Raw genomic sequence first — 54667 nt, 5'->3', positions numbered from 1 at the left:
GAGCGTCTATGGGCCAGCCTGATGGCCATGGCCGAAGTCGGTGCGACCGCGCGCGGCGGCAGTTGCCGCCTGGCGTTGAGCGCTGAAGACCACGCCGGTCGCGAGCTGTTCAGCCACTGGTGCAAGGCCGCCGGGCTGAGCCTGAGCATGGACGCCATCGGCAACCTGTTCGCCCGGCGTGCCGGTACGGATAAGGACGCCGCGCCGGTGATGATCGGCAGTCACCTCGACACCCAGCCGGAAGGCGGCCGCTTCGACGGTGTCTACGGCGTGCTGGCCGGCCTGGAGGTGATGCGCAGCCTCGACGACCATGGCATCCAGACCCGCAAGCCGCTGGAAATCGCGGTATGGACGAACGAGGAGGGCGCCCGTTTCACCCCCGCCATGCTCGGCTCCGCCGTGTTCACCGGTACCTTGGCGCTGGACCAAGCCCTGGCCACCACCGATGCCGACGGCATCAGCGTGGCCGACGCCTTGCGCACGCTCGGCTGCCACGGCAAGCGTGCTCTGGGCGGGGCGGTGGATGCGTATTTCGAAGCCCATATCGAGCAAGGCCCGATCCTTGAGGACCACGCCAAGAGCATCGGCGTGGTCAGCGGCGGCCAGGCGATTCGCTGGCTCGATGTGCGGGTCGAAGGGCTGGCCGCGCATGCTGGCACCACACCGATGCCGCTGCGCAAGGACGCGCTGTATGGCGCCGCGAAAATGATCCAGGCCCTGGAATGCCTCGCCATGGATTTCGCCCCCCAGGGCCTCACCACCGTCGGCGAGTTGAGCATTGCCAAGTCTTCGCGCAACACCATTCCCGGTTTGCTGACCTTCACCGTCGACCTGCGCCATCACCGCGACGCCGACATTGAGGCGATGGAGCAGCAGGTCAGGGCGCGCTTGCAGGCCATCGCGCAGAAGCGCGGCCTGAGCGTCACCATCAGCCCTCACTGGATCAGCCCAGCGACGCCGTTCGATGCCGAATGCGTGGCCTGCGTGCAAGCGGCGGTGGACGCCTTGGGTTACAGCCAGCAGCCCATCGTCAGCGGCGCCGGCCACGATGCCATCCACCTCGCACGCTATTGCCCGACGGCGATGATCTTCATCCCCTGCGTCGGCGGCCTCAGCCACAACGAAGCCGAAGACGTACTGCCCGAGGACGTGCGCCAGGGCGCCGATGTTTTACTCAACGCCGTGTTGAAGCGTGCCGGCCAAGCCAACTGACCGCCTCATTCAGGACGACTGAAGACGACCTGCCGGGCCGCAGGCAAGCCAGCGCCCACCGGCAGCGTGTTCACTCAGGAGATTCCCATGCAAACGTTCTTCCACCCCGAACAACTCCTGCATCATCCGCGCAGCTACTACTCCCGTGGTCAGATGCGAACGCCGCAGGAAGTCCCCGAACGCGCCCGCAACCTGCTGCGGGCCGCGCAAACCCTGGGGTTTGAGATTGTGTCACCCGAGGACCACGGCCTTGAGCCGCTGCTGGCGGTACACGGTGCGCCCTACCTGACCTTCCTTCAGGAGGCTTACCCGCGCTGGAAGGAAATCCCTGAAGAGTGGGGCGACGAAGTCATGTCCAACATCTTCGTGCGTGAACCCAACGCCCTGCGCGGCATCCTCGCCCAAGCCGCACGCTACCTGGCGGATGGCAGTTGCCCGGTCGGCGAACGGACCTGGCGCTCGGCCTATTGGTCGGCCCAAAGCGCCGTCGCTGCCGCCAAGGCCGTCCTCGATGGCGCGCCCGCCGCCTACGCGCTGTGTCGCCCCCCCGGTCATCACGCGCGCTTCGATGCGGCGGGCGGCTTCTGCTACATCAACAATGCCGCGGTGGCGGCGCAGGTGTTGCGCGAAGGCTTCCAGCGCGTCGCGGTGCTGGATACCGATATGCATCACGGCCAAGGCATTCAGGAGATTTTCTACGACCGCGACGACGTGCTCTACGTGTCGATCCACGGCGACCCGACCAACTTCTACCCGGCTGTCGCCGGTTTTGCTGACGAGCGCGGCAACGCGGCCGGCGAAGGTTTCAACCTCAACCTGCCGATGCCCCACGGTGCCAGCGAGGCGGTGTTCTTTGAACAGCTCGAACTGGCCCTCAAGGCGCTGAAGGACTTTTCTGCGGATGTGCTGGTGCTCTCCCTGGGCTTCGATATCTACGAACTGGACCCGCAAAGCAAAGTCGCGGTGACGCGGGACGGGTTTGCGCGCTTGGGTGAGCACATCCGCGACCTGGGGTTGCCCTGTGTGATCGTGCAGGAGGGCGGGTATCACCTGGAGACGTTGGACAGCAATGCGCAGGCGTTCTTCAGTGGCCCGCAGGCTTGGGCGAAGTAACCGAGTATCGGTTTTGTGGAGGTGTGATATCTTTATGCCATCATATGTCGTGACGATCACGGAGGATGGTATGAAGAAGCTGTTATTGGTCGGGGTTTTGGTGGTGTTGGCGTGTAGCCCGTTTTTTGCCGCAGCGTGTCCGAAGGGGACACATCCGGTCGGGGGCACGGGGTCGCATCACAAAGGTGGGACTTGTCAGTAGTCGATGGCTCGACAAAGCGTGTGAAGTCGCGGTTCGAGCGTCAACCCCGTGCGGGTGCGCTTGAGGGCGGTTAACCGATGCCCGCAGCGAAAAGCCTGCTGAACCGAGCGTTCTGCAGGCTTTTTCGTTTCAGATGGAGAGATCAGGTTCTTTCCCGTGCAGGGATTTTTCCGCATACGCAAATCTCCCTGTAATCCTGCATGACTGATCGCAGGCGCACGCGGGGAAATGGATGACGTCTCTAAAGTCCTGATCCTGGCTGCCGAAATGCTCTTGTATGACATCTGATCACTAATAAAAGAGCCTCGAAAAATGTCCTTACGTAGCCTGTCCATCGCCCGTCGCGCGGGCCTGGGTTTTGCCCTGATTGCTTTGCTGGTGGCCGTACTCGGTTTTTTTGCGCTCTCGAACATGGCCAGCATTCGTGAAAGTGCGGTCCAGGTCGAGCGTGGGCTGGTGCCTAAAATGCGTCTGGTCTCGGATATCCGCGAGATCATGTTGCGCATTCGGACCATCTCTTTGCGCATGGCGCTGGACCCGAACCCGGCAAGCATCCCGCAATACCGCAGCCAGATGGACACGCGCAGCCAGGACCTGAGCAAAAAGCTGGCCGACCTCGACGCCGTGATCGACAGCCCCGAAGTGCGCGCGTTGTATGAGCAGTTCCAGGTCTCGCTGCGCCAGTACCAGCAAGGGCTGACCCGCTCGTTTGCGCTGGCCGACCAGCAACAGGGGGCTGAGCTCAACAAGTTGCTGTTGGTGGATATGAAAACCGTGGTCGATGGCTCCGGCGCCCAGCTCAACGCATTGGCCGACTATTACAACGCGCAGATCAACCAACAAGGGCAGGCGGCCGAGGCGCAGTATGGCCGTTCGCGCACGATGGTCTTCGGCTTTGTGCTCCTGGCCGCCTTGAGTACCGTGGCGCTGGCCTGGCTGCTGACACGCAGCATCGTCGGCCCGCTGAGCCATGCGGTGCGGGCCGCGGAAAACGTTGCCCGTGGCGACCTGACCGAAACGGTGGCGGTGACCGGCGACGACGAAGTGACCCGCCTGCTCGTGGCGCTGCAGAGTATGCAAGCCAGCCTGCGCGGCACCTTGCAGCTGATTCGCCAGTCGGCCGGGCAGTTGGCGTCGTCGGCTACCGACCTGAACGGCATCACCGATCAAAGCAGCCGCAGCCTGCAAAAGCAGACCGCGGAAATCGAGCTGGCCGCCACTGCCGTCAATGAGATGACTTCCGCAGCTGACGAGGTGGCGCGCAACGCGGTGTCCACCTCCGAGTCCACGCGGGTGTCCAATGAAACGGCGCGCGAAGGCCAGCATCGCGTGGGCGAAACGGTCAGCGCGATTCAAGCTCTGAGCAGCAACATTGGCGAGACCTCGACCCTGGTGCAACACCTCGCCGAGCAATCGCGGGATATCGGCAAGGTACTCGACGTGATTCGCTCCATCGCCGAGCAGACCAACCTGCTGGCCCTCAATGCCGCCATCGAAGCGGCGCGGGCCGGGGAGTCCGGACGCGGTTTTGCGGTCGTGGCCGACGAAGTGCGCGCCCTGGCGCACCGCACCCAGCAATCGACCCTGGAAATCGACCAGATGGTCAGCGCCATGCGCGCGGGTTCCGACCACGCACTGACCTCGATGCAGTCGAGCACCGCACGCGCCACCGACACCCTGGCGTTGGCGGAAGGCGCCGGCGGTGCCCTGAGCCAGATCACCGATTCCATCGACCAGATTCACCAGCGCAACCTGGTCATCGCCAGCGCCGCCGAGGAGCAGGCCCAGGTCGCCAAGGAAGTCGATCGCAACATCGTCAACATTCGCGACTTGTCGGCGCAATCGTCTTCCGGCGCCGGGCAGATCAACGGCGCGAGCCGGGAACTGGCGCAACTGGCGGTCGCACTGAACGAGGCGGTGGCACGCTTTCAACTGTAGTGAAGTGCGCCGCGAGTGGCGGCGCGCAGGATGGCGCTAATTCAGCGTCGGTTCTTCCACGATCCTGATATTGACCGCTTGCCACTCGCCCCCCGGCCCCCGTTCCAATTCGTAGGTGACGGTTTGCCCTTCGCGCAGCACCTGACCACCCTGGGCGGTGCTGCTGCGAAAGAAAACGTCCTGTGCATCGTGGGCGGCAGTTTCGCTGCTGATGAAGATTGCAGTCTGTGGAGTCTTTCTGGACATGGCCGTTCTCCATTTTCAGTGCAATACATGGCCCAGGGTGGGCGGGGTGACGCGGTGTGTCGCAGGCTTATCAGCTGATCAATTGGACTTTGTCCGCCTGCATGCCTTTTTCCCCTTTTGTCGTTTCGAAGCTGACTTTCTGTCCTTCTTTCAATGATTTGAATCCAGTGCCCTCAATCGCCCTGAAGTGTACGAACAGGTCGGGCCCGCTGTCCGGAGTGATGAACCCATAGCCTTTTTCATCGTTGAACCACTTCACCGTGCCGTTCTGTCTGTCGCTCATTGTTCGTATCCTCTAAACCCTGATGTCCTACTGCGCACCGACGCAGTGCGACATGCTTAATAAAAGCCCCGCGCCAGCCCGTCGTCAACACTGCGCAAGACCAGCGGTACTGTCATTCCTGACAGGTTCGCAGGCCGTCGAAACGCGCCATACTGCGCAGTTTCATACTGACAACCTGGCGTATCCGGGCGCCGGTCCTTACGCACATGGCGCCCCGTCACCTGCCATACGATAATGCCCTCCATCCCGATTCCCACTGGCTTCCTACCGTGATCATCAACTTCGACCTCAACGACCTCCAAGCCTTTCGCGCCGTAGTAGACAAGGGTAGTTTTCGCGGCGCCGCCGATGCCATCCGGATCTCGCAGCCAGCGCTCAGCCGGCGCATCGAAAAGCTCGAAACCGCCCTCGACGTGAAGCTGTTCGAGCGCACCACGCGCCGCGTCAGCCTGACCATGGTCGGGCGCGCCTTCCTGCCGCAGGTCGAGCGTATCCTCGACGACCTCGACATCGCGCTGATGGGCATCAGCAACGTCGCCTCCACGCGGATGGGCGATGTGACCATCGCGTGTGTGCCGTCCACCGCGTATTACTTCATGCCTCACGTGATCTCGGCATTCCACAAGCTCTACCCCAAGATTCGCCTGCGGGTGCTGGATGCCAGTGCCGGCGAGGTGTGCAATGCGGTGGAAAGCGGCGAGGCGGATTTCGGCGTGAGTTTCAGCGGCAGCCTGGCCGATGAGGTGGAGTTCGAGTTGCTGTTTCAGGAGCGTTATGTGCTGGCCTGCCGCCGCGATCACCCGCTGGCCGAGCGCGCCAGCGTGAGCTGGGCCGAGGCCTACGAGCATGACTACATCACGGTGGACAAAACCTCGGGCAACCGTTTTCTGCTGGACCAGGCCCTGCGCGGCGTGCGGGTGAAAAAGCCGAGTATTTGCGAGACGCACCACGTGACCACCATGATCGGCTTGGTCGAGGCGGGGCTGGGTGTGGCGATGGTGCCGTCGATTGCCATGCCGGGCACTGAACACCCGATCCTGCTGAGTGTGCCGCTGGTGGAACCGCAGGTGATGCGCAATGTGGGCTTGATCAAGCGCCGCGGGCGGACGTTGCCGCCAGCGGCGCTGGAGTTGGAGCGGTTGGTGCGGGAGCTGCCGTTTCGGTCAGCGTGACACCGAGTCCAGGCCGGTGGATTGCACCACCGCTTGCGCCTCGGGCGAGGCCAGGTAGTGCAGCAGCGCCCTGGCCTGCGCCGGGTGTTCGGCGTTGACCGGAATACCCGCGGCGAAGCGCGTCACCGATTGCACGTCTTCAGGGATCTTGCCGACGTAAGTCACCCCCGGCACCGGTAACAGTTCCGCCACCTGCTGCAAGCCCACCTCGTAGTCACCCTTGGCGACCTGTTCGGCCACGGGGATGCGTTCGATCATGGTGCCCTTGGCCGGCATGCCGAGTTTCTTGAACAGTTCCTTCTCGACATACACGCCGCTGGCGCTGTCCGAATACGCCACGGACTTGGCCTTGAGCAACACCGTTTTGAGTTCGGCATCGGTGCCGATGGCCGGTTTGGCCGCGCCGGCTTTCACCACCAGGCCGATTCGCGAATCCGCCAGTTCCACGCGGGACGCTTTGTCGACCTTGCCCTGTTTGATCAGCTCATCCAGGGCGTAGCCGACCATGATCACCACATCCGCGTGTTCGCCACGGGCCAGGCGGTTGGGAATCGCTTCCGGCGCCTTGCCCATGGACGGGCCGAGGACGGTGTCGAGGGTGTCGCCGCTGCGCTGGGCGTATTGCGGGCCCAGCAGCGTGTAGGCAGCGGTGAAGCCACCGGAGGTCATCACCTTGAGTTGTTCGGCCTGGGCCGTCAGTGCCAGGGCACCGAGGGCCAGGGCCGTCAGGGTTTGCGACAGCGCTTTCATTGCGCCGCCTCTTGCATGACCTGCCCGCGGGTATTGGCGCGGTGATACAGCGCGAGGGTCGAGCACAGGGCGCACAGGGCGGCGAACATCAACCAGTAGGCCGGCGAGGCTTTGTCGTCGGTGATGTGAATGAACCAGGTGGAGATCGCCGGAGTGAAACCGCCGAAGATCGCAGTCGCCAGGCTATAGGCCAGGGAGAAGCCCGCCACGCGCACTTCCACCGGCATGATTTCGGTCAGCGCCGGGATCATCGCGCCGTTGTACATGCCGTACAGGAAGGAGAACCACAGCAGGGTTTCCAGCATATGCGCAAAGCTCGCAGCGTTTACCACGTAGGACAACGCCGGATAAGCCGTGAGCACCGTCAGCGCGGTCATCGCGACCAGCACCGGTTTGCGCCCGAAGCGGTCGCTCAGGCTGCCGCCGATGGGCAGCCAGACAAAGTTCGAGATCGCCACCAACAGGGTCACCAGCAACGCATCGGACGTGGTCAGTTGCAGCACGGTCTTGCCGAAGGTCGGCGCGTACACGGTGATCAGGTAGAACGCGGTGGTGGTCATGGCCACCATCAACATGCCGCCGATGACCACGGACCAGTTTTTCGCCAGGGTCGCCAGCACTTCACGCATGCTCGGGCGATGTTTGCGGTTGGCGAACTCTTCGGTTTCCTCAAGGTTGCGCCGCAGCACAAAGATGAACGGAATGATCACGCAACCGACGGCGAACGGAATGCGCCAGCCCCAGTCGGCCACGACCGACGGTTGCATCCACACGTTCAGGCCATAGCCCAGCGCAGCGGCGACCACGATGGAGATCTGTTGGCTGCCCGACTGCCAGCTGGTGTAGAAACCTTTGCGGCCGGGGGTGGCCATTTCAGCGAGGTACACCGACACCCCACCCAGTTCCGCACCGGCCGAGAAGCCTTGCAGCAGACGGCCGAGCAACACCAGCGCCGGAGCCCACAGGCCAATGGTGTGATAACCCGGCACCAGCACGATCAGCAGCGTACCGCTGGCCATGATCGACAGCGTCACGATCAACCCTTTGCGCCGCCCCACATCGTCGATGTAGGCACCCAGGATGACCGCACCCAACGGACGCATCAGGAAGCCCGCGCCGAACACGGCAAAGGTCATCATTAATGACGCAAACTCATTAGCGGCGGGGAAGAACGCGGCAGCGATGTAGGTGGCGTAGAAGCCGAACAGGAAGAAGTCGAACTGTTCGAGGAAGTTGCCCGAAGTAACGCGGAAAACCGCACCAATTTTCGAACGGGCAGAGTCAGGGCGGGTAGGGCTAGTCATGCTTTTGTGTCTCCAGCGTTCTTTTTAAAGTGCTTGTTTCGCTTAAGGCCAAGGATAGTGGCTGACACATTTAGAAATGATAAGTGAATATTTTTGATCTATTGATGCGTTTTGATTATCAGTGGTCGGTGCAGACCCACGGCGGCGTCCTTGTTCTATGCTTGCAGGCGTAACCAATTCTTACGGTCGGGGGTGCCTATGACTGACGAACAGAAACAGCGGGACGAACGGGAGCAGGAGCGACGCAGGCGGCAATTGGAGGAAGAAAAGCCGCAGACCTGGAAGCATCCCGACGACGGCACGGAGCTCCCGGAGCGGGATCGGGAAATTCCGCTGAAACCCTGATGCGTGATCGGTGGGAGCGGGCATGCCCGCTCCCACATGTGCAACGGGCGTTTCTCGGGAATAGGCAAACTATTTGACATATTTGATTTGTGATCACATATTGGAGGCATAAGAACCACAACACAGGTTTGCCTCATGACAGATGGTCCGCTCCTCCTGCCCACCCTGCGCCAGGTGTCCCGCGATACCTTGCAAGACCAGGTCTACCGCCAGATCCGCGAAGCGTTGATGAGCGGCCGTTTCCAGCCTGGCCAGAAACTCACCATCCGTGGCCTGGCCGAAGCGCTCGGCTCCAGCCCGATGCCGGTGCGCGAAGCCCTGCAACGCCTCAGCGCCGAAAACGCCTTTGAAGTCACCGAAACCTCGCGTCTGCGGGTCCGCATGATGACGGTCGAGCGCCTGCGCGAAATCCGCGATGCGCGGGTTGCTCTGGAAGGCTTGCTGGCCGAGAAGGCGGTATTGCTCCTGAAAAAAGCCGACCTCGACGAAATCACCGACCTGTGCCAGCAAATGCAGCACGCCGCCGACGAAGTCGATGTGTCGCGCTACCTGTGGACCAACTTCGCCTTCCACCGCCGGATTTACGCAGTGGCCCAGGCCGAACTGACCATGGCCGCCGTGGAGAATTTCTGGCTGCACATGGGGCCGTGCTTTGCCCTGGTCGCCCCCGATAAAGCTCACCTGCAACGCTCGATGGAGGCGCATACGCGCATCGTCGAAGCCCTGGCCGCCCGCGACGGCGCTGGCGCACGGGCGGCGGTGACCGATGACATCATGCAGGCCGCCGATTCCCTGGCGCGCCTGCTCGTCAAGAACGACCGTTCGCGGTCGTCTGCTTCAGGAGGTAAACGTGCATGAGTGTCCTACAGCGGCTACAGCCCTATCCTGGGTTACGTGTATTGATTTCCGGCGGGGCTGCCGGCATCGGTGAAGTGTTGGCCGCGGCGTACCTGGAGGCCGGTGCCCAGGTGCATGTGTGTGATGTCAGCGAACCGGCCCTGGCGGCGTTTCGCGACAAATACCCAGGCAGCGTCGCCACCCGCGCTGATGTCAGTGATGCCGCGCAGATCGCGGCGGTGTTCGAGGTGCAGCGCGAGCATTTCGGCGGCCTCGACGTGTTGGTCAACAATGCCGGCATCGCCGGCCCCACGGGCGGTATCGACGCGATCAGCGACGCCGAATGGCAAGCCACCATCAACATCAACCTGACTGCGCAATACCGTTTTGCCCACCATGCGGTGCCGATGCTCAAGCAATCGTCCCACGGCCATCTGTTGCATATCGCCTCGGTGGCCGGGCGTCTGGGCTACGCGTGGCGCACGCCGTATGCGGCGACGAAGTGGGCGATTGTCGGCCTGATGAAATCCCTGGCCTCGGAGTTGGGCGAGAGTGACATCCGCGTCAATGCCTTGCTGCCCGGCATCGTCGAAGGCCCGCGCATGGACGCGGTGATTCGCGCCCGTGCCGAGCAGGTCGGCGTACCCGAACCCGAGATGCGCCAGGAATACCTCAACAAAATTTCCCTCAAACGCATGGTCACCGCCGAAGACGTCGCGGCCATGGCGCTGTTCCTCTGTTCGCCCGCCGCCCGCAACGTGACCGGCCAGGCGATCAGTGTCGACGGTAACGTCGAGTACCTGTAGGACGCGGCGCCAGTCGCCAAGGAAGAACCCCGAGCTGTACCCAGGATTTTTTTCATAAGAATAAAAGTCGGAGAATCGTCATGTCCAAAAAACGTCCTGTGATCATTACCTGTGCCGTGACCGGTGCCATCCATACGCCGTCGATGTCGCCGCATTTGCCCATCACTGCCGAGGAAATTGCCGCCGCCGCCATCGGCGCCGCCGAAGCCGGCGCGGCGATTGTTCACCTGCATGCCCGTGACCCCAACGACGGCCGCCCCAGCCAGGACCCGGCGTTGTTTGCTGAATTCCTGCCGCAGATCAAGGCCGCCAGCGACGTGGTGATCAACATCACCACCGGCGGCGCGCCGACCATGGGCGTGGAAGAACGCCTACAGCCGGTGATGCAGTTCAAGCCGGAATTGGCCTCGCTGAACATGGGCTCGATGAACTTCGGCCTGTACGAAATGCTCAACCGCTTTACCGAGTTCAAGCACGACTGGGAGCGTCCATACCTGGAAGAGAGTGACGACCGGATCTTTCGCAACACCTTCCGCGACATTGCCCACATCCTCAATTCCTGCGCCGAGAACCGCACCCGTTTTGAGATCGAGTGCTACGACATCGGCCACCTCTACACCGCCGCGCACTTCCTGGAACGTGGCCTGCTCAAGCCGCCGCTGTTCATCCAATCGGTGTTCGGCCTGCGCGGCGGCATCGGCGGGCACCCGGAAGACCTGGCACACATGCGTCGTACCGCCGATCGCCTGTTTGGCGACGATTATGTGTGGTCGATCCTCGGTGCCGGGCGTGGGCAAATTCCGCTGGCGACCATGGGCCTGTCCATGGGCAGCCATGCCCGGGTCGGCCTGGAAGATTCGTTGTGGGACGGGCCGGGCAAATTGGCCGCTTCGAACGCCGATCAGGTACGGCGCATTCGCAGCGTGATCGAAGCCCTCGGCCATCGCGTCGCCACGCCGGATGAAGCGCGGGACATCCTCGGGCTCAAGGGGCGCGACCAGGTCAATTTCTAACCGACGACACGGCCGCGTGCTGGCGCGGCCCGAATCCCGCACAACAACAATAAGGGGATCACACCATGCGTATCGAAGTGCTTGTGGACGTCAAGACCACCCTGGGCGAAGGCCCGGTGTGGGACGTCGAACAACAGCGGCTGTATTGGATCGACAGCGCCGACGGCCGCATCCTGCGTTGCACCGACGATGGCCGCGAACTGCGTGCCTGGGACGTGGGCCAGAAAATCGGCTCCATGGCCCTGCGCCACAACGGCGCGGCGGCCATCGTCGCCCTGCAGAATGGCGTACACACTCTGGACCTGGCCAGTGGCGAACTGGCGCTGATCGAAGACCCGGAACCGCACCTGCCGAACAACCGTCTCAACGACGGCAAGGTCGACCGCCAGGGCCGCTTTGTCTTCGGTTCCATGGACACCCAGGAAGACCGCGCCAGCGCCAGACTCTACCGCCTGGACCCGGACCTGCGCCTGCACACCCTGGACGAAGGCATCATCGTTTCCAATGGCCCGTGCTGGAGCCCGTCCGGGGACACCTTGTACTTTTGCGACACCTGGTCGGGCGAGATCTGGGCCTATGACTACGACCTCGCCAGCGGCAATGTCAGCAACCGGCGCACCTTCGCCAAGGTCGACACCTCGGGTGGCGGCGCCGCGGACGGTTGCACCGTGGACGCCGAAGGTTGCCTGTGGCAGGCCCTGGTCTATGCCGGGAAGCTGGTGCGCTACACCCCCGATGGTCACGTCGACCGGATCATCCAAATGCCGGTGAAGAAGGTCACCAGCCTGACCTTCGGCGGGCCGAACCTCGACACCCTGTTTGTGACCTCCATGGCCAAGCCGCCGCTGCCGCGTTTTCCGCACGACGGCCAGCAGCGCGGCGCGCTGTTCGCCATTACCGGGTTGGGCGTGCAAGGAATAGCCGAGCGACGGTTCGCCAGCTAGCGCGTGTGTTCGATCAGCAACATTCCTTCGCAACCTTGTGTCAGTGCGCGCCTTCGCGCGCCTGGAGAGGCCCATGGCTACTTTAAAAAAAGCGTCGCTGCGCAGCATTCACCGGCATTCCTGGGTGTCGCTGCTGGTTTGCTGGATGATCTGGATTCTCAACGCCTACGACCGTGAGATCGTGTTGCGCCTGGGGCCGACCATCTCCAAGCATTTCGATTTGTCCGCCGATCAGTGGGGCACCGTGGCCACGGTGATCATGCTCGCCCTGGCCCTGTTGGATATCCCGGGTTCGATGTGGAGCGACCGCTACGGCGGCGGCTGGAAGCGCGCGCGGTTCCAGGTGCCGTTGGTGCTGGGCTACACGGCGATCTCGTTTCTGTCCGGGTTCAAGGCGTTGAGCGGCAACCTCGCGACGTTTATCGCCCTGCGTGTCGGGGTCAACCTCGGCGCGGGCTGGGGCGAACCGGTGGGCGTGAGCAACACCGCCGAATGGTGGCCGGTGGAACGCCGCGGTTTTGCCCTCGGCGCGCACCACACCGGTTACCCGATCGGCGCGATGCTCAGCGGCATCGTCGCCAGCTTTGTGATCAGCACCTTCGGCGAGGACAACTGGCGCTACGTGTTCTTCTTCGCCTTCGTGGTGGCCTTGCCGCTGATGATCTTCTGGGCGCGGTATTCCACGGCCGAACGCATCACCGCGCTGTACGTCGACATCGCCGCCAAAGGCATGACGCCACCGGACAATGCCCCGGCCAGCCAGATCAAGGGCGACGCCTGGCGCACCTTTGTCGCCACCCTGCGCAACCGCAATATCGCGCTGACGGCGGGGAACACCCTGCTCACGCAGGTGGTGTACATGGGCGTGAATATCGTGTTGCCGGCCTACCTCTACAACATCGTCGGGCTGTCGCTGGCGCAGTCGGCGGGGATGAGCGTGGTGTTCACCCTGACCGGGATTCTCGGGCAACTGGTGTGGCCGTCGTTGTCGGACATCATCGGCCGCCGTACCACCCTGATCATCTGCGGGCTGTGGATGGCCGCCAGTGTCGGCGCGTTCTACTTCGCCAGCACCCTGACCCTGATCATCGTCGTGCAGTTGCTGTTCGGCCTGGTCGCCAATGCGGTCTGGCCGATCTACTACGCGGTGGCCTGCGACTCGGCCGAGCCGTCGGCCACCTCCACGGCCAACGGCATCATCACCACCGCGATGTTCATCGGCGGCGGCCTGGCGCCGGTGTTGATGGGCAGCCTGATCGCGATGGGCGGCGGCTGGACCACGCTGCATGGCTACACCGTGTGCTTTTTCGTGATGGCCGGCTGCGCCCTGGGCGGCGCGCTGCTGCAACTGTTTTCCCATCGCCCGCAGGCGTTGGTTGTGCAACTCGAACCCTAGAACAACATTGATGCGCCCCCCAGCCGCGCTGGCGGGGCGCCAGGAGGAACTGCCCGATGACTACCGCCACCCAGGCCCGCGAACCGCAGGTGCTGAACAAATTGATGTTCTCCAAGTTGATGCCCTTGTTGATCATCGCCTACATCCTGAGCTTTCTGGACCGCACCAACATCGCCCTGGCCAAGCACCACCTGGACGTCGACCTGGGCATCTCCGCCGCGGCCTACGGGCTGGGCGCGGGCTTGTTCTTCCTCACGTATGCACTGTCGGAAATCCCCAGCAACCTGATCATGCACAAAGTCGGCGCGCGCTTCTGGATCGCGCGGATCATGGTGACCTGGGGCCTGATCTCGGCGGCCATGGCGTTTGTGCAGGGCGAGACCTCGTTCTACGTATTGCGCCTGCTGCTGGGCATCGCCGAAGCGGGCCTGTTTCCCGGGGTCATGCTCTATCTGACCTACTGGTTCAACCGCGAACAACGCGCACGGGCCACCGGCTATTTCCTGCTCGGCGTGTGCTTTGCCAACATCATCGGTGGCCCGGTGGGCGCAGCGTTGATGCGCCTGGACGGGCTGCTCGGCTGGCATGGCTGGCAGTGGATGTTCCTGCTCGAAGGCTTGCCGGCGGTGGCCTTCGCCTGGGTGGTGTGGCGCAAGTTGCCGGACCGCCCGAGCCAGGCGCCGTGGCTGACGGCGGCGGAAGCGCAGGGTATCGAACAGCGCATTGCCCAGGAAACCGAGGAAGGCGCCGGGGAGGGCGGCCACGCGTTGAAAAACTGGCTGACCCCGCAGATCCTGCTGGCGATCTTTGTGTATTTTTGCCATCAGATCACGGTCTACACGGTGATCTTTTTCCTGCCGAGCATCATCAGCAAATACGGTGAATTGAGCACCATGAGCGTGGGGTTGCTGACCTCGCTGCCCTGGATCGCCGCCGCCTTGGGCGCAGTGTGGCTGCCGCGTTTTGCGACCACACCCACCCGCGCGCGGCGCCTGTTGATCAGCGGGTTGCTGACCATGGCGCTGGGGTTGGGCATCGCGTCGGTGTCGGGGCCGGTGTTCAGCCTGCTGGGCTTTTGTCTGTCGGCAGTGATGTTTTTTGTGGTGCAGTCGATTGTGTTCCTCTACCCGGCCTCGCGTCTCAAGGGCGTCGCCTTGGCGGGCGGGCTGGGTTTCGTCAATGCCTGCGGGCTGTTGGGCGGGTTTGTCGGGCCGTCGGTGATGGGCATGATTGAGATGAGTACCGGCAACGCGATGAATGGCCTGAAGGTGATTGCCGTGGTGCTGGTGGTCGCGGCGTTGGCCGCGCTGCGTTTGCGCCAGGGCCAGGAACAGGCGCCGGCCCCTCGGGTCGTTATGAGACCAGCAACGAAATAGGATAACCCGACGCCAATACCAGGTACGCCACCACCGCCGCCAGGCACAGGCCGACGAATACCCGCAACAACGTGCGGGCGGTGGGGTGCGCGATAAACTGGATGACCCAGATGCAGAACCCGGCCAGGAGGAAGGCCGCGGCGAGAATAACCAGCACGATAGTGTTCCTGCGACCGTGAAGAGCTGAATATATAGTCGTAAAGCCGCCCAATGAACAGTGCGCGCATAGACGCAGCCCCTCGGGCTTTCTAAACTGCGGCTTGTCGTGGGGAAAGGGCAGGTGCCGATGAATCGCAATGAATTACGCAAGGCCGACATCAACCTGATGGTGGTCTTCGAGGCACTGATGCTCGAGCGCAATGTGACGCGGGTGGCGGAGAAGTTGTTTCTCGGCCAGCCGACCATCAGTTCGGCGCTCAACCGGTTACGCACCTTGTTCAACGATCCGCTGTTCATTCGCGTCGGCCACCGCATGGAACCTACCGCGCGGGCCGAGGAAATCATCCGGCACCTGTCGCCGGCCCTGGACTCTCTTTCATCGGCCCTGAGCCTGACCCACGATTTCGACCCGTCCGTCAGCACCATGACCTTCCGGATCGGCCTGTCCGATGACGTCGAGTTCGGCCTGTTGCCGCCGTTGTTGCGCGCCTTGCGCCAGGAAGCGCCGATGGTGGTGTTCGTGGTGCAGCATGTGGATTACTGGCGGATTCCCGATCTGCTGGCATCCGGTGATATCACCGTCGGCATTACCCAGACCCGTGGCCTGCCGGCGAATGCCAAGCGCAAGTTGCTGCGCCATATCCACCCGCGCTTGCTGCGCGCCGACGCGTCCGACCGGCCGCTGACCCTCGATGAATATTGTGCGCGGCCCCATGTGCTGGTGTCCCACACCGCCAACGTATCCGGGTTTGCCGATGAGTGGCTGGCGGAAATCGGGCGCAAGCGCCATGTGGTGCTGTCGGTGCCGCAATACAGCGCGCTGCCGGCGCTGCTGGCCGGCACAGACCTGATCGCCAGCCTGCCGGACTACACCGCCGAAGCCATGACGCTGTCGGGCAATCTGTTTTGTGAGCCCTACCCATTCGAGACGCCGACCCTGGATCTGTCCATGGTCTGGCTCAGCCATGTGGACACCGATCCGGCAGAACGCTGGGTGCGTTCGCGGCTGGAGGCGTTCATGAGCGACCGCGGGCTGGCGAAAAAGGTCTGATGCTTTTATCCGTGGTATATCTAGGAATCTTCCTATCGATACTTCGGAGACTCCCATGCCACACCTGCACCTGGAATACACCGCCAACCTGACGCAACTGGACACCGATAAGGCCCTGTTGCGTCTGAACCATGCATTGGTGGCCTCCGGTCAGTTTGGCGCCGAGCTGGATATCAAGAGCCGTTCACTCAAGGTCGAGAGTTTTCGCGTGGGCACCGGCATGAACCCGCGGGGTTTTGTCGCCGTGCGCCTGGCGTTGCTCAGTGGACGCTCGGCGCAGGTCAAGAAGCAGCTGTCGGAAAGCCTGCTGGCCGTGGTGCAGGAACTTGGGCCATGGCCGGAAGGTGTGCAGGTGCAACTGAGTGTCGAATTGCTGGATATCGATCGTGATTCCTACAGTAAGGTCGCGATCGGCTAAGCGCTTCCATCCACCACAACCGTCGATGCGTAAGGTCAGAGTAATCCCTGTTCAGCGCAGACTTTGACCACCTGCTCCCTGAACCAGGTATTGGCGCTGTCCTGTTCACTGGTTTCGTTCCACTGCATATCCAGGGTGAACCCCGGCAACCCGTGGGGCGCCTCGCAGTGGCCGAACACCGACGCCGGGGCCAGCAGTTTGTGGACGCGGCGGGGCAGGGTCACGATGAAGTCGGTGCCGGTGATCATCTTCAACGCCGCGCCATAGCTGTTGGCCCGTGCGACCACCTGGCGCTTGTGGGCCTGACGCGCCAGCCAGCCGTCGACCATGTTGGTGTCGGAGGTCCACGGCGTGGGAAACACGTGGCGCCGCTCGACGAACGACTGCAGGCTGAACGCCGCCTCGCGGGGCGCCGCACGCTTGTCGAAGACACACACCAGATCATCTTCCAGCAACATCTGGGTCTTGAAGTCTTTATGCGCGCGGTGAAAGTGCGGGCCAAAGCAAATCACCAGGTCGAGGCGGCCTTCGCGCAGGTCGTCGGCAGGGATCTCGGTTTCCAGCTTGCGCACATTGACGATCACCGGCAGGTTCGCGCGGTCGAAGTGTTTCAACAGGCGCGGCAGGATCAGTTGCTCGAAATACTCCGGGGCGCACACGTTGAAGGTCACGGCTTTCTGGGTGGGGTCAAAAGCTTGGCCACCGGCGTGGCACAGGTTGATGCTTTCGAGGATTTTCTGCACATGGCCGTACATGGTGCTGGCCTTGTACGTCGGACGCATACCCGCCCGCGTGTTGATGAACAGCTCATCCTCGAAGCTGGTGCGCAGCTTCTTCAGGCTGTAGCTCACGGTCGACTGGCTGACGAACAGCGTTTCTGACACCTCGGTAACGCTGCTCTGGTCGTAGACGGCGATAAACACCATCAAATCCTGCATATCGAGCTTTCTGAGCAAGTTACTGTTTAGCATCCATTCCATCCGGTAAGCCTTGGCACTGTGGCAGCGCGCGACAAGGGCAAAAGCTTAACGGAACGGGAGTGCCAATAGAAAGCTCTGTAGGGTATTTCAGTGTTGTGCGTGGGACAAAAAGTGTTTGCAACACGACGTCAGCGGATGTGGTCTGCGTAATGCTTCGGATTGAAGCGCGTGACGATCAGCAGCATCACCCCGATCACCGCCGTCAGCGACCACCATGCCCATTCGAAACTGCCCAATTGATCGCGGATCATCCCGGCGATCAGCGGCGACAGGCCGGCAATCAGGTAACCGATGCCTTGCACGAACGCCGTCAGGCTACCGGCGCGGCGCGGGTGGTCGAGGTGGTCGAGGGACAGGATCAAACTCATCGGGAACAGGCCGCCGATGCCCAGGCCGAGCAGGCAGGGCCACAGCAGGCTCAGGTGTTGGGGCGCGAGGATCAGGCCGCAGAACCCGAGGATGATCAGCACCAGCAACACGGCCAACACTCCGCGTTTATCCCGGCGGCGGTTGGCGAGGGCGGGGGTGACCAGGCCCGAGATGACTTCCATCGCGGTGAGGAAACCCAGGAGCAAACCGGCATGCTGTTCGCTCCAGCCTTGTTCTACGTAGTACGGCGCCAGCCACGCCAGTACGCAGGTGTAGGAGGCTGTACCGAGGCCAAAAAAGATCGCCAGCAACCAGGCGCGGCCGTTGCCGAAAAATCCTTCCTGCTTGTCAGAACCTGCCTGGGGCAGAACCGGCAGCGCCGCACGCTGGGCGGACCAGCACACCAGGGCGAGCACGGCCAGCCCCGCCCAGATCGCCAGGCCGATGCGCCAGCTACCGGTCTGCACCAGCACGAACGGGGAGAACGACGCCGCCAGCGCCGCGCCGCCCATGATCGCCGTGACGTACAAACCCATGAACAATGAAACGTCGGCGTTGAAGCGCGACTTGATCAGCGCCGGCATCACCGCCTGGATCATCGCGATGCCGACCCCCGCGGCGATGGCGCTGACGATCAACTCCAGCGCCGAATCGAGGAACAACCGCGACAGCGTCGCCACGCCGATCACCAGCAGCGACACCACAATGCTGCGATGTTCGCCGAAGCGCTTGGCCAGGCCCATGCCGAAAAACATCGCCAGGCCCATGGCCATGACCGGCAACATGGTCAGCAGCGCCGCGCTGCTGAAACTCAACGGCACCTCGCCGCGAATCGACGCTAACAACGGCCCTACGGCCGCCATCGACGGGCGCAGGTTAAGCGCGACCAGCACGACGCTGATCATCAGCCATACGGCGGTGGTGGGTTTTGCGTGAACGTTTTCCATGGGCCTGCCTTGAGTGAACAAGGGCGAATCAGGCCACGGGCGGGGGAGTGGGGCAAATGAGAAAGTCGCAGGGGCTATCTAAAAAATGCAGTTAACTGAAATACCACACATTGGTCCACATTCCATCGGGAGGCTGCGTCGTCAGTTAGACCGGATTACATGCTTGATCTCCTGAAACGTCGCCAGCCCCCAAGGGCCCAGTTCGCGGCCGATGCTGCTTTGCTTGTAACCGCCCCACGCCGTTTGCGGGAAGATCACCTGCGGCGCGTTGATCCACACCATGCCGGCCTGCAAGGCATTGGCCACGCGTGCGGCGGCGTCGTCGTTGCGGCTGACCACGCTGGCCACCAGGCCGAAATCGCTGTCGTTGGCCAGGGCGATGGCCTCGGCCTCCGTGGTAAAGCGTCGTACACACAGCACCGGGCCGAAGATTTCTTGCCGCCACAACGCGCTGTCCAGCGGCACGTCGGTGAACAGCGTGGGGCGAATGAAATAACCCTTCGCCAAGTGCGCCGGGCGCTCACCGCCGCACAGCAAGCGGGCACCGTCCTGCACGCCGCGCTGGATATGCGCCAACACCCGTTGGTACTGGGCGCGGTTGATCAACGCGCCCATTTCCACGTCGTCGGCAAATGGGTCGGCGACGCGAATCCCTTCAGCCCGCGCAGTTAAACGCTGTAGGAATTCATCCGCGAGACTGTCCGCCACCAGCACACGACTGGTCGCTGAACACATCTGCCCGGCGTTGAAAAAGCCACCTCCACAGGCCAGCTCAAGCGCCAGGTCGAGGTCGGCATCTTCCAGCACCAGCAGCGAGGATTTGCCCCCCAGTTCCAGGCTCACGCCCTTGACGGTTTCGGCGGCGCGTTGCATTACCTGCACGCCCACCGCATTGCTGCCGGTGAAGGAAATCTTCGCCACGCGAGGGTCCGCCGCCAGCGGGGCGCCCACGGCCAAGCCGGTGCCGCAGACCAGGTTGAACACCCCCGCCGGGAAGCCGGCCGCGGCGATGATCTGCGCCAGTTGCAACTCCGCCAGCGGCGTCACTTCCGACGGTTTGAGCACCACGCAACAGCCGGCGGCCAGCGCCGGGGCGAGTTTCCAGGCGGTGGTGACCATGGGGAAATTCCACGGCACGATCAGCCCCACCACGCCGCAGGGTTCGCGGCGCAGGCGGGCGCTGAAGGCATCAGTGGGCAGCGCCACCGCGCGGTCTTGCTCGGCATCCAGCGCCTCGGCGAGACCGGCGTAGTACTCGAAGGTGGCGATGACGTCGTCCACATCGATTCCCGCTTCGAACAACGGTTTGCCGCTGTTGCGCGACTGTACGCGCATCAACGGCTCGCGCTGCTCGCTCACGCCTTGAGCCACTTTGCGCAGTAGGGCGCCGCGCTCGTGGCCGGTGCTCTGCGACCAGCCGACACACGCCGCACTGGCGGCGTCGACCGCCTGGGTCACGGCGCGGGCATCGCCGACGCTGACCTGGGTGAGTATTTCCTCGGTGGCCGGGTTGATCACGTCCAACACGTCATGGCCCGCACGCCACGCACCATTGATATACACACCGTTTACGACCGCACTCATACAGCTACCTCCTGCATCCAACGTTCCTGGTCGATTTCAATCAGCGTCGGCCCCTGGCGATCCGCGGCGGCACGCAAGGCCACGCGCAGTGCGTCCAGGCCCTGGATGCGTTCGGCAGCGCAACCGAGGGCCGTGGCCACGCCGATGAAGTCCGGCGTGTAACTGTCGACGCCGACCGGTTCGATGGCCCGGTTGACCATGTACTTCTTGATCTCCTCGTAGCCCTGGTTATTCCACAGCAGCACGATGATCGGCGTGCGCGCCTCCACGGCGCTGGCCAGTTCCGGCAGGGTGAATTGCAGCCCGCCGTCGCCGATCAGGCACACCACCGGCTGGCCATCGCCACGCCCCAACCAGGCACCGATGGCCGCGGGCAGGGCATAACCCAGGGTGCCGTAGCCGGTGGACGCGTTGAACCAGCGGCGCGGGTGGTCAAGGTTCAGGGTCAGGTTGCCGCTGTACACCGGTTGTGTGGAGTCGCCCACCAGCACCGCGCCGGGCAGTTCCTCCAGCACGGTGTGGAGCATGCGGGTTTGCGCGCGGGTGGCGGCGTCCCAGGTCGGCGTCAATTCGGCCCACAGGCGGGCGACGCGCTGGGCGCCCCAGGCACTGTGGCGAGGTGCCAGCGGTTGGCGCTGGAGTTCGGCGAGCAAGGCGTCGGCGGCGATCTGCGCGTCGGCCACCAAGGCCAGCTCGGGCGGGTAATTGCGCACGGTCTGGTCGGGGTCGATATCGATGCGCAGCAGTGCGCCGGGAATCTCGAAACCGCCGGCGAAGGTCACGTCGTAGTCGGTCTCCGCCAGCTCCGTGCCGATCGCCAGCACCACATCGGCTTCGGCGACCAGGGCGCGGGTGGCGAGCAGGGACTGGGTCGAGCCGATCAGCAGCGGGTGGGCCGCGGGCAGCAGGCCTTTGGCGTTGATGGTCAGCGCCACGGGGGCGCCGAGGGTTTCGGCCAGGCGGGTCAACGCCGCGGCGGCCTCGATGGCGCCGCCGCCGGCCAGGATCAGCGGGCGTTGGGCGGCGGCGAGCCGTTGGCTCATCTGTGCGACCGCCACTGGCGCCGCTCCGGCACGCGCCACGCTGATGGGGGAGGTGCCGAGCAACGCATCGGCGTTTTCCACCAGCACATCCAGCGGGATTTCGATGTGTACCGGGCGCGGGCGTCCTGCCTGGAACAGCGCAAACGCCCGCGCCAGCACGCCGGGCAATTCTGCTGCCGACATCACGGTGTGGGAGAACGCCGCCACGCCGGCGACCAGCGCGCTTTGGTTCGGCAGCTCATGCAACTTGCCGCGCCCGCCGCCCAGCTGGCTGCGCGCCTGCACGCTGGAGATCACCAGCATCGGGATCGAGTCGGCATAGGCCTGGCCCATGGCCGTGGTGATGTTGGTCATGCCGGGGCCGGTGATGATCAAACACACGCCGGGCTTGCCGCTGGTGCGCGCATAGCCATCGGCCATAAAACCCGCGCCCTGTTCGTGGCGCGGGGTGACGTGGCGGATGTTCGAGCGCGCCAGGCCGCGATACAACTCCACGGTGTGGACGCCAGGAATACCAAACACCTGGTCCACGCCGTAGCTTTCCAGGAGCTTGACCAATACTTCGCCGCAGGTCGCCATACATGTCGCTCTCAGGTTGAGGTGAGGCGGTATTGGACCGGCTGGCCGGTAGCGGCAACAATCGATAAAAAGTCATACTAGCCATGTCCTCACGTCATGGCTGCTTGCCCTATGAAACGCCTCCCGCCGCTGCCCGCGCTGCACACGTTTTGGGTCACCGCCCAGTGCTGCAACTTCACCCACGCTGCCGCGCAGTTGCACATCACCCAAGGCGCGGTGAGCCGGCAGATCGCCGGGCTGGAAAGCCATTTGGGCTATGCCTTGTTCCAGCGCCAGGCGCGGGGCCTGAGCCTGACCGAAGAAGGCCGCGAGTGGTCGCTGCGGGTGCAGCAGGTCTTCGGCCTGATCGGTGACGCGCTGGAGCAGATCGGCCGCCGCCGCGACACCTTGCAGCTCAAGGCTTCCACCTGCGTGATGCGCTGGCTGCTGCCGCGCTTGATGCAATGGCAGCGGGAGCGCCCGGATGTGCCGGTGGAGCTGACCACGACCGTGGCCTACACCGTGGACTTTCGTCGCGAGCAATTCGATGCCGCGGTGATCTATGCGCCCAGCGCCGAACAGTCGGCCGAGGCTCGGCATCTGTTCGACGAACACCTCACCCCGGTGTGCGCGCCGGCCTTGCTGGGCGCGCTGAATACGCCAGCAGACCTGCAGCAACAGGTGCTGCTGCACCCCACGCGGGACGAGCGGGACTGGGCGTTATGGCTGAACGCGGCGAAGACGCGCTTGAGCAATGTGAGCCAGGGCCATCATTTCGAGACGCTGGATCTGGCCATGACAGTGGCGTCCCAGGGTTCAGGCGTGGCGATCGGCGACAGCGCGTTGATTGGCGAGGATGTGAGCGCGGGGCGCTTGGTGACGCCGTTTGAATTACGGGTGCCGACGGGGATGGGCTATTACCTGGTGTATCCGCCGGGGACAAAGCCGTCCGTCGGGCTTGAAGCGTTGATGGAGTGGTTGGTCAACCAGGCGCAACAGGCGTAACGCTGAAGATCCACCTGTGGGAACCGGCAAGCCAGCTCCCACAGGTTGATCGTGTCGGCTCAGTAGCCGACGGTGAAACGCTGGCGCGAATGCTTCGGTGTTTCCACTTCATCGATCATCGCGATGGCGAAGTCGGCGAAGCTGATCCAGCTGCGGCCTTCGCGGCTCACCAGCAAATCATCCTGGCCCAGGCGGAAGGTGCCGGTGCGCTCGGTTTCAACGAATTCGGCCGATGGCGACAGGAAGGTCCAATCCAGTTCCTGCTCCTGACGCAACGCCTCGAGGAACGTCGCGCCGGCACTGGCTTCAGCCTTGTACGCCTCTGGGAAACCCTCGCTGTCGATCACCCGAGTGCCGCCCGGCAGCAGCAACGAACCCGCGCCGCCCACCACCAGCAGGCGTTTGACCCCGGCTTTTTTCACCGGGCCGATCACCGCGCTGGCGGGCAGGGTGGCGAAATGCGCCGCGCTGATCACCACATCGCTGCCGCTGATGGCCTGTTGCAAGGCCTCGGCATCCAGCGCATCGACCTGTTTGACGCTGACGCCAGGACGCACGGCGAGCTTGTCAGTGTTGCGCGCGATGGCGGTGACGCTGTGCCCGCGTCGCAGCGCTTCTTCCAGCAGTTGGCTACCGGCGCGGCCGGTGGCCCCAATGATTGCGATCTTGCTCATGACATTCTCCAGTACGGTTAAGGTTTGAAACGCTTCACCACTTCATTTCGCCCTTGGCGACTTTGGCGCTCAGTTCCAGCGAACTTTCGTCGGCGAGGGTCGGGTAACGCTTTTTCATCGCCGCGATCAGGGCGGCGGAGTCCTTGGCCTTGGCGGTTTCTTCGTCAAAGGCCTGGATGTAGTCGGCGGTAAAGGCCACGGATTGCAGCGACGGGTTGCCGAGGAAATGCCCCGGAACCACCGTGCGCGGCTGCAGTTCGGCGATGCGTTGCAGGGTGGCCAGCCAGTCTTTATGGGACTGCGCGCTCTGAGTATCGGCCATCCACAGGTGGATGTTGTCGGCGACGACCACACCGCCGACCACGGCCTTGATCGACGGCACCCATACAAAGCTGCGATCCGGCTGCGGGCCGTCGAGGCCGATCACTTCCAGCGGTTGCCCTTCAAGCGTCAGGCGGTGGCCGTCGAGCACCTGCGGCACGATGGTTTTGGCTGGCTTGTCGGCGCCCATTTTCGGGCCCCAGAACGCCAGTTTGCCGGCGACGGTGGCGTTGATGTGGTCGACCACCGCTTGCGGGGCCAGCACCTTGGCGTCGGGGAATGCGGCGGTCAGGGTGTCGAGGCCGAAGTAGTAGTCCGGGTCGCCGTGGCTGATGTAGATGGTCGTCAGGTGTTTGCCGCTGGCGCGGATCTTCTGCACCAGGTGTTCGGCCTGGCTTTTGCCGAACTGCGCGTCGACCAGGATCGCGTCTTTCGCGCCGCTGACCAGCACCGAACTGACCGGGAAGATCGCGGCCTCGCCGGGGTTGTACACGTCGAGGGTCAGCTCGGCGGCGGCCGCCTGGACGGCGAAGGCCAGGGCGGCGGTCGCCAGGGTCAGGCGCTTGAGGGTGGACAACATCGGGCAACTCCGGCAATCGGTAAGGGATGCACAGAGCTTAGTTGCACCAAACACCACAAAAAATGCGATGCTGGGACATAGTTTGTTTCTAAAATCGGGCAGATCATGGATCGTCTTCAAGCAATGCGCGTGTTTGTGACGGTGGTGGATCTGGGCAGCCAGTCCGCCGCCGCCGACCATCTGGACCTGTCGCGCCCGGTGGTCTCGCGCTACCTGGCCGAGCTGGAAGACTGGGTCGGCGCGCGCTTGCTGCATCGCACCACGCGCAAACTCAGCCTGACGGCTGCCGGCGGGGAAACCCTGCCACGTTGCCGGCAATTGCTGGAGCTGTGCGGCGACATGCAGGCCGCCGTCAGCGAACCGGATGACGCGCCCCGTGGCCTGCTGCGCCTGAGTGTCAGCACCTCGTTCGGCCAGGCGCAGTTGGCCGAGGCCATCGCCGAATACGTCAGGCGCTACCCCTTGGTGACGGTCGACCTGCAGATGCTCGATCGCACGGTCAACCTGGTGGATGAGCGCATCGACCTGGCCATCCGCACCAGCAACGACCTGGACCCCAACCTGATCGCGCGGCGCCTGACGGTCTGTCGCTCGGTGGTGTGCGCGACCCCGGCCTACCTGCTTGAGCATCCGGCGCCGCAAAAGGTCGAAGACCTGGCGCGGCACAACTGCCTGACCCACTCGTACTTCGGCAAAAGCCTGTGGCATTTCGAGGAAGGCGGCGAACACGTTTCGGTGCCGGTCCACGGCAATATCACCGCCAACGAAGCCAGCACGCTGTTACGCGTGACGCTCGCCGGGGCGGGGGTGGCGATGCTGCCCAGTTATCAGGCCGGCGAGCACATCCGCCGTGGCGAACTGGTGCGCCTGTTGCCCGCGGCCGAACCGCGGCAGATGAACATCTACGCGGTGTACGCGTCGCGCAAACACATGCCGTCGGCGCTGCGTAGCCTCCTGGATTTCCTGGTGCTGAGGTTTCCGGAAACGCCGGAGTGGGACCGGGGCCTGTGACCCGACATACAGATGTTGAATGGCGTCCAATAATGGCAACTCGCCCTGGCTGACCTATGCTTTAAACAGCACCGAGTAGGTCCTTCAGAGGTCTGTGCCATGACCGTCAAAACCAGAAAGTACCTGAAAATTTTCATCCTTTGCGCCTTGGTCAGCGCGCTGTACGGCACCGCCGCCTATCGCGTCGAGCAGACCCGCATGCAGCCGAGCTTTGCGATCAGCTGCCATCAGGATCAATGCATTCCGCGCACCGGCAGTTTCAGCGCGTTGCGCTAATGGCCAACCAAGGACGATCCCGCGTTTAATCCTCGGGTGTTTCGGCCTTGAGTCGTTCGCGAAATGCCTTGGGCGAAAACCCGACCCGGCGGCGGAATAGCCGCGAGAAGTTGGTCGGGTCGGAAAAGCCCAATACCTCCGACATTTCATTGATGGTCATGCTGGTGTAGGTCAGCAGGCGCTTGGCTTCCAGCAATTGGCGGTCGTGCATGATCTGTAGCGCGGGTTGCCCACCCAATTCCCGACATGTGCCGTTCAGGTGTGAGACCGAGATACCCAGCTTGTGGGCCAGGTCTTCAATCTTCGGGTGTTCGCGATACTGCTGTTCGACCAATTGGGTAAAGCGCCGGAAATACTCGCGCCCACGCGGTGCCCGCGGGTGGCGGCGCTGGATGGCCTGGCGGCTGATCCACACCAGCAGCACGCTGACCAGGGCGTGCATCAGCATGTCCCGGGCCGGCTGCTCATCGGCGTATTCGTCCTGCAGGCGGGCGAACAGGTTGTTGAGATAGTCGCTGTCCTTGCCTGCCGGGTAACTGCCCAGCACCTGCAGGCCGTCGACCGTTGCGCCCAATTGCGCTTGCAGGTGGCTGACCAGCGGTGCCGCCAGGGTCAGCACGTAGCCTTCGACATCTTCCGCAAACCGAAACCCGTGCACACACAGCGGCGGCAGCACCTGCAAGGTCGCTTCGTTGAGGGTGGTGCGCTGGCCTTCGATTTCCAGTTGCGCCTGGCCTTGGTGGACGTACAACAACTGGCACAGATCCGCGTGCCGGTGGGGCTGGATTTCCCACTGGTAGTCCCGGCTGCGTCGGGAAATCGTTTCGCAGTGCAACAAATCCGGCGTCGGCCATTGCTGGTTTTCCCCGTACAGCTTGAACACCGGAATCGCGGAACTGGCAGTTTTGGTCATAGTTTCAATCCGATACTCAGGCAAGTGGTTCGGTAATCGCCCCGATTGGCAAAAAGCGCAGGCTTTGGCGCAGTTTTCACCTTCTTATAGCGCCCACTCAAGTGAAAAATGTCAGCAACAAGACCAATGACAACTCTTTCACCTTATCCGTTCGGGTGAATTTTTCGGGCCATAAAAATAATGAAAACGCTGAAAACTCAAGTCGCCATCATCGGCGCCGGTCCTTCGGGACTGTTGCTCGGCCAACTGTTGCAGCAGGCCGGTATCCAAACCCTGATTCTAGAGCGCCAGAGCGCCGATTACGTGCTGGGGCGCATCCGTGCCGGGGTGTTGGAGCAAGGCATGGTCGACCTGTTGCGCGAGGCCGGCGTCAGCCAGCGCATGGACGCGGAAGGCCTGGTCCATGATGGCTTCGAACTGGCGCTTAATGGCCAACTGACTCACATCGACCTCAAGGCGCTCACCGGCGGTCAATCGGTGATGGTCTACGGCCAGACCGAAGTGACCCGCGACCTGATGGCCGCACGCGCCGCCACCGGTGGCGTCACCTTGTATAACGCGCGTGAGGTGCAACCCCACGGGCTCAAAACTGATCAACCCTGGCTGACGTTCGAACATGAAGGCGAAGCCTATCGCCTGGAGTGTGATTACGTGGCCGGTTGCGACGGTTTTCACGGTGTCGCCCGGCAATCGATCCCGGCCGAGTCGCTGAAGGTCTTCGAGCGGGTGTATCCCTTCGGCTGGCTGGGCATCCTGGCCGACACGCCGCCGGTCCATCCTGAACTGGTGTACGCCAAGCATGCGCGTGGGTTTGCCTTGTGCAGCATGCGTTCGCCGACGCGCAGCCGTTACTACCTGCAAGTACCCGTCGAGGAGTCGGTCGATGAGTGGTCGGACCAGCGTTTCTGGGCTGAACTGAAAACGCGCCTGCCAAGCCAGTTGGCCGAGCAGTTGGTGACCGGGCCGTCGATCGAAAAAAGCATCGCGCCGCTGCGCAGCTTCGTGGTCGAGCCGATGCAGTACGGGCGTTTGTTTCTGCTGGGGGATGCGGCGCACATCGTCCCACCCACCGGGGCCAAGGGCTTGAACCTGGCAGCGAGCGACGTGAGCACGCTGTTTCGCATCTTGCTCAAGGTCTACCGCGAGGGGCGCGTGGAGTTGCTGGAGAAATATTCGGAAATCTGCCTGCGACGCGTGTGGAAGGCTGAGCGGTTTTCCTGGTGGATGACGTCGATGCTGCATCAGTTTCCCGAAGCGGACGGGTTCAGCCAGCGCATTGCCGAGAGCGAACTGGCGTACTTCATCCACTCGCACGCCGGTCGCACCACCATCGCGGAAAATTACGTCGGGCTTCCTTACGAAGCTATCGAATAGCCTGCTATCGTATCGAGCATGCCCGCAGGTCGCCTTTTCCTGCGGGCCTTGCTCGAAGGTTTACCGTGACTCAGCTCAATCAGCCTACTCCAGCCGTACCTGCCGTGCGCAGCATCCTCGTCTCGTTGATGATGGCGATCTTCCTCGGTGCCTTGGACCAGACCATTGTCGCCGTGTCCATGCCGGCCATTTCCGCGCGGTTCCACGACGTCAACCTGCTGGCCTGGGTGATCTCCGGCTATATGGTGGCGATGACAGTGGCGGTGCCGATCTACGGCAAGCTCGGCGACCTGTACGGGCGGCGGCCGATGATGCTGATCGGCATGGGCCTGTTCACCCTGGCGTCGCTGTTCTGTGGCATGGCGCAAAGCATGGAGCAACTGGTGCTGGCGCGGGTGCTCCAGGGCATCGGCGCCGGCGGGATGATTTCGGTGAGCCAGGCGATCATCGGCGACATCATCCCGCCGCGCGAGCGCGGGCGTTACCAGGGCTATTTCAGCGGCATGTACGCGGTGGCCAGCGTGGCCGGGCCGGTGCTGGGCGGTTATATGACCGAGTACCTGTCCTGGCGCTGGGTGTTTTTGATCAACCTGCCGTTGGGCGCCGGCGCCTGGTACGTGGCCCATCGCAGCCTGGTCGGGCTGCCGTTGCCGCAACGCAAGCCGATCATCGATTACCTCGGCACCGTGCTGCTGATCATCGGCTTGAGCGCCTTGCTGCTGGGCATCACCGAGATCGGCCAGGGCCATGATTGGCGCAATGACTCGGTACTAGCGTTGCTGGCCTGCGCGCTGGTGGCGCTGAGCATATTTGTCTGGCATGAGCGGCGTGCGCGGGAACCGTTGTTGCCGATGCACCTGTTCGCCAACCGCAGCGCGGTGCTGTGCTGGTGTACGATGTTTTTCACCAGTTTCCAGGCGATTTCCCTGACGGTGCTGATGCCTTTGCGCTTTCAGACCGTGACCGGTTCCGGCGCCGACAGCGCCGCGCTGCACCTGCTGCCGCTGGCGATGGGCTTGCCGATGGGCGCCTACTTTGCCGGGCGCATGACCTCGGTGACCGGGCGCTATAAACCGCTGATCCTCAGCGGCGCCGTGTTGAGCCCCTTGGCGATTCTCGGCATGGCCTACAGTGCGCCGCAGGCGATGGGGCTGACGGCGATGTTCATGCTGTTGTGCGGCATCGCTGCCGGCATGCAGTTCCCGACCTCGCTGGTGGGCACGCAGAACTCGGTGGACCAGCACGATATCGGCGTCGCCACCAGCACCACCAACCTGTTCCGTTCCCTGGGCGGGGCGGTCGGGGTGGCGTGCATGTCGGCGTTGTTGCTGGCGCTGTTGCAGGACTCCAGCTTTGCCCACCTGGCCAGCGGCGCGCTGGTGGTCGAGGGCGGTTCCGGCAGCGTCCTGCTCGACGGCCTGAACGCCGCCCCAGGCCCGGCGCAGGATGCCCTGCGCGGAGAACTGGCGGTGACGTTCCGGCATTTGCTGATGGTCAGTGCGGCGGTGTCGTTGCTGGGGTTGGCGGCAGCGATTGCGATGCCTGATCGCATGCTGCGCGGCCGTGAAGACAAGGCCCGCTGACGGGCCGGCTGGACATCCAAATGTGCGAGCGGGCTGGCCCGCTCCCAGCGGTTTGACCGCCTGTGCAATTCAAGGGCTGTAATAACCGACCGCCACCATGAAATGCCCGGTTTTGCGCAAATACGCGTGCTTGTTCTCGACCTTGCCGGTCACCGGGTTTTTCCAACGGTACTTGTACTCACCCTGATCCTGCTCCGCCATCAACTTGAGGATCGGTGCGCCCACCGGCTTGCCGTCGGGGTCCTTGATCTTGCTGAAGTCGGTGTTGATCAGCCGCAGGTTGGTGCCATGGGCGACATAGCGCCGGGTATCGAGGTCGACCACGAACACGTAGAGATCGTCCTGCAGGAAACCGCCCTGCAATGAGTTGATCGCCTTCAGCGTGCCGGCTTCATCCTTGACCAGCGCCTTGACGGCCTGGTCCCGCAGCGCTCGCGCCTGTTCCGGCGTGGCCCGTGGCAGGTAATAGCCCACCGCGAGGATGCGTTCGCCGACACGCTGATAAAACACATGCTTGTGTTCGATCTTGCCGTCGTTCCAGTTCTGCCAGCGGTAGTCGGCCTGCTGGATGCCCTGGCCTTCCGGCGCCTTGAGCGCGTCCTTGAACGACTGGCGCAAATCCGCCCCGAGCACTTCGGACACATCGCGGCCGATCAAGGCGGAGGAGGGCCCGCCGCTGGCCAGCAACACGCCCTGGGTGTCGACCACGAACACATAGCGGTCATGGTCGACGAACTCGCCCTGGCGGCTGAAGGCGGCGAAGGCCTTGTCGCCATTGCTCTGGTAGTAGGCCAAGGCTTTCCCCAGCAGAGCCTTGGCCGCCTGGGCGTCCTCCTCCGGCAAGGTGGCGGCGTGTACCTGGCTGAAACCCAACAGCAACAGCCAGCTGAATCGGAGCAGTCGCTTCATTATCCGTGCCTCGTTCTTATGGATGTGAGCACAGCTTAGACGGCTGCGGCTCAGGGCGCCGCCAGCCATTGATTGACGATGCCGTCGTACACCCCGGTGGCCACGCTCAGGTGCAACCACTGGTCGACGTAACTTTTCCAGGCCACATCGTCGCGGGGCAGCAGGAAGGCTTTCTCGCTGTATTGCATCTGCCGCTGCGGGTTGACCGCGCACAGCCCCGGCTTGAGTTTCTGCTGGAAGCGCGCCTCGCTGGCGTCGGTGATCATCACATCGGCCTTGCCCGCCAGCAGTTCGTCGAAGATGGTTACGTTGTCGTGCAGGCGCAGTTGCGCCTGGCCCAGGTGCGCCCGGGCGAACACTTCGTTGGTGCCACCCGCCGGTTCGATCACCCGCACCTGCGGCTGGTTGATCTGCTCGACGCTCTGGTAACGCTGCACATCGGCGCAGCGCACCAGCGGGATCTTGCCGTCGACGCCGAGGGACTGGCTGAAGAACGCCTTTTCCTGGCGTTCCAGCGACACCGAAATACCGCCCACGGCGATGTCGCAGCGGTGCGCGAGGAAGTCCGGCATCAGGCTTTTCCAGGTGGTGGGCACCCAGGCGATCTTGGCGTTGAGGCTCTTGGCCAGGGACTCGGCCATGGCGATATCGATGCCTTCGTAGCGGCCATCGGCACGCAGGAAGGTGTAGGGCTTGTAGTCGCCGGTGGTGCAGACGGTGAGCGTGCCGCTGTCGAGCACGTTGTCCAGGCGCGAGGGGGGCGTGTCCGCGAAGGCGGGTGTCGCCAGACTCACCAATACACACAGGGCTAAAGGAGCTTTCATGCGGTCGAGTCCTTGGGCATGATCGGGCGGCCATTATTTCCAGCAAGATGGCGGGGTGGCAAGGACGGCGAATGTTTAGCCAACGTGCAACCAAACTCCGTCAACCCTGAATTGACGCCCCTGACCCGGCGTGTGACGCTGCCGGGCATCTCCCTCACGGTGATTCGCCCATGGACGGTTACCCCGACACTTACCCCGAGACACTGCCTGGCGTCGTCGCGCCGAGCGGTCCGGCGGATGTCGAGGCGTTGCCCTCCGCGCTGGCTTTCTGGGCCCTGTTCCACTGTCGACATGCGCGCCCACCAGATACCTCTCTCCTACGTTGATCTACCCGATGGATGACGCGCACCTGCGCGCATCCGCCCGGCGGCGCCTGTGCGCCTGCCTGACGCTAACGTATGAGAATTGCCATGAGTGTTTTTGCCAGCCTGCACGAAGCCCGCTCTTTCCTTGAGCAGAACCCGGACATCGAGATGTTCGAGCTGTTTATCCTCGACAACAATGGCGTGCCGCGCGGCAAGTTGCTGCATCGCGACGAACTGCTGGCGGTGTATGAAAGCGGCCGCCCGCTGCCCAGCACCATCCTTGGCCTGACCATCCATGGCGATGACGTGGAAAACTCCGGGCTGGTGTGGGAGGTGGGCGATATCGACTGTCGCGCCTACCCGATCAGCGGCAGTTTGCAGCGCATGCCATGGCGGCTGATTCCGACGGCGGCGGTGCAAGTCAGCATGCACCCCACCGAAGGCTTGCCCGCCACCGTGGCCGACCCCCGGCACGTGCTGGCCAGGGTGATCGACGGGCTCAAGGCCGATGGTTATTACCCGGTGATGGCGGCGGAACTGGAGTTCTACCTGCTCGACCAGAAACCCGACCACAACGGCCGCCCGCAACCAGCGCGCGACATGGACGGCGGCCGCCCGCGTGCGACCCAGGTCTATGGCCTGCGCGAGCTGGAGCAGATCGAACCGTTTCTCGCCGACCTTTACAGCGCCTGCAAACTGCAAGGCATCCCGGCGCGCACGGCGATTTCCGAATACGCGCCGGGCCAGGTCGAAATCACCCTCGAACACCGCACCGATGCCCTGCAAGCGATGGACGAAGCGGTGCGCTACAAACGCCTGGTCAAAGGCGTGGCGCACAAGCACGGGATGACGGCGTGCTTCATGGCCAAACCGTTCGACGACCTGGCCGGCACCGGTATGCACATGCATGTCAGCCTGGCGGACGCCGAGGGCCATAACCTGTTCGCCAGCGAGGCCGCCGACGGTACGCCGCTGCTGCGCCAGGCGGTGGGCGGCATGCTCAGCACCTTGCTCGATTCGCTGCTGATGTTCTGCCCCAACGCCAACTCCTATCGCCGCTTCCAGACCAACAGCTATGCGCCGCTGGCCGCTACCTGGGGCGTCGACAACCGCACTGTCAGCCTGCGTGTGCCGGGTGGTCCGGCGCCGTCGCGGCACATCGAACACCGCCTCTGCGGCGCCGACGCCAACCCTTATCTGGCGGCGGCGGCGATCCTCGCCGGTATCCACCGCGGCATCCGCGAACGACTTGACCCCGGCGCTCCGGTGGAAGGCAACGGCTACGCCCAGGCCAACGCGTTGCTGCCCACCGATTGGCTCACCACCCTGCGCGCCCTGGAAGACTCCAGCTGGGCACGGGAGGCGTTCGGCAGTGAGTTTCTCGGCGTGTACCTGGCGGTGAAACGGGCTGAATATCGGCAGTTCATGGGCGAGGTGGGCGAGCAGGACTGGCGCTGGTATCTGCACTCGGCGTGAACGGATTGACGGTGGTGGTTTTTTCGACCTTTTTTTCACGTTGCACTGGTTAAGCTGCGAATCAAGGTCATTCACTACCGTTCCACTCACATGAGCCCGTGATGTTGTCACCACCACTTTCGTCCATCGAGATTGAATACGCCGAACGCTGTGACCGTGAGCACGCCAGGGTCTGCGGCGATACGCGCCCGCCTGGGCTGCGTCAGCGTCTGGCGGCGTGGCGTGACGGGCGGCTGGTGCGCAATGCCCTCAAGGTGGCCGGCGAGCCCGGTCTGATCCTCGACCTGGCCTGCGGTTCGGGGCGGTTCTGGCCGGTGTTGGCCGAACACGTCAACCGGGTCATCCTCGCCTCGGATAACTCCCAGGACATGCTCGACCACGCCCGCACCCATCACCCGGCGGCGCTGCTCAAGCGGGTCAAGACCTTTCAGGGCTCGGCATTTTCCATCGGCTTGTCGGCGAACGCGGTAGATTGCATTTTCTGTCTGGAATTGTTTCGCCACGTGCCCAGCCGCGAAGGGCGCCAAGCGCTGCTGCAGGAGTTTCATCGGGTCAGCCGCGACACCGTGATCGTGTCGGTCGCCTCCCGGACGCCAGTGGAGGGGGAGTTCTGCCAGGCGGGGTTCCAGGTCCTGAATCACCAGGAGTTCATTCCTGGCTCCAGCGTATGGCGTGTCTACGTTCTACGTAAGATGGGATAACTCCAATCTGTCGGACTATTCTTTACACGCTGTCGGAGTTTTCATGATTGCGTGTGCACTGCGGATGCTCGCAAGTCCCTTCCGCGATATATACTGCGCGCCATTCTTCAAGGGAGAGCCGTGTGGCCATCGATATTCACTGGATCTGCGACAACGATAGCCTCGGCCAGCATTGCGCCGAATGGCAGCAGTTGCCATTCGTCGCCCTCGACACCGAATTCATGCGGGTCGACACCTTTTATCCCATTGCCGGGCTGATCCAGATCGGTGATGGCGTTCGCGCTTACCTGATCGACCCCCTGACCATCGACAACTGGCAACCGCTGGCGGCGTTGCTGGAAAACCCGGCCGTGATCAAAGTGGTCCACGCCTGCAGTGAAGACCTGGAAGTGTTGCTGCGCCTGACTGGCAGCCTGCCGGTGCCGTTGTTCGACACCCAACTGGCCGCGGCTTACCTGAACCTCGGCTTCTCCATGGGCTATTCGCGCCTGGTGCAAGCCGTGCTCGATATCGACTTGCCCAAGGGCGAAACCCGTTCGGACTGGCTGCAGCGCCCGTTGTCCGAGACCCAGGTGAGCTACGCCGCCGAAGATGCGGTCCACTTGGCCGAGGTCTTCATTCGCCTGCGCCCGCGGCTGTCGGACGACAAATACGCCTGGGTCCTGGAAGACGGTGCCGAACTGGTGGCCAACCTGCGCCGCGAAGTCGACCCTTACGAGGTGTACCGCGAGGCCAAGCTGGCGTGGAAACTGTCCCGTGCCCAACTCGCCGTGCTGCGTGAACTGTGCGCCTGGCGCGAGCAGCAAGCGCGTGCCCGTGACCTGCCGCGCAATCGCATCATTCGTGAACACTCGCTGTGGCCCCTGGCCAAATCCCAGCCGGATAACCTCGCCGCCCTGGGCAAAATCGAAGACATGCACCCGCGCACCGTGCGTCAGGATGGCCAGTTTCTGCTGGACCTGATCAAGCGCGCCGGCAGCGTGTCCATGGACCAATGGCCGCCCGCCGTGGCTGAACCGCTGCCGGTGGATGCCGCTGCGCTGATCAAGCACCTGCGCGCCTTGGGCCAGGCGCAAGCCGAACGCCTGGAGATGGCGCCGGAACTGATGCTGCGCAAGAAAACCCTCGAAGCCCTGGTCAAAAGTGGCTACCCCGACGGGCCTTACCAATTGCCAGACTCGCTGCGTGGCTGGCGCCGCGAGTTGATGGGCCAGGCGCTGCTCGACAGCCTGGCCACTGCCGGAGAACAGCCTTGAAACGTATTTGCTCCATCTATCGCAGCTTGAAACGCAACGAAATGTATCTCTACGTGCTGAAAAGCGATGCCCTGGAGCGCGTGCCGGAACCCTTGATGGAAGCCTTCGGCAAGGCCCATCACGCCTTCGACATGGTGCTGACGCCCGAGCGCAAGCTGTCGCGCGAGGACATCGCAGTGGTCCTGGAAAACCTCGAAAAGCAGGGCTACCACCTGCAAATGCCACCGGCCGAGGACGAGTACATCGAACACTTGCCCGAAGAGCTGCTGCGCCGCAACGACCCGATGTGATCGCGGCGTGCCCTGCCCGGGGCGCATTCTTTTCCATGGAATCGTATTAATGGATGGTGGCCGTAAGGATGCGGGCGGCCGTCCGCATTGTTTTTGAAAGGTTTGAACCATGCGTGTTCTGATTGCTGAACAGGATCACCCGCTCTACGCCCGGTTGCTGAGCGAAGCGGCCCCGGACCTCGAGGTGTTGACCAGCGGCGACTCGGCCGAACTCTCGCGCCTGGCGGCCGATTGCCCGGTGTGGCTCGGCCAGCCGGACCTGCTCGCCACCCTGTTGCGCCAGGGGCACCAGCCGCAGTGGCTGCAATCGACCTGGGCCGGCATCACGCCGCTGCTGGCCGACGGCCTGCCCCGCGACTATCGCTTGACCCGTGCGGTGGGGATTTTTGGCCAGGTCATGGCGGAATTTATCCTCACCTACATGCTCGGCCATGAACGCGAAGTCTTGGCGCGCCTGGTCAGCCAGGTCGAGCGCAAGTGGGACAACCGCATGGGCCAGAGCCTGGCGGGGCGCACGGTGCTGATCGTCGGCTGCGGTGATATCGGCCAGCGCGTGGCGCAGTTCCTCGTGCCGTTTGGCGTCAAGCTGTACGGCATCGCCAGCCAGGCGCGCGAGCAGGCGCCGTTTGTCGAAGTGGCCGCGCTCGATCAACTCGGCCGGCTGGTGGGCGAAGCGGACTACGTGATCAACCTGTTGCCCAACACGCCGAACACCCACGACCTGTACGACGCGGCGCTGTTCAAGCAATTCAAGCCGAGCGGGTTGTTTATCAACGTCGGCCGCGGCGTTGCGGTGGTTGATGCGGATCTGGTCGAAGCGTTGAAAGAAGGGCACCTGGCTGGCGCGGTGATCGACGTGTGCCGCCAGGAACCGTTGCCGCAGCGCCACCCGTTCTGGACCGCCTGGGGCTTGCTGCTGACCGGGCACAGCTCGGCGCCGACCTCGCCGTCGATGATGGTGCAACTGTTTCTGGAAAACGTGCGCGCCTACCAGGCCAAGCAAGTGTTGCGCGGTGAAGTGGATTTCGAGCGCGGCTACTGACACCGCGTCGAACCACAGGTGGGGGCTGGCGAGCCAGCTCCCACGTCAGTCCTAGAGACTGAAATCGCCTTGCGAAACCAGCTCGCTCAACGGCTTGCGCGGGCTTGGGGTCTCACGGCCTTGCAGGTACTCGGGCAAGCTCGACTTGTCGCCCAGCTTGCCAATCGCGACCGCCGCATGCAGCGCATAACCCTCGGGAATCTTCAGCTCTTTGCGCGTCAGCGCCTGATCGAAGCCGGCCATGCCATGGCTGTGCCAGCCGCTGAGGCTGGCCTGCAGCGCGAGGTAGCCCCAGGCCGAACCGGTGTCGAAGGTGTGCCACAGCGCCGGGGTTTCTTCGCTGGCGCCGGGGGCGATGAAGTCGGTTTTCGAGGCGATGATCACCAGGGCCGACGCATGCTGCGCCCAGTTGCGGTTGAATTCGTTCAACAGGCCGAGGAAACGCTCCCAGTCCGGCGTGTCACGGCGCGCATAGAGAAAACGCCAGGGCTGCGAGTTGTAGGCCGATGGCGCCCAGCGCGCGGCTTCGAAAAAACTCAGCAGGGTTTCCTGCGGGATGCTCTCGCCGGTAAAGGCGCGGGGCGACCAGCGCTCAGTGAACTGGGGGTTGATCGGGTAATCGGCAGCGCGGGGGTTGGTGCTCATGGGCAGTTCCTGATCGTCAATTCGGCGCTCAAAGCTACTGCGCTCCCGCTAGACTGACAAGTCTTGCAACACCGCCAGTCGTAAGCGCTTGGCCCCAGTGGCCTTGGGCACTAGACTGGCGGCCTTTTCACCCACCGATACCGATGTAGAGCCATGGCCGCCAAAGTCGAACCTTTCTGGATACGCAAAACCCTTGAACACCTCGATCAGGAGGAGTGGGAGTCGTTGTGCGACGGCTGTGGCCTGTGCTGCCTGCAAAAGCTCGAGGATGAAGACGACAACAGCGTCTATTACACGCGCATCGCCTGCAAACTGCTCGACCTGAAAACCTGCCAGTGCACCGATTACCCCAACCGCCGCGCGTCGGTGCCCGACTGCATCCAGCTCACCCCGGGCCAGGCCGACCAGTTCAAGTGGTTGCCGCCCACCTGCGGTTACCGCCTGGTCAGCGAGCGCAAGGACTTGCCGCTGTGGCATCACCTGGTCTGCGGCGACCGTGACGCCGTGCATCACGAACGCATTTCCCAGTCCGGACGCATGCTCCGCGAAGGCAGCGTGCCCGAAGAAGACTGGGAGGATTACCTGATCTTCCGCGCTGGCTGAACAAGGAGCGAGTATGAAGGGGCTGACCCGGCTGGCGGCAAGCCTGGTGTTGCTGGCGCTGAGCACACCGGCGTGGTGCGCGAAGAAAGTCGACTTGGACTATCACGTCAAACTGCTGCCCCAGAGCGATCAGGCTGAGGTGCGCGTGAGTCTGTCCCAGGGTTCGGCGGTGCGCAGCCTGGATTTCGAGTTGGGGCGCGACGGTGACTACAGCGATTTCAAGGCCGATGGCCAATGGAAAGTCAGTGGCCATCGCGGCCTTTGGCAACCCAGCGCCGACAAGGCCAGCCTGACCTACCGTGTACGCCTCAGCCATGCGCGCAAGCCGGGTATCTATGAAACGCGCATGACGCCGGGTTGGGCGCTGTTTCGCGGGGAAGACCTGGTGCCGACCGCGCACCTCGACCAGCAGGACGGCGTCGAGCTGGTCTCGCGCCTGGTGTTCGAGCTGCCGACGGGCTGGAAAAGCGTCGAAACCGCCTGGCCGCGTATCGGCAAGCACACCTTCCGGATCAACAACGTCTCGCGCCTGTTCGACCGCCCCACCGGCTGGATGCTCGCCGGTAACCTCGGCAGCCGCCGTGTGCGCCTGGGCGAAACCGACGTCACCGTGGCCTCGCCCAAGGGCCAGGCCATGCGCCGTATGGACGTGCTGACGTTGCTGACTTTCGTCTGGCCGCAGGTGGAAGCCGCGTTCCCGCGTCACCCCGCCAAGCTATTGATTGTCGGCGCCAGCGACCCGATGCGCCGTGGCGCCTTCTCGGCGCGCGACTCGGTCTACCTCAACAGCCGCACGCCGCTGGTCAGTGAAAACGGCAGCAGCCCGTTGATCCGCGAAGTGGTGCATGCCATCGGCCGCTTCAGTGACCATGATGCCAGCGACTGGATCAGCGAAGGCCTGGCGGAGTATTACGCGATCGAACTGCTGCGCCGTGGCGGCGGGATCACCGATGAGCGCTATGCGGCGATACAGGCGCGGTTGACCCGCGAAGGCAAGGACGTCACCAGCCTGCGTGGCGAGCACGTCAGCGGCGCAATCGTGGCGCGGGCAGTGGTGGTGATGCAGGAGCTGGATCGCGAGATCCGCGTGAAAACCCACAACAAGCGCTCGCTGGATGATCTTGCGCAAGTGGTGATGCGGGCGAACAGCGTCAGCACCCCAGAGTTTGTGCGACTGGCCCAGAGCATTATCGGCGAGTCGTCGGTGGTGCTGGACTCCAAGCTGTTGCGCTGACCCAGAATAAAGGTGGGAGCAAGCCGCCTCCCACATCTGGATCAGCAACAGACAGAAGACTTGGCTCAGCCGGTGGTTTTTGTGGCCTTTTCGGCCCCCGTTTGCGCCTTGGTCTTCAGGTTCTTCAACTCGTCACCGGCCCGCTCGATTTTCGTGCGCAGGCTGTTCATTTCCTGGCGACCTTGTTCCAGCTTGTCCTTGAGCGAACTGTGCCCGGTAAACCCACGCGTCAGCGCCACGCCGCCAATCGCCACCTGGAGCAGCCCGAAAATCCCGCCACGGCGCAGGCCTTTGCCGACCATGATCACGCCGCCGGCCACCGAGCCGATGCGCTCCCAACCGTGTATGTTCTGCGTGGGGCGGGCCTGGCGTGGGGTGGATTCAATGACAGGTCGCAGGGTTTTGCTGTCGCTCATGATCGGTCTCCAACAAGGGCTAGTGATACGCAACTGACTGTGTGCAGGCGCCGGATGTTCCCGGCAACTCAGTATTTGGGCCCCGAGCGGGTGTTATTGCCCTTGGCCAGGCGGTCGTAGAGCACCACGTTGACGGTGGCGGCGAGGTTCATGCAGCCGGTGGTCGGGATGTACACCACGTCTTCACACCAGTCGCGAATCTCTTTGTCGAGGGAGCCATCTTCGGGGCCGAAGATGTACAGCGCGCGGTCGGGGTGGGTGTATTCGGGCAGCGGGCGGGCGCCGTCCACCAGTTCGACGGCGACCGGGATGCAGCCCAGCGGCAGGATTTTTCTCAGGTCATCGATGCCGATCAGCGGAATGTCGTGGTGGACCTTCTTGGTGTCGGTGATGAAATCCCGGGCGCGCTCGTAGCGTTTGCCGGTGTAGAACACCGAGGCCACGCCGTAGCAACCGGCGGCGCGCATCACCGAACCGACGTTTTCGGGGGATTTGGGGTTATACAGACCGATGCAGCTGTAGCGTTTATTGCCCACGGGGAAGGGTGCCTTGGAGAAAAGCGGCGATTATACGGGGATTGGTCGGGCTGTGGTCGCTATCGAGCGCTGCGTCGCTGGCGCTGCCGCCTTCGCGAGCAAGCCCGCTCCCACATTGGTCCGTGTCCATGCTCTGGAATGCGGTCAAGGGTAGGAGCGGGCTTGCCCGCGAAGAGGGCGGGGCAGCCCGCGCGCAACTTCAGTCGTCTTTCTTCATCAACCCTGCCAACGCCGCGAACGGGTTGTGCGTGGCCTTGGCGATCGTCGGGCTGCTGGTGGAGCCTTCGCCGAAGTACTGCTGGTCGGTGTAGCGCGAGTGCTCGTTGTCGTGGCAGTACAGGCACAGCAACTCCCAGTTGGACCCATCCTGGGGATTGTCGTCATGGTTGTGGTTGCGGTGGTGTACGGTCAGTTCGCTCAGGCGCTTGCCGGCGAATTCACGGGCGCAGCGGCCGCACACGTGGGGGTACATTTTCAGGGCTTTGTCGCGGTAGCCCATTTCCCGGTCGCGCTGGGCATCGGCGAGGATGCGGTCGAGCTTGGCGGTGTGGGAGGGCGGGTTGGTCGAGCTCATCATGGCTCCTGTCTTCGGGTGGGTCACGGATAGGGTTGATTCTAGCCAATCGCGGCGCAATTAGCCCTTGAGCTTTTCCGCAATCCAGATGGTGTGCCGCGTGCCCTTGTTGCCATGGGCGAACACTTGCACTTCCTCGGCCTTGAAACCGGCCTTGCGCAGCTTGTCGCTGAACAGCTTGTCGGCGCTGGCCGACCACACCGCAAGTACGCCCTTGGGGCGCAGGGCCTTGGCGCAGGCGGCCAGGCCACCGGCGGAGTAGAGCCAACTGTTGGCTTTTTGCGTAAGGCCTTCGGGGCCGTTGTCCACGTCGAGCATGATCGCATCAAAGCCCTGGGGCTCGGCTTGCAGCACCTTGGCCACGTCTTCCATGCGGACCGCGGTGCGCGGGTCAAGCAGCGGGCGCCCGGCCTTTTCGCCCAAAGGGCCACGGTTCCATTCCACGACACCGGGCACCAGTTCTGCCACCACCACTTCGGCGGTCTTGCCCAGGTGCTTGAGGGCCGACGCGAGGGTGAAACCCATGCCCAGCCCGCCGATCAATACCCGCGAACCGGGGCGGCCGGCGACTTTGCGACAAGGGATTTCTGCCAGCGCGTCTTCGGAGCCGTGCATGCGCGTGTTCATCAACTGGCCGCCGTCGCCGCCCTGGATCTTGATGACAAAGTCCTCGCCGTATTCGAACAGGCACAAGGCACCGCCGTTGTCGGGGATCGGGGTGGTGTCCAGCAGAACGAAACGTTTCATGGAGATCTCATTGGGAAGGGCATTCTTGCGCGGTTGGGAGTAGCCTTACGACATTCCGGTCAGGCCATGGAGCCATCGATGAAGTGCAGCATTCTAACGGTCATTGTGTTGGGCGCGCTCACATTGGGTGTGGCGCAGGCTCAGGAGTTGCAAACCGTACCGGTTGCGCCGGCGCCAACCCCAGGCGCGCCGGGCACCCCCACCCCGACGCTGTATCCGCAAGTCACCCCGCCGGCGGTGCCCAAGACGAACGGCTCGCCGCCGCTGGTGCCTATTGTGTTACCTGCGCCACCGAAGGACCAGACGGTCCCCGGCGTGCCGCCGAACGACAGCAAGCCGAAGACGCCCGGCGGTTAACCGCGTCGAGCGCTCCAGCGTTCAGACAGGACCGCTAAACCAGCCCCAGCGCCTTGAACACAAATGCATATTCGAGCGCTACGTCACGTAATCCCTGGTAACGCCCGCTCATGCCGCCATGGCCGGCCCCCAGTTCGGTCTTGAGCAGCAGCAGGTTGTCGTCCGTCTTGGTGTCGCGCAGCTTGGCCACCCACTTGGCCGCTTCCCAGTACTGCACGCGGCTGTCGTTGTAGCCGGCGATCACCAGCAGGGCCGGGTAGGCCTGGGCGCGCACGTTCTCATACGGCGCATACGCCTTGATGCGCGCATAGACCTCGGGCTCCTGCGGGTTGCCCCACTCGTCGTACTCGGTGACGGTCAGCGGCAGGTCCGGGTCGAGCATGGTGTTGAGCACGTCGACGAACGGCACTTCGGCAATCGCCGCCTGGAACAGCTCCGGACGCTGGTTGAGCACCGCGCCGATCAACAGGCCACCGGCACTGCCGCCGCTGATCACCAGCTGTTTGGCGCAGGTCAAACCCTGTGCGATCAGGTGTTCGGCACAGGCGATAAAGTCGCTGAACGTGTTCTGCTTGTGTTCTTGTTTGCCATTGCGATACCAGGCTTCGCCCAGCTCGCCGCCGCCGCGCACATGCGCAATGGCAAACGCGACGCCACGGTCCAGCAGGCTCAGGCGCGCGTGGGAGAACCACGGATCGAGGCTCTGGCCGTAGGCGCCATAGCCGTAGAGGTACAGCGGCGTCGGTTTGCCAAGCTGGTCGCGCTTGACCACCAGGCTGATCGGCACCTGGGTGCCATCGGCGGAGGTTGCCCACAAACGCTGGCTGACGTAATCGTCGGCGTTGAAGACGCCGAGTACCGGGGTTTCCTTGAGCACCTGTTGCGCGCCGCTGGCCAGTTCCAGCTGGCGCACCTGGGCCGGACGGTTCAGGGCTTCGTAGCGCAGGCGGATCTTGTCGCTGGGGAATTCCAGGCTGTTTTGTACGTAGAGGCTGTAGGCAGCGTCAGGCAATTCCACACGATAGGTCGGTAGACCCTGGGGATGCACTTCGATGACCGGCAGGCCGCCGATGCGCAGGCTCAAGGTCATGGCGCCGGCATTCAGGCTCACGCCGTCGAGCATCACCTCATCGCTGTGGGGGATCAGGTTTTTCCAGTCGGCCTGGGTCGGCACGCGGCCGGTGTCGGCGGCGACGAACAGGGCGTAGTTGATGCCGTCGCGGTTGCTGCGGATGAACCAGGTCCACGCGCCGTCGAGCTGGCCGTGGTCGACGTCGTACTCGTGGTCTTCGACCCGTGGCGCCAGGCAGGTGAAGTCCAGGTGCGGCTGGTCGGCGTCCAGCGCCCAGATTTCACTGGTGGTCTTGCTGCCCAGGGCCACCAGCAACTGGCGCTCGGAGCTGGAGCGGTAGCAGTGCAGGAAGAAACGCCCGTCGGTCTCGTGGAACACTTCCTGCGCGGCGGTGCCGTCCAGGCGATAGCGGTAGAGTTTGTGCGGACGATGGGTGTCGTCCAGTTCGCCGAAAAACAGGGTCAGGCTGTCATTGGCCCAGGTCATGCTGCCGTCGCAGTTATCGAACGCCAGTTCGCTGACTTTGTCGGTGGCCAATTCCTTCACGTACAGGGTGTAGATCTCTTCGCCATTGGTATCGAGGCTGTAGGCCAGGCGCTGATGGTCGGGGCTGATGCTGAACGCACCGAGGGAGAAAAAGCCGCCGTTGGCCAGCACGTTGGGGTCGAGCAACAGCTCCTCGCTGCTGTCATCCACCTGGTTGCTGTCGTCGGCCGGGCGGCGGCAGCGGTAGTGGCGGGCGTATTCGTCGCCGGCGGTGGTGCGTGTGTAATACAGGTACGGGCCCCAGGGGGAGGGCAGCGACAGGTCGGTTTCGAGGATACGGCCCTTGATCTCTTCGAACAGGGTTTCACGCAGCGCCTGTTGCCCGGCGAGTTGGGCTTCCTGCCAGGCGTTTTCGGCTTTCAGGTAATCCATCACTTCTGCGCTGTCACGCACTTGCAGCCAGGCGTAAGGGTCCTGGCCTGGGGCCTTGCGGGCAATCGGGGCGGCAGTGATGGGGGTCGATGGCGGCATGGATCACTCTCTGTCTGGCGGATGGTGGCAGGCATTGCAGCCGCGACACGCAAAAGCCGTTATCATAGCGGCCTGTTTGCCTACCTTGCCATGGACACCATGACCGAGAACGATTATCTGACCGCTTGGGGCCTTTACGCCTTCGCCGCTTTGGGCTGCCTGTTGGTGTGGTGGCGCATGACCCGCTGGATCTGGCGCTGGTTGCGCGAGCCACTGCAATTGCTGATGGCCGTGCTGCTGTTGAGCCCGACCATCGTCGACCCGGTCAAGACCCAGTTCGCGCCGGCCGTGGCGATTACTGCGCTGGACCTGGTGCTCAAGGTCGGCAATAACGCCTGGCGGGCTGTCTCCGATTTGTTCATGTACACGATGATCGCCTTTGGCGTGTACCTCGTGTTTGTGTTGATCCGCTGGCCCATCGAGCGCGCCGCCAATGCCCGCCGTGAGCGCAAGGCCGCCGCTGATGCCGCCTTGGCCGCCGAGCCCGAAGACGATGACGAGCCGTTCCGTCGCCCGGCGCCTGTGGGCGGTATGCGGGTCGAACCGCGCCTTTAACGTTGTCTGCCCTGCAGCGAGAGCCCTGGCATGTGTGAATTATTGGGCATGAGTGCCAACGTCCCCACCGATATCGTGTTCAGCTTTACCGGGCTGATGCAGCGCGGTGGGCGTACCGGCCCCCACCGCGACGGTTGGGGCATCGCGTTCTATGAAGGTCGTGGCCTGCGCCTGTTCCAGGACCCGGCCGCGAGCAGCGAATCGGAAGTCGCGCGGCTGGTGCAGCGTTATCCCATCAAAAGTGAAGTGGTGATTGGCCATATCCGCCAGGCCAACGTGGGCAAGGTGTGCCTGTCCAATACCCACCCGTTCGTGCGCGAGCTGTGGGGGCGTAACTGGTGCTTTGCGCACAACGGCCAATTGGCCGACTTCACCCCGCGCGCCACGTTTTACCGGCCGGTGGGCGACACCGACAGCGAAGCGGCGTTCTGCGACCTGCTCAACCGCGTCCGCGAGGCGTTCCCGGAGCCGGTGGAGATCGAACAGATGCTGCCGGACCTGATCGCCGCCTGCACCGAATACCGCAGCAAAGGCGTGTTCAACTGCCTGCTCAGCGACGGCGATTGGTTGTTCTGCTACTGCACGACCAAATTGGCCCAGATCACCCGGCGCGCTCCGTTCGGCCCGGCACGCTTGAAAGATGTCGACGTGATCGTCGATTTCCAGGCCGAAACCACGCCCAACGATGTGGTAACGGTGATCGCCACCGAACCCCTGACCGACAACGAAAACTGGACCCGCTACGAACCGGGCCAGTGGAGCCTGTGGCGGCGCGGTGAATGCGTCAGCCAGGGCATTACCGAGTAAGGAAGTCGACTATGTTGCTCAGCTATCTGCGGTTGGTGTTGTTTGCCATTGGCTTGTTGGTCGGTGTGCAAGTGCCGGGGTTCATCAATGACTACGCCAAGCGCGTCGAAGCCCACTTGATCGAGGCCCAGACCGGCCTGCGCGGCTTTGAATCCACCGCGCAACAGTTCTTCAACGGCGACTTGCAGGCCCTGGTCGCCCACTACCGCGCCAGCGACGACCCGGTGTTTCGCAGCGATGCCAACAGCCTCGGCACGTTGTTGGATCGTCAGTTGGCGCTGGACAAGCAATTCCAGGCCATGCAAGGCCCCTGGTACATTCGCGCATTGCAGGTAGCGGTGGCGGCCGACCCGGCGATTCGCCTGGAAACCTGGAACGGCTACAGCTACCAGATCCTGCTGACCCCCGAAGCCATGGGCTGGGGCCTGGGCGGGGCGATGTTGTTGTCGTTCGGCCTGGAGTGCCTGTTCCGCTTGATCGACTGGGTGGTGCTGGGCGGCAAGCGCCTGCGCCAGAGCCGGCCGATCGAAGAGCGTGATTTGAAAGGGCTGTAGAAAGGCCTGTAATGGTGGGAGGGGGCTTGCTCCCACCGTTTTAATCGCGTTCCTTCAACTTCATGGGGTCGACCTTTATGGGGTGGACGCCGTCCCGGACACACGCCAAAAATCGCGCCGTTTCACGATAAGTGTCGCTGGGAGGGTGGGATAAGTTGCGAGTCTTGTGTAAAAGATCCCACACTACAAAAAAACAAAGCCTACAGGAGCACTCAGCGTGAGCCGTCTGCTATTGAATTGCGACATCGGCGAAAGCTATGGCAACTGGAACCTGGGTCTGGACGCTGAGGTCATGCCGTTCATTGATTGCGCCAACGTGGCCTGCGGCTTCCATGCCGGCGACCCGAGCGTCATGCGCAAGACCGTCGGCCTGGCGCTCAAGCATGGCGTGCTGGTCGGGGCGCACCCGGCGTATCAGGACCTGCAGGGTTTCGGCCGCCGTTCCATGGCCTACACGCCCGAAGAAATCCAAGACCTGTTGCACTACCAGATCGGCGCGCTCGACGGCATTTGCCGCGCCCAGGGCGGACGGGTCAGCTACGTCAAACCCCATGGCGCGATGTACAACGACATGATGGCCAACCCCGCGCAGTTGCGTGCGGTGATCCAGGCCGTTGCCGCTTACGGCGAACTGCCGCTGATGCTGCTGGCCACTCGCGACAACCGCGCGGCCCAGGCGCTGGGCGACGAATACGGTGTGATCCTGTGGTTCGAGGCGTTCGCCGACCGCGCCTACGACAACAAGGGGCACCTGGTTTCCCGCCAATTGCCCGGCGCGGTACACCACGATACCGAAGCCATCATCCAGCAATCCCTGACCATTTCCCGTGGCGAACCCTTGACCGCCAGCGATGGCAGCCCCTTGGTCCTGCGGGCCAATACCTTGTGTGTGCATGGCGATAACGCCAGTTCGGTGGCCTCCGTGCAGCGCATTCGCGAGGCGTTGAAGTGCCAGTGACGCCACGCCTATGGGAGATATCGGGTTACTTGGAAAGGAACCGCATGCCTTCTTCCAGCCCGCGTAAGGTCAGCGGATACATCTGGTCTTCGACCAACTCCCGCACGATCCCGGTCGACGCCGTATAGCCCCAGGTGTCCTTCGGATACGGGTTTATCCAGATCAGCTTCTTGTACTTGGCCATGAAGCGCTGCATCCACACATACCCCGGCTCCTCGTTCCAATGCTCGACGCTGCCGCCGGCCTGGGTGATTTCATACGGCGCCATCGAGGCATCGCCGATAAAGATCACTTTGTAATCGGCGCCATATTTGTGCAGCAAGTCCTGGGTGGAGGTGCGCTCCGACGTGCGGCGCTGGTTGTTCTTCCACACCGACTCGTACACGAAGTTGTGGAAGTAGAAGTACTCCAGGTGCTTGAACTCGGTCTTGCACGCGGAGAACAGCTCTTCGCAGATCTTCACGTGGGCGTCCATCGAGCCGCCGATGTCGAACAGCAACAGCAGCTTGATGGTGTTGCGCCGTTCCGGGCGCATCTGGATATTCAGCAAGCCTGCATCGCGGGCGGTGTGGTCGATGGTGCCGTCGATGTCCAGCTCTTCCGCCGCACCCTGGCGCGCGAACTTGCGCAGGCGGCGCAGGGCGATCTTGATGTTGCGCGTGCCCAGTTCCACCTGATCGTCGAGGTTCTTGTACTCGCGCTGGTCCCAGACTTTCACCGCCTTGCCCTGGCGCTTGCCCGCATCGCCGACGCGGATGCCTTCCGGGTTGTAGCCGCCGGAGCCGAACGGGCTGGTGCCGCCGGTGCCGATCCACTTGTTGCCGCCGGCGTGACGCTCTTTCTGTTCTTCCAGGCGTTTCTTGAACTCTTCGATCAACTTGTCCAGGCCGCCGAGGGACTGGATCTGCGCGCGTTCTTCGTCGCTCAGCGAACGTTCGAACTCCTTGCGCAGCCAGTCTTCGGGGATCAGCGCCTGCAGGTGGTCGTCGAGCTTTTCCAGGCCGTTGAAATAGGCGCTGAAGGCGCGGTCGAACTTGTCGAAATGGCGTTCGTCCTTGACCAGGATCGCCCGGGCCAAGTAGTAGAACTCGTCCATGTCGGCGAAGATCACCCGCTGTTTCAGGGCGTTGATCAGGTCGAGCAGCTCGCGCACCGACACCGGCACCTTGGCTGCACGCATTTCATTGAACAGGTTGAGCAACATGGCAGGCGCCCTTATCGGTTACCGCGACGGCTCATGAACGCCAGGCGTTCGAGCAATTGCACGTCCTGCTCGTTCTTCACCAGCGCACCGGCCAGGGGCGGGATGGCCTTGGTCGGGTCGCGTTCGCGCAGTACCGCTTCGCCGATATTGTCGGCCATCAGCAGCTTGAGCCAGTCGACCAGTTCGGAGGTGGAAGGCTTTTTCTTCAGGCCCGGCACTTTGCGCACGTCGAAGAACACGTCCAGCGCTTCGCTGACCAGGTCTTTCTTGATGTCGGGGTAATGCACATCGACGATCTTTTGCAGGGTGGCGCGGTCGGGGAAGGCGATGTAATGGAAGAAGCAGCGGCGCAGGAACGCATCCGGCAGTTCTTTTTCATTGTTGGAGGTAATGATGATGATCGGGCGTTTCTTGGCCTTGATGGTCTCGTCGATTTCGTAGACGTAGAACTCCATCTTGTCGAGTTCTTGCAGCAGGTCGTTGGGGAATTCGATGTCGGCCTTGTCGATTTCGTCGATCAGCAGGATCACCCGTTCCTCGGCCTCGAAGGCTTCCCAGAGCTTGCCCTTCTTCAGGTAGTTGCGCACGTCATGCACCTTGTCCACGCCCAGCTGCGAGTCGCGCAGGCGGCTGACCGCATCGTACTCGTACAGGCCCTGGTGGGCCTTGGTGGTGGACTTGATGTGCCAGGTGATCAGCTTGGCGCCGAAGGATTCGGCCAACTGCTCGGCGAGCATGGTCTTGCCGGTGCCCGGCTCGCCCTTGACCAGCAGCGGCCGCTCCAGGGTGATGGCCGCGTTGACGGCCAGTTTCAGGTCATCGGTGGCAACGTAGGCCTGGGTGCCTTCGAACTTCATCGGTCATTCCTCGAATTCATCAATGCCCGACTATACCGTGCGGCCCCGGCGACTGTGAACGCAGACGGGTTATTCAGTCTCTGAATGACCAGTCACGCGTGCGCTCAGTCGATCGAAGGCGTGGTCGTTCCCGGGGCCGATCTGCGGGCTTGTAGGAGATTGACTATTGCGATGTCTCCGACGTTCCTCTGACTGGACGCTTTGGAAGACGAGGCATACCCTTGGGGCTTTCTTCAAGCCGCCTCAAGGACCCGTCATGAGCCGCATTTTTGCAGACAACGCGCACTCCATCGGTAACACGCCTCTGGTTCAGATCAACCGCATCGCACCGCGTGGCGTGACCATCCTGGCCAAGATCGAAGGGCGTAACCCGGGTTATTCGGTGAAGTGTCGCATTGGCGCGAACATGATCTGGGACGCGGAAAGCACCGGCAAACTCAAGCCGGGCATGACCATTGTCGAACCGACCTCGGGCAACACCGGTATCGGCCTGGCGTTCGTCGCCGCGGCCCGTGGCTACAAACTGGTGCTGACCATGCCTGCGTCGATGAGCATCGAGCGCCGCAAAGTGCTCAAGGCCCTGGGCGCCGAGCTGGTGCTGACCGAACCGGCCAAGGGCATGAAGGGCGCAATCGACAAAGCCGCGGAAATCCTCGCCAGCGACCCGGCCACCTACTACATGCCGGCGCAGTTCGAAAACCCGGCCAACCCGGCGATCCACGAAAAAACCACCGGCCCGGAAATCTGGAACGACACCGACGGCGCCGTCGACGTGTTGGTGGCGGGCGTGGGCACCGGCGGCACCATTACCGGGGTGTCGCGCTATATCAAGAACACTGCGGGCAAGCCGATTCTGTCGGTGGCCGTCGAGCCGATCGTCTCGCCGGTGATCACCCAGGCGCTGGCCGGTGAAGAGATCAAGCCGAGCCCGCACAAGATCCAGGGCATCGGCGCCGGGTTCGTGCCGAAGAACCTCGACCTGTCGATGGTCGACCGCGTGGAACTGGTGAGCGACGACGAATCCAAGGCCATGGCCCTGCGCCTGATGCGGGAAGAGGGGATTCTGTGCGGGATCTCCTGCGGCGCGGCGATGGCGGTCGCCGTGCGCCTGGCCGAGAAGCCGGAGATGCAGGGCAAGACCATCGTGGTGATCCTGCCGGACTCCGGCGAGCGCTACCTGTCGAGCATGCTGTTCAGTGATTTGTTTACCGATCAAGAAAACCAGGCTTGATGCAAATCAGCGTGAGAGCGGGGGCCTTATGCATAATTGGCCTACCCTCGCGCCGTTTTAAACGCTGATTGTTGGACTGCGCGGGTTTTTCCCGAGGTCCGGAGTGTTTATCATGGCCGGCTGCTACGCCTGGTTTCCCCTCGACGGGAGGTTGTTGGCCAGGCGCTTATTTCCAGGAGTTGCTGCATGACCTTTTCTTTGGCCGCCAAACTGTCGGTGTTGCTGGTGTTTATCGGCAGCACGCTGTACGTACACCTGCGCGGCAAGGCCCGTTTGCCGATGTTGCGCCAGTTCGTCAACCACTCGGCGCTGTTTGCCCCGTATAACGCCTTGATGTACCTGTTCTCGGCCGTGCCGTCCAAGCCGTACCTGGACCGCAGCAAGTTCCCGGAACTGGACGTGCTCAAGGACAACTGGGAAGTGATCCGCGAAGAGGCCATGCACCTGTTCGACGAGGGTTACATCCGCGCCGCCGAAAAGAATAACGACGCCGGCTTCGGCTCGTTCTTCAAGAAGGGCTGGAAGCGTTTCTACCTCAAGTGGTACGACAAACCGCTGCCGTCGGCCGAGGCCCTGTGCCCGAAAACCGTGGCCCTGGTCAGCAGCATCCCCAACGTCAAGGGCGCGATGTTCGCGCTGTTGCCGGGCGGCAGTCACCTCAACCCGCACCGCGACCCGTTTGCCGGTTCCCTGCGTTATCACCTGGGGCTGTCCACGCCGAACTCCGACGACTGCCGCATTTTCGTCGACGGCCAGGAATACGCCTGGCGCGACGGTGAAGACGTGATGTTCGACGAGACCTACGTACACTGGGTGAAGAACGAGACGGAAAAGACCCGCGTGATCCTGTTCTGTGACATCGAGCGCCCGCTGAGCAATCCCCTGATGACCCGCATCAACCGCTGGGTCAGCGCGCAACTGGGCCGCGCCACCGCGCCGCAGAACCTGGACGACGAACGCGTCGGCGGCATCAACCAGGCTTATGCCTGGAGCAAGTCGTTCAGCGACAAGATCAGCAGCGTGGTCAAGCAGTGGAAGCGCAAGCATCCCAAGGCCTACCGCATTGCGCGGCCGGTGCTGGCGGTTGTCGTCTTGGTACTGCTGTGGAAGTGGCTCTTCGGCTGACTTGAAGCTTTAAATGCGGTCAAAACTGTGGGAGGGGGCTTGCCCCCGATAGCGGTGTGTCAGTCATCAGATGTATCGACTGATCCACCGCTATCGGGGGCAAGCCCCCTCCCACATTTGGCCTCCAGCGACCTTTAGCTGGCGATCAACTGGCGCAGCACATAGTGCAGGATGCCGCCGGCCTTGAAGTATTCCACTTCATTGAGGGTGTCGATCCGGCACAGCACGTCGATCTTCTCGCTGCTGCCATCCTCGCGGGTAATCACCAGGGTCAGGTTCATGCGCGGCACGAGCTGCGCGTCGCTGAGGCCCAGGATGTCGATCTTCTCCTTGCCGGTGAGCTTGAGCGCCTTGCGGTTCTGGTCCAGCTTGAACTGCAAGGGCAGCACGCCCATGCCCACCAGGTTGGAACGGTGAATGCGCTCGAAGCTTTCGGCGATCACTGCCTTGACCCCTAGCAGATTAGTACCCTTGGCCGCCCAGTCGCGGCTCGAGCCGGTGCCGTATTCCTGGCCAGCGACCACCACCAGCGGTGTGCCGGCGGCCTGGTACTTCATGGCGGCGTCGTAGATCGGCATTTTCTCGCCGGTGGGCACATACAGCGTATTGCCGCCTTCCTCGCCGCCGAGCATTTCATTGCGGATACGGATATTGGCGAAGGTGCCGCGCATCATCACTTCATGGTTGCCGCGGCGTGAGCCGTAGGAGTTGAAGTCGCGCGGTTCCACGCCTTGTTCGCGCAGGTAATGGCCGGCGGGGCTGTCGGCCTTGATGTTGCCGGCGGGGGAGATGTGGTCGGTGGTCACCGAATCGCCCAGCAGGGCCAGGACGTTGGCGCCGTGGATGTCCTTGATCACTGGCAGCGGCCCGGCGATGTCGTCGAAGAACGGCGGATGCTGGATGTAGGTGGAATCCTTCTGCCACACGTAGGTCGCGGCCTGCGGCACTTCGATGGCTTGCCACTGTGCGTCGCCGGCGAACACCTCGGCGTATTCCTTGTGGAACATGCCGGTGCTGACCTGGGCGACCGCGTCGGCAATCTCCTGGCTGCTTGGCCAGATGTCCTTGAGGTAGACCGGATTGCCGTGTTGATCGTTGCCCAACGGCTCGCGGCTGATATCGATGCGTACCGTACCGGCCAACGCATACGCCACCACCAGCGGCGGCGAGGCCAGCCAGTTGGTTTTCACCAGCGGGTGGACGCGGCCTTCGAAGTTGCGGTTGCCGGACAGCACCGACGCCACGGCCAGGTCGGCTTTCTGGATGGCTTTTTCAATCGGCTCGGGCAACGGGCCGGAGTTGCCGATGCAGGTGGTGCAGCCATAACCCACCAGGTCAAAACCGAGCTTGTCCAGGTATTGGGTGAGGCCGGCGGCCTTGTAGTAGTCGGTGACCACTTTGGAGCCGGGGGCCAGGGAGGTTTTTACCCAGGGTTTGCGGGTCAGACCTTTTTCCACGGCCTTTTTCGCCACCAGCCCGGCGGCCATCATCACGCTGGGGTTGGAGGTGTTGGTGCAGGAGGTGATCGCGGCGATCACCACGGCGCCATTTTTCAGGCGATAGGTCTGGCCGTCGTACTCGTAGTCGGTTTCGCCCACCAGGTCGGCATTGCCCACGGCCACACCGCCGCCGCCTTCGCTTTCCAGGCGGCCTTCTTCCTTGTTGGTCGGTTTGAATTGCAGGTCGAGGAAGTCACTGAACGCCTGGCCGACATTCGGCAGCGACACGCGGTCCTGCGGGCGTTTCGGCCCGGCGAGGCTGGCTTCGACGCTGCCCATGTCCAGGGCCAGGCTGTCGGTGAACACCGGCTCCTGGCCGGCGTTGCGCCACAGGCCTTGGGCCTTGGTGTAGGCCTCGACCAGTTTGACGGTCTGCGCCGGGCGACCGGACAGGCGCAGGTAGTCCAGGGTCACCTCATCCACCGGGAAAAAGCCGCAGGTGGCGCCGTATTCCGGGGCCATGTTGGCGATGGTGGCGCGGTCAGCCAGGGGCAGGTCGGCCAGGCCGTCGCCGTAGAACTCGACGAATTTGCCGACCACGCCTTTCTTGCGCAGCATCTGGGTGACGGTCAGCACCAGGTCGGTGGCGGTGATGCCTTCTTTCAATTTGCCGGTGAGCTTGAAGCCGATCACTTCCGGAATCAGCATCGACACCGGCTGGCCGAGCATCGCCGCTTCCGCTTCGATCCCGCCCACGCCCCAGCCGAGCACGCCGAGGCCGTTGATCATGGTGGTGTGGGAATCGGTGCCGACCAGGGTGTCGGGGAAGGCGTAGGTGCGGCCGTCTTCGTCCTTGGTCCACACGGTGCGGCCGAGGTATTCGAGGTTGACCTGGTGACAGATGCCGGTGCCCGGCGGCACCACGCTGAAGTTGTCGAAGGCGCTCTGGCCCCAGCGCAGGAAGGCGTAGCGTTCGCCGTTGCGCTGCATTTCGATGTCGACGTTTTGCCCGAACGCGGCGGTGGTGCCGAACTTGTCGACCATCACCGAGTGGTCGATCACCAGGTCCACCGGCGACAGCGGGTTGATGCGCTGCGGGTCGCCACCGGCCTTGGCCACGGCGGCGCGCATGGCGGCCAGGTCGACCACGGCGGGCACCCCGGTAAAATCTTGCATCAGCACGCGGGCCGGGCGGTACTGGATCTCGCGGTCGGACTGGCGCTCTTTGAGCCAGGCGGCGATGGCCTTGAGGTCGGCGCCGGTGACGGTTTTGTTGTCTTCCCAGCGCAGCAGGTTTTCCAGCAGCACCTTGAGGGACATCGGCAGCTTATCCAGGTCACCCAGGCGCTTGGCGGCTTCGGGCAAGCTGAAATAGTGATAAGTCTTGTCGTCGATTTGCAGGGTTTTAAGGGTTCTCAGGCTATCAAGGGATGACATTACATGACTCCTTATGGTCCGCACGGCTACGGACCTGACGGGACGAACAGAACTATCAAACTAGCCCTGTTTTCAGTAGCTGGCTAATTACTGGACTCTATGGACAGATCCAAGGTTCCGAAGTCAGTTATCATGCGCGCGTTTTCATGACAGACATTGCGATAGCGCAAGTCCGTTGGGTCGCCAGGAGAGTCGATGAACACCCTTTTTATGCACTGCCGCCCGGGTTTTGAAGGCGAAGTCTGTTCCGAGATCGCGGAACACGCCGCGCGCCTGAACGTTTCCGGCTACGCCAAGGCCAAGACCGGCAGCGCCTGCGCCGAATTTGTCTGCACCGAGGAAGACGGCGCCCAGCGCCTGATGCACGGCCAGCGTTTTGCCGAGCTGATCTTCCCGCGGCAGTGGGCGCGCGGGGTGTTCATCGACCTGCCGGAAACCGACCGCATCAGCGTGATCCTCGCGCACCTGCGCGAATTCCCGGTGTGCGGCAGCCTGTGGCTGGAGATGGTCGACACCAACGACGGCAAGGAGCTGTCGAACTTCTGCAAGAAATTCGAAGTCCACCTGCGCAAAGCCCTGCTGAACGCCGGCAAGCTGGTGGACGACCCGAGCAAGCCGCGCCTGCTGCTGACCTTCAAGAGCGGCCGCGAAGTGTTCATGGGCCTGGCCGAGTCGAATAACTCGGCGATGTGGCCGATGGGCATCCCGCGCCT

At 63.1% G+C, this 54667-nt stretch carries 56 protein-coding genes and 1 pseudogene (2 of these 57 only partly in view); 34 read left to right on the top strand and 23 right to left on the bottom strand.

The genetic code is table 11. From position 1 onward, the window contains the following. The 4 genes and pseudogenes from ACVWZP_RS12935 to ACVWZP_RS12920 all read left to right on the top strand — a co-directional run. A protein-coding gene (locus tag ACVWZP_RS12935) for a Zn-dependent hydrolase (RefSeq protein WP_232566361.1) crosses the window boundary here: on the top strand, window positions 1-1212 show its 3' portion. It extends 18 nt beyond the left edge of the window; only the last 1212 of its 1230 coding nucleotides appear in the window; its start codon lies off the left edge, out of view; it ends in the stop codon at window positions 1210-1212. A gap of 87 nt (window positions 1213-1299) precedes the next feature. Continuing rightward, window positions 1300-2325: a histone deacetylase family protein gene (locus tag ACVWZP_RS12930; RefSeq protein WP_457369835.1), complete on the top strand. Its 1026-nt coding sequence runs from the start codon at window positions 1300-1302 to the stop codon at window positions 2323-2325. Between the two features lie 514 nt (window positions 2326-2839). After that, window positions 2840-3607: pseudogene (locus ACVWZP_RS12925) on the top strand (MCP four helix bundle domain-containing protein); the annotation flags it as partial. Then, complete coding sequence (locus tag ACVWZP_RS12920; RefSeq protein WP_370737569.1) at window positions 3602-4465, top strand: methyl-accepting chemotaxis protein; 864 nt, start codon at window positions 3602-3604, stop codon at window positions 4463-4465. The pseudogene ACVWZP_RS12925 and the gene ACVWZP_RS12920, both read left to right, overlap by 6 nt. Window positions 4466-4501: 36 nt before the next feature. Here ACVWZP_RS12920 and ACVWZP_RS12915 read toward each other — a convergent pair whose 3' ends face one another. Both ACVWZP_RS12915 and ACVWZP_RS12910 read right to left on the bottom strand, forming a co-directional pair. Next, window positions 4502-4711 carry a cold-shock protein gene (locus ACVWZP_RS12915; protein WP_046384355.1) on the bottom strand — a complete coding sequence of 70 codons (210 nt, stop codon included), beginning with the start codon at window positions 4709-4711 and terminating at the stop codon, window positions 4502-4504. 70 nt (window positions 4712-4781) lie between these two features. After that, window positions 4782-4994, bottom strand: coding sequence for a cold-shock protein (locus ACVWZP_RS12910; protein WP_046384354.1), 213 nt, complete (start codon window positions 4992-4994; stop codon window positions 4782-4784). Window positions 4995-5263: 269 nt separating this feature from the next. On the opposite strand from ACVWZP_RS12910, the gene ACVWZP_RS12905 reads away from it, so the two are divergent. Continuing rightward, entirely contained in the window at window positions 5264-6166 is a 903-nt protein-coding gene (locus ACVWZP_RS12905) for a LysR family transcriptional regulator (protein ID WP_017848714.1), read from the top strand. On the opposite strand, the gene ACVWZP_RS12900 is transcribed toward ACVWZP_RS12905, so the two are convergent. Beyond that, complete coding sequence (locus tag ACVWZP_RS12900) at window positions 6158-6916, bottom strand: substrate-binding domain-containing protein (RefSeq protein WP_457369834.1); 759 nt, start codon at window positions 6914-6916, stop codon at window positions 6158-6160. The two genes, ACVWZP_RS12905 and ACVWZP_RS12900, sit on opposite strands and share 9 nt — an antisense overlap. Continuing rightward, a complete protein-coding gene (gene tcuC / locus ACVWZP_RS12895; protein ID WP_301555895.1) occupies window positions 6913-8220 on the bottom strand; it encodes an MFS transporter in 1308 nt (435 codons plus the stop codon). The genes ACVWZP_RS12900 and tcuC overlap by 4 nt, the downstream gene beginning before the upstream one ends. 198 nt (window positions 8221-8418) lie before the next feature. Between tcuC and ACVWZP_RS12890 the strand changes: the two genes are divergently transcribed. The 7 genes from ACVWZP_RS12890 to ACVWZP_RS12860 all read left to right on the top strand — a co-directional run bounded on the left by ACVWZP_RS12890 (window position 8419) and on the right by ACVWZP_RS12860 (window position 14937). After that, window positions 8419-8565 (top strand): hypothetical protein, encoded by a 147-nt coding sequence (locus ACVWZP_RS12890; protein ID WP_167331331.1) that lies wholly within the window; start codon window positions 8419-8421, stop codon window positions 8563-8565. A gap of 135 nt (window positions 8566-8700) precedes the next feature. Beyond that, on the top strand, window positions 8701-9423 hold the full coding sequence (locus tag ACVWZP_RS12885) for a GntR family transcriptional regulator (protein WP_126586423.1): 723 nt from the start codon (window positions 8701-8703) through the stop codon (window positions 9421-9423). Beyond that, window positions 9420-10208: an SDR family oxidoreductase gene (locus tag ACVWZP_RS12880; RefSeq protein WP_026140238.1), complete on the top strand. Its 789-nt coding sequence runs from the start codon at window positions 9420-9422 to the stop codon at window positions 10206-10208. The genes ACVWZP_RS12885 and ACVWZP_RS12880 overlap by 4 nt, the downstream gene beginning before the upstream one ends. An 80-nt stretch (window positions 10209-10288) precedes the next feature. Continuing rightward, entirely contained in the window at window positions 10289-11221 is a 933-nt protein-coding gene (locus tag ACVWZP_RS12875; protein WP_017848720.1) for a BKACE family enzyme, read from the top strand. Between the two features lie 65 nt (window positions 11222-11286). Then, the gene (locus ACVWZP_RS12870; protein WP_017848721.1) at window positions 11287-12165 is read left to right on the top strand and encodes an SMP-30/gluconolactonase/LRE family protein; all 879 of its coding nucleotides are present in this window, start codon (window positions 11287-11289) and stop codon (window positions 12163-12165) included. A 73-nt stretch (window positions 12166-12238) separates the two neighbouring features. Beyond that, window positions 12239-13561 (top strand): MFS transporter, encoded by a 1323-nt coding sequence (locus tag ACVWZP_RS12865; RefSeq protein WP_017848722.1) that lies wholly within the window; start codon window positions 12239-12241, stop codon window positions 13559-13561. 56 nt (window positions 13562-13617) lie between these two features. Further along, entirely contained in the window at window positions 13618-14937 is a 1320-nt protein-coding gene (locus ACVWZP_RS12860) for an MFS transporter (RefSeq protein WP_457369833.1), read from the top strand. Here ACVWZP_RS12860 and ACVWZP_RS12855 read toward each other — a convergent pair. Beyond that, complete coding sequence (locus ACVWZP_RS12855) at window positions 14915-15094, bottom strand: hypothetical protein (protein ID WP_017848724.1); 180 nt, start codon at window positions 15092-15094, stop codon at window positions 14915-14917. The genes ACVWZP_RS12860 and ACVWZP_RS12855 overlap by 23 nt on opposite strands. A 129-nt stretch (window positions 15095-15223) precedes the next feature. Here ACVWZP_RS12855 and ACVWZP_RS12850 point away from each other — a divergent pair, with 129 nt between their 5' ends. After that, complete coding sequence (locus ACVWZP_RS12850; RefSeq protein ID WP_046384347.1) at window positions 15224-16147, top strand: LysR substrate-binding domain-containing protein; 924 nt, start codon at window positions 15224-15226, stop codon at window positions 16145-16147. Between the two features lie 55 nt (window positions 16148-16202). After that, window positions 16203-16565: a 5-carboxymethyl-2-hydroxymuconate Delta-isomerase gene (locus ACVWZP_RS12845; protein WP_017848726.1), complete on the top strand. Its 363-nt coding sequence runs from the start codon at window positions 16203-16205 to the stop codon at window positions 16563-16565. Window positions 16566-16600: 35 nt separating this feature from the next. Here the strand turns inward: ACVWZP_RS12845 and ACVWZP_RS12840 are convergent, their stop codons facing one another. The 4 genes from ACVWZP_RS12840 to ACVWZP_RS12825 all read right to left on the bottom strand — a co-directional run bounded on the left by ACVWZP_RS12840 (window position 16601) and on the right by ACVWZP_RS12825 (window position 22067). Next, window positions 16601-17536 carry a LysR family transcriptional regulator gene (locus ACVWZP_RS12840; protein ID WP_032804835.1) on the bottom strand — a complete coding sequence of 312 codons (936 nt, stop codon included), beginning with the start codon at window positions 17534-17536 and terminating at the stop codon, window positions 16601-16603. A 137-nt stretch (window positions 17537-17673) separates the two neighbouring features. Next, window positions 17674-18861, bottom strand: coding sequence for a cyanate transporter (locus tag ACVWZP_RS12835; protein WP_457369832.1), 1188 nt, complete (start codon window positions 18859-18861; stop codon window positions 17674-17676). Between the two features lie 141 nt (window positions 18862-19002). After that, window positions 19003-20445: an aldehyde dehydrogenase family protein gene (locus tag ACVWZP_RS12830; RefSeq protein WP_457369831.1), complete on the bottom strand. Its 1443-nt coding sequence runs from the start codon at window positions 20443-20445 to the stop codon at window positions 19003-19005. Next, window positions 20442-22067 carry a 5-guanidino-2-oxopentanoate decarboxylase gene (locus ACVWZP_RS12825; protein ID WP_457369830.1) on the bottom strand — a complete coding sequence of 542 codons (1626 nt, stop codon included), beginning with the start codon at window positions 22065-22067 and terminating at the stop codon, window positions 20442-20444. The genes ACVWZP_RS12830 and ACVWZP_RS12825 overlap by 4 nt, the downstream gene beginning before the upstream one ends. A gap of 111 nt (window positions 22068-22178) precedes the next feature. On the opposite strand from ACVWZP_RS12825, the gene ACVWZP_RS12820 reads away from it, so the two are divergent. Next, window positions 22179-23051 carry a LysR substrate-binding domain-containing protein gene (locus ACVWZP_RS12820; protein ID WP_457369829.1) on the top strand — a complete coding sequence of 291 codons (873 nt, stop codon included), beginning with the start codon at window positions 22179-22181 and terminating at the stop codon, window positions 23049-23051. 59 nt (window positions 23052-23110) lie between these two features. Here ACVWZP_RS12820 and ACVWZP_RS12815 read toward each other — a convergent pair whose 3' ends face one another. Together ACVWZP_RS12815 and ACVWZP_RS12810 are read right to left on the bottom strand one after the other, a co-directional pair. Continuing rightward, entirely contained in the window at window positions 23111-23725 is a 615-nt protein-coding gene (locus ACVWZP_RS12815) for an NAD(P)-dependent oxidoreductase (protein ID WP_017848732.1), read from the bottom strand. A 34-nt stretch (window positions 23726-23759) separates the two neighbouring features. Beyond that, entirely contained in the window at window positions 23760-24626 is an 867-nt protein-coding gene (locus ACVWZP_RS12810; RefSeq protein ID WP_079443066.1) for an MBL fold metallo-hydrolase, read from the bottom strand. Window positions 24627-24731: 105 nt separating this feature from the next. Here ACVWZP_RS12810 and ACVWZP_RS12805 point away from each other — a divergent pair, with 105 nt between their 5' ends. Then, window positions 24732-25637, top strand: a complete 906-nt coding sequence (locus tag ACVWZP_RS12805; protein ID WP_032804836.1) for a LysR family transcriptional regulator — start codon at window positions 24732-24734, stop codon at window positions 25635-25637. A gap of 99 nt (window positions 25638-25736) precedes the next feature. Then, window positions 25737-25913 carry a hypothetical protein gene (locus ACVWZP_RS12800; protein WP_164887019.1) on the top strand — a complete coding sequence of 59 codons (177 nt, stop codon included), beginning with the start codon at window positions 25737-25739 and terminating at the stop codon, window positions 25911-25913. Window positions 25914-25938: 25 nt separating this feature from the next. On the opposite strand, the gene ACVWZP_RS12795 is transcribed toward ACVWZP_RS12800, so the two are convergent. Beyond that, on the bottom strand, window positions 25939-26826 hold the full coding sequence (locus ACVWZP_RS12795; protein WP_046384341.1) for a helix-turn-helix domain-containing protein: 888 nt from the start codon (window positions 26824-26826) through the stop codon (window positions 25939-25941). Between the two features lie 189 nt (window positions 26827-27015). Between ACVWZP_RS12795 and pobA the strand changes: the two genes are divergently transcribed. Together pobA and ACVWZP_RS12785 are read left to right on the top strand one after the other, a co-directional pair. Continuing rightward, window positions 27016-28200 (top strand): 4-hydroxybenzoate 3-monooxygenase, encoded by a 1185-nt coding sequence (gene pobA, locus ACVWZP_RS12790; RefSeq protein WP_169850587.1) that lies wholly within the window; start codon window positions 27016-27018, stop codon window positions 28198-28200. A 65-nt stretch (window positions 28201-28265) separates the two neighbouring features. Then, window positions 28266-29783, top strand: coding sequence for an MDR family MFS transporter (locus ACVWZP_RS12785; protein ID WP_108524352.1), 1518 nt, complete (start codon window positions 28266-28268; stop codon window positions 29781-29783). Window positions 29784-29852: 69 nt separating this feature from the next. Here ACVWZP_RS12785 and ACVWZP_RS12780 read toward each other — a convergent pair whose 3' ends face one another. Next, the gene (locus ACVWZP_RS12780) at window positions 29853-30692 is read right to left on the bottom strand and encodes a cache domain-containing protein (protein ID WP_057004993.1); all 840 of its coding nucleotides are present in this window, start codon (window positions 30690-30692) and stop codon (window positions 29853-29855) included. A gap of 50 nt (window positions 30693-30742) precedes the next feature. Beyond that, the gene (locus ACVWZP_RS12775) at window positions 30743-31516 is read right to left on the bottom strand and encodes a transporter substrate-binding domain-containing protein (protein WP_457369828.1); all 774 of its coding nucleotides are present in this window, start codon (window positions 31514-31516) and stop codon (window positions 30743-30745) included. 410 nt (window positions 31517-31926) lie between these two features. Between ACVWZP_RS12775 and ACVWZP_RS12770 the strand changes: the two genes are divergently transcribed. From ACVWZP_RS12770 to ACVWZP_RS12750, 5 genes are all read left to right on the top strand, one after another. Further along, window positions 31927-33297, top strand: coding sequence for a glutamine synthetase family protein (locus tag ACVWZP_RS12770; protein ID WP_046384337.1), 1371 nt, complete (start codon window positions 31927-31929; stop codon window positions 33295-33297). A gap of 101 nt (window positions 33298-33398) precedes the next feature. Then, entirely contained in the window at window positions 33399-33998 is a 600-nt protein-coding gene (locus tag ACVWZP_RS12765; RefSeq protein ID WP_126588990.1) for a class I SAM-dependent methyltransferase, read from the top strand. Window positions 33999-34120: 122 nt separating this feature from the next. Beyond that, entirely contained in the window at window positions 34121-35254 is a 1134-nt protein-coding gene (gene rnd / locus ACVWZP_RS12760) for a ribonuclease D (RefSeq protein WP_046384335.1), read from the top strand. Further along, window positions 35251-35544, top strand: coding sequence for a YcgL domain-containing protein (locus tag ACVWZP_RS12755; protein WP_017848744.1), 294 nt, complete (start codon window positions 35251-35253; stop codon window positions 35542-35544). The genes rnd and ACVWZP_RS12755 overlap by 4 nt, the downstream gene beginning before the upstream one ends. Before the next feature lie 109 nt (window positions 35545-35653). Then, window positions 35654-36586, top strand: a complete 933-nt coding sequence (locus ACVWZP_RS12750) for a D-2-hydroxyacid dehydrogenase (RefSeq protein WP_017848745.1) — start codon at window positions 35654-35656, stop codon at window positions 36584-36586. 51 nt (window positions 36587-36637) lie between these two features. Here the strand turns inward: ACVWZP_RS12750 and ACVWZP_RS12745 are convergent, their stop codons facing one another. Then, the gene (locus ACVWZP_RS12745) at window positions 36638-37231 is read right to left on the bottom strand and encodes a nitroreductase family protein (RefSeq protein WP_017848746.1); all 594 of its coding nucleotides are present in this window, start codon (window positions 37229-37231) and stop codon (window positions 36638-36640) included. Between the two features lie 153 nt (window positions 37232-37384). Between ACVWZP_RS12745 and ACVWZP_RS12740 the strand changes: the two genes are divergently transcribed. Together ACVWZP_RS12740 and ACVWZP_RS12735 are read left to right on the top strand one after the other, a co-directional pair. Further along, window positions 37385-37834 carry a YcgN family cysteine cluster protein gene (locus tag ACVWZP_RS12740; RefSeq protein WP_017848747.1) on the top strand — a complete coding sequence of 150 codons (450 nt, stop codon included), beginning with the start codon at window positions 37385-37387 and terminating at the stop codon, window positions 37832-37834. A gap of 13 nt (window positions 37835-37847) precedes the next feature. Further along, complete coding sequence (locus tag ACVWZP_RS12735) at window positions 37848-39068, top strand: hypothetical protein (RefSeq protein ID WP_301555903.1); 1221 nt, start codon at window positions 37848-37850, stop codon at window positions 39066-39068. Window positions 39069-39133: 65 nt separating this feature from the next. Here the strand turns inward: ACVWZP_RS12735 and ACVWZP_RS12730 are convergent, their stop codons facing one another. The 4 genes from ACVWZP_RS12730 to ACVWZP_RS12715 all read right to left on the bottom strand — a co-directional run bounded on the left by ACVWZP_RS12730 (window position 39134) and on the right by ACVWZP_RS12715 (window position 41341). Beyond that, entirely contained in the window at window positions 39134-39484 is a 351-nt protein-coding gene (locus ACVWZP_RS12730) for a YgaP family membrane protein (RefSeq protein WP_457369827.1), read from the bottom strand. 68 nt (window positions 39485-39552) lie between these two features. Further along, window positions 39553-40020 carry an RNA methyltransferase gene (locus tag ACVWZP_RS12725; RefSeq protein ID WP_017848750.1) on the bottom strand — a complete coding sequence of 156 codons (468 nt, stop codon included), beginning with the start codon at window positions 40018-40020 and terminating at the stop codon, window positions 39553-39555. 199 nt (window positions 40021-40219) lie between these two features. After that, window positions 40220-40594, bottom strand: coding sequence for a YajD family HNH nuclease (locus tag ACVWZP_RS12720; protein WP_003210675.1), 375 nt, complete (start codon window positions 40592-40594; stop codon window positions 40220-40222). A gap of 60 nt (window positions 40595-40654) precedes the next feature. Further along, on the bottom strand, window positions 40655-41341 hold the full coding sequence (locus ACVWZP_RS12715; RefSeq protein ID WP_457369826.1) for a spermidine synthase: 687 nt from the start codon (window positions 41339-41341) through the stop codon (window positions 40655-40657). Window positions 41342-41419: 78 nt separating this feature from the next. Here ACVWZP_RS12715 and ACVWZP_RS12710 point away from each other — a divergent pair, with 78 nt between their 5' ends. Further along, a complete protein-coding gene (locus ACVWZP_RS12710; protein WP_017848752.1) occupies window positions 41420-41698 on the top strand; it encodes a hypothetical protein in 279 nt (92 codons plus the stop codon). 34 nt (window positions 41699-41732) lie between these two features. On the opposite strand, the gene ACVWZP_RS12705 is transcribed toward ACVWZP_RS12710, so the two are convergent. Further along, window positions 41733-43787: a S9 family peptidase gene (locus ACVWZP_RS12705; protein WP_079443070.1), complete on the bottom strand. Its 2055-nt coding sequence runs from the start codon at window positions 43785-43787 to the stop codon at window positions 41733-41735. A 21-nt stretch (window positions 43788-43808) separates the two neighbouring features. On the opposite strand from ACVWZP_RS12705, the gene ACVWZP_RS12700 reads away from it, so the two are divergent. The 4 genes from ACVWZP_RS12700 (at window position 43809) to ACVWZP_RS12685 (ending at window position 46661) form a co-directional block, all read left to right on the top strand. Next, window positions 43809-44342 carry a hypothetical protein gene (locus ACVWZP_RS12700; RefSeq protein ID WP_017848754.1) on the top strand — a complete coding sequence of 178 codons (534 nt, stop codon included), beginning with the start codon at window positions 43809-43811 and terminating at the stop codon, window positions 44340-44342. A gap of 30 nt (window positions 44343-44372) precedes the next feature. Then, complete coding sequence (locus ACVWZP_RS12695) at window positions 44373-45149, top strand: class II glutamine amidotransferase (protein WP_026140241.1); 777 nt, start codon at window positions 44373-44375, stop codon at window positions 45147-45149. 11 nt (window positions 45150-45160) lie between these two features. After that, window positions 45161-45703 (top strand): DUF2937 family protein, encoded by a 543-nt coding sequence (locus ACVWZP_RS12690; RefSeq protein WP_017848756.1) that lies wholly within the window; start codon window positions 45161-45163, stop codon window positions 45701-45703. 217 nt (window positions 45704-45920) lie between these two features. Beyond that, on the top strand, window positions 45921-46661 hold the full coding sequence (locus ACVWZP_RS12685) for a 5-oxoprolinase subunit PxpA (RefSeq protein ID WP_046384331.1): 741 nt from the start codon (window positions 45921-45923) through the stop codon (window positions 46659-46661). 25 nt (window positions 46662-46686) lie between these two features. On the opposite strand, the gene ACVWZP_RS12680 is transcribed toward ACVWZP_RS12685, so the two are convergent. Next, entirely contained in the window at window positions 46687-47865 is a 1179-nt protein-coding gene (locus tag ACVWZP_RS12680) for a vWA domain-containing protein (protein WP_046384330.1), read from the bottom strand. An 11-nt stretch (window positions 47866-47876) separates the two neighbouring features. Then, window positions 47877-48722, bottom strand: a complete 846-nt coding sequence (locus ACVWZP_RS12675; RefSeq protein WP_017848759.1) for an AAA family ATPase — start codon at window positions 48720-48722, stop codon at window positions 47877-47879. Window positions 48723-48978: 256 nt separating this feature from the next. Between ACVWZP_RS12675 and cysK the strand changes: the two genes are divergently transcribed. Both cysK and ACVWZP_RS12665 read left to right on the top strand, forming a co-directional pair. Beyond that, window positions 48979-49953: a cysteine synthase A gene (gene cysK, locus ACVWZP_RS12670; protein WP_017848760.1), complete on the top strand. Its 975-nt coding sequence runs from the start codon at window positions 48979-48981 to the stop codon at window positions 49951-49953. Between the two features lie 186 nt (window positions 49954-50139). Then, on the top strand, window positions 50140-51078 hold the full coding sequence (locus ACVWZP_RS12665; RefSeq protein ID WP_017848761.1) for an aspartyl/asparaginyl beta-hydroxylase domain-containing protein: 939 nt from the start codon (window positions 50140-50142) through the stop codon (window positions 51076-51078). Between the two features lie 134 nt (window positions 51079-51212). Here the strand turns inward: ACVWZP_RS12665 and acnA are convergent, their stop codons facing one another. Continuing rightward, entirely contained in the window at window positions 51213-53954 is a 2742-nt protein-coding gene (acnA, locus tag ACVWZP_RS12660; RefSeq protein ID WP_057004998.1) for an aconitate hydratase AcnA, read from the bottom strand. 195 nt (window positions 53955-54149) lie between these two features. Between acnA and rlmM the strand changes: the two genes are divergently transcribed. After that, window positions 54150-54667, top strand: partial view of a 23S rRNA (cytidine(2498)-2'-O)-methyltransferase RlmM gene (rlmM, locus tag ACVWZP_RS12655; protein ID WP_046490414.1) — the 5' end (the start) only. The gene runs 559 nt beyond the window's last position; only the first 518 of its 1077 coding nucleotides appear in the window; its start codon is at window positions 54150-54152; its stop codon lies beyond the right edge, outside the window.

Source organism: Pseudomonas sp. TE36184, assembly GCF_054060055.1.
The sequence above is the reverse complement of the archived record's forward strand: the minus strand, read 5'-3'. Positions and strand labels throughout refer to the sequence as shown.

Excerpts from the sequence above, each read along its gene's own strand:
- ACVWZP_RS12930 (WP_457369835.1), top strand. The coding sequence starts at position 1,300 with ATGCAAACGTTCTTCCACCCCGAACAACTCCTGCATCATCCGCGCAGC.
- ACVWZP_RS12920 (WP_370737569.1), top strand. The coding sequence starts at position 3,602 with ATGCAAGCCAGCCTGCGCGGCACCTTGCAGCTGATTCGCCAGTCGGCC.
- ACVWZP_RS12800 (WP_164887019.1), top strand. The coding sequence starts at position 25,737 with ATGACCGTCAAAACCAGAAAGTACCTGAAAATTTTCATCCTTTGCGCC.
- ACVWZP_RS12775 (WP_457369828.1), bottom strand. The coding sequence starts at position 31,516 with ATGAAAGCTCCTTTAGCCCTGTGTGTATTGGTGAGTCTGGCGACACCC.
- ACVWZP_RS12845 (WP_017848726.1), top strand. The coding sequence starts at position 16,203 with ATGCCACACCTGCACCTGGAATACACCGCCAACCTGACGCAACTGGAC.
- ACVWZP_RS12780 (WP_057004993.1), bottom strand. The coding sequence starts at position 30,692 with ATGAAGCGACTGCTCCGATTCAGCTGGCTGTTGCTGTTGGGTTTCAGC.
- ACVWZP_RS12910 (WP_046384354.1), bottom strand. The coding sequence starts at position 4,994 with ATGAGCGACAGACAGAACGGCACGGTGAAGTGGTTCAACGATGAAAAA.
- ACVWZP_RS12900 (WP_457369834.1), bottom strand. The coding sequence starts at position 6,916 with ATGAAAGCGCTGTCGCAAACCCTGACGGCCCTGGCCCTCGGTGCCCTG.
- ACVWZP_RS12730 (WP_457369827.1), bottom strand. The coding sequence starts at position 39,484 with ATGAGCGACAGCAAAACCCTGCGACCTGTCATTGAATCCACCCCACGC.
- ACVWZP_RS12740 (WP_017848747.1), top strand. The coding sequence starts at position 37,385 with ATGGCCGCCAAAGTCGAACCTTTCTGGATACGCAAAACCCTTGAACAC.
- ACVWZP_RS12885 (WP_126586423.1), top strand. The coding sequence starts at position 8,701 with ATGACAGATGGTCCGCTCCTCCTGCCCACCCTGCGCCAGGTGTCCCGC.
- ACVWZP_RS12765 (WP_126588990.1), top strand. The coding sequence starts at position 33,399 with ATGTTGTCACCACCACTTTCGTCCATCGAGATTGAATACGCCGAACGC.
- ACVWZP_RS12880 (WP_026140238.1), top strand. The coding sequence starts at position 9,420 with ATGAGTGTCCTACAGCGGCTACAGCCCTATCCTGGGTTACGTGTATTG.
- ACVWZP_RS12875 (WP_017848720.1), top strand. The coding sequence starts at position 10,289 with ATGTCCAAAAAACGTCCTGTGATCATTACCTGTGCCGTGACCGGTGCC.
- ACVWZP_RS12835 (WP_457369832.1), bottom strand. The coding sequence starts at position 18,861 with ATGGAAAACGTTCACGCAAAACCCACCACCGCCGTATGGCTGATGATC.
- ACVWZP_RS12815 (WP_017848732.1), bottom strand. The coding sequence starts at position 23,725 with ATGAGCAAGATCGCAATCATTGGGGCCACCGGCCGCGCCGGTAGCCAA.
- ACVWZP_RS12720 (WP_003210675.1), bottom strand. The coding sequence starts at position 40,594 with ATGAGCTCGACCAACCCGCCCTCCCACACCGCCAAGCTCGACCGCATC.
- ACVWZP_RS12715 (WP_457369826.1), bottom strand. The coding sequence starts at position 41,341 with ATGAAACGTTTCGTTCTGCTGGACACCACCCCGATCCCCGACAACGGC.
- ACVWZP_RS12735 (WP_301555903.1), top strand. The coding sequence starts at position 37,848 with ATGAAGGGGCTGACCCGGCTGGCGGCAAGCCTGGTGTTGCTGGCGCTG.
- cysK (WP_017848760.1), top strand. The coding sequence starts at position 48,979 with ATGAGCCGCATTTTTGCAGACAACGCGCACTCCATCGGTAACACGCCT.
- ACVWZP_RS12705 (WP_079443070.1), bottom strand. The coding sequence starts at position 43,787 with ATGCCGCCATCGACCCCCATCACTGCCGCCCCGATTGCCCGCAAGGCC.
- ACVWZP_RS12675 (WP_017848759.1), bottom strand. The coding sequence starts at position 48,722 with ATGAAGTTCGAAGGCACCCAGGCCTACGTTGCCACCGATGACCTGAAA.
- ACVWZP_RS12850 (WP_046384347.1), top strand. The coding sequence starts at position 15,224 with ATGAATCGCAATGAATTACGCAAGGCCGACATCAACCTGATGGTGGTC.
- ACVWZP_RS12820 (WP_457369829.1), top strand. The coding sequence starts at position 22,179 with ATGAAACGCCTCCCGCCGCTGCCCGCGCTGCACACGTTTTGGGTCACC.
- tcuC (WP_301555895.1), bottom strand. The coding sequence starts at position 8,220 with ATGACTAGCCCTACCCGCCCTGACTCTGCCCGTTCGAAAATTGGTGCG.
- ACVWZP_RS12830 (WP_457369831.1), bottom strand. The coding sequence starts at position 20,445 with ATGAGTGCGGTCGTAAACGGTGTGTATATCAATGGTGCGTGGCGTGCG.
- ACVWZP_RS12690 (WP_017848756.1), top strand. The coding sequence starts at position 45,161 with ATGTTGCTCAGCTATCTGCGGTTGGTGTTGTTTGCCATTGGCTTGTTG.
- ACVWZP_RS12710 (WP_017848752.1), top strand. The coding sequence starts at position 41,420 with ATGAAGTGCAGCATTCTAACGGTCATTGTGTTGGGCGCGCTCACATTG.
- ACVWZP_RS12825 (WP_457369830.1), bottom strand. The coding sequence starts at position 22,067 with ATGGCGACCTGCGGCGAAGTATTGGTCAAGCTCCTGGAAAGCTACGGC.
- ACVWZP_RS12805 (WP_032804836.1), top strand. The coding sequence starts at position 24,732 with ATGGATCGTCTTCAAGCAATGCGCGTGTTTGTGACGGTGGTGGATCTG.
- ACVWZP_RS12750 (WP_017848745.1), top strand. The coding sequence starts at position 35,654 with ATGCGTGTTCTGATTGCTGAACAGGATCACCCGCTCTACGCCCGGTTG.
- ACVWZP_RS12695 (WP_026140241.1), top strand. The coding sequence starts at position 44,373 with ATGTGTGAATTATTGGGCATGAGTGCCAACGTCCCCACCGATATCGTG.
- ACVWZP_RS12865 (WP_017848722.1), top strand. The coding sequence starts at position 12,239 with ATGGCTACTTTAAAAAAAGCGTCGCTGCGCAGCATTCACCGGCATTCC.
- acnA (WP_057004998.1), bottom strand. The coding sequence starts at position 53,954 with ATGTCATCCCTTGATAGCCTGAGAACCCTTAAAACCCTGCAAATCGAC.
- ACVWZP_RS12915 (WP_046384355.1), bottom strand. The coding sequence starts at position 4,711 with ATGTCCAGAAAGACTCCACAGACTGCAATCTTCATCAGCAGCGAAACT.
- ACVWZP_RS12665 (WP_017848761.1), top strand. The coding sequence starts at position 50,140 with ATGACCTTTTCTTTGGCCGCCAAACTGTCGGTGTTGCTGGTGTTTATC.
- ACVWZP_RS12770 (WP_046384337.1), top strand. The coding sequence starts at position 31,927 with ATGAGTGTTTTTGCCAGCCTGCACGAAGCCCGCTCTTTCCTTGAGCAG.
- ACVWZP_RS12870 (WP_017848721.1), top strand. The coding sequence starts at position 11,287 with ATGCGTATCGAAGTGCTTGTGGACGTCAAGACCACCCTGGGCGAAGGC.
- ACVWZP_RS12810 (WP_079443066.1), bottom strand. The coding sequence starts at position 24,626 with ATGTTGTCCACCCTCAAGCGCCTGACCCTGGCGACCGCCGCCCTGGCC.
- ACVWZP_RS12700 (WP_017848754.1), top strand. The coding sequence starts at position 43,809 with ATGGTGGCAGGCATTGCAGCCGCGACACGCAAAAGCCGTTATCATAGC.
- ACVWZP_RS12840 (WP_032804835.1), bottom strand. The coding sequence starts at position 17,536 with ATGCTAAACAGTAACTTGCTCAGAAAGCTCGATATGCAGGATTTGATG.
- ACVWZP_RS12745 (WP_017848746.1), bottom strand. The coding sequence starts at position 37,231 with ATGAGCACCAACCCCCGCGCTGCCGATTACCCGATCAACCCCCAGTTC.
- ACVWZP_RS12890 (WP_167331331.1), top strand. The coding sequence starts at position 8,419 with ATGACTGACGAACAGAAACAGCGGGACGAACGGGAGCAGGAGCGACGC.
- ACVWZP_RS12795 (WP_046384341.1), bottom strand. The coding sequence starts at position 26,826 with ATGACCAAAACTGCCAGTTCCGCGATTCCGGTGTTCAAGCTGTACGGG.
- ACVWZP_RS12860 (WP_457369833.1), top strand. The coding sequence starts at position 13,618 with ATGACTACCGCCACCCAGGCCCGCGAACCGCAGGTGCTGAACAAATTG.
- ACVWZP_RS12680 (WP_046384330.1), bottom strand. The coding sequence starts at position 47,865 with ATGTTGCTCAACCTGTTCAATGAAATGCGTGCAGCCAAGGTGCCGGTG.